Source organism: Rahnella bruchi, from assembly GCF_003614975.1.
In the GTDB taxonomy this organism is placed as follows: Bacteria; Pseudomonadota; Gammaproteobacteria; order Enterobacterales; family Enterobacteriaceae; genus Rahnella; species Rahnella bruchi.
On the sequence record NZ_QZWI01000023.1, the window covers coordinates 1 to 45,298 of the forward strand.

Here is a 45,298-nt window from a genome sequence, read left to right on the forward strand (position 1 = left end):
GTGGTGGCCTCAGCCCGCAACAGTTTGAAAACCAGAACCTCGCTTAGGGCCGTGTCCACATTATGTGGGTAGGATCAAAAATTCGGCACCCGGATGGACGAACATCCTACCTGCGTATTGAAAATACCCTGGAAGGGTTCAACCCACTGCTTGCGCTCACCGCTTCACCCCATGAAGATATTATCGCTGCATTTGAACCTACAGCTGATTATCACCGTAACATCGCATGGTGGTTACATAAGCAGGGAGTTCAGTGCCATCTTGTTTCCTCTGTCAGATGTGCGCGAGCTCGTGAGATGCTGTTTTAAGACCTGGGATAAAAATGATCGCAAAGATGCCAGTGTCATTATGTATTTGCTCGAACAAGGATTATCTTCACCATTTTATGATCCTCTGGCGAATGGCATTATCGATATACAGGAGATATCAAACACATACCAACAGGGTACTCTGGCACGAACACGATGTCTGAACAGCCTGGTTAACCACTATCTGACCCTATATTTTACCGACGCTGAGCAGTTTCTGCATATGGCCGGGCAGAGTGGTTCTGCCAGTTTTTACTTCAATTCCCTACACCGTCTTGTATCACGTCACTTACCCGGGATGTGTTTTTAAAACAGTCATGGGATGTTGTTGGGCAGAAACAGTATAAACAGCAGTTTCTTGAACATCTCTATGATGTTGCTACGAATTCCATTGCATTACCGTTGCCAGATGATTCTCTGGCAGTGGCCACGTTCAGATTACAGCTTCATCGATATATCGAACTTTCGGCCCAACGATTACAACTTGAGAAACAAGCAGAAAAATATTTGCAGGAACGAAGTGACTACCAGCATTTACGTACGATCCCGGGGATTGGACCTGTCATTGCCCTTATGGTTATTGTTGAAAGTGGCAATTTGACACGTTTCGCTCATTATCGGCAGTACCTCAACTATTGTGGTTTTAATCTCTCCGCCATTCAGAGCGGGCAAAAGCACAGTGGTTACAGAGTATCAAAACGTGGAAATGCGCGGTTAAGATATTCCTTCTGGCTTGCCGCCACAGTAGCAGTAAGAACGAGGGAAAACAGTTTCCGGTACAAATATGAACGCTATCTTCGGGATAATGGAGACAAGCCTGATCAGAAAAGAAAAGCCATGACGGCTGTGGCAACAAAAGTCGCCAGAGTGGCGCATGCAATTGTAAAGCAGAATATTGATTACAAAGGATATTATGGAATATGCCATGGGACGTTATTCAACGGGCCGTAAGGCGCATCGCGACCAGACGATAATGCACAACGTCCATGGTTTCCCAAAAATGCTGTGTTAAGTCCTGTCGGGCCATTTCGGACCCTTGTATGTCATGGTAAGCATATTTATAAGCCGAAAGGAAATGTGGGCAGTATCGGATATTAAAATGAACTATCGTCTTTGTATTAGATGGCAGTATCCCTGCGTGTAAAATAGTTGACTCAGACGGTGGTCCGTTATCCATCCGTATTTTCAGCGGATATCCACGGTTTGCCACTATCCTGTCCAGCACCCGCACGACCCGTTGTGCCGGGATATTCAGGGCAATTTCGATAGCCAGAGCTTCACGGTTAAAATCATCGACGACATTGAAAGTCCGAAAACGTCGGCCACATGTCAGCGCGTTGTGCATAGAATCGATGGACCAACTCTGATTGAGAGCTTCCGGCGTTGCAAGCGGAGCCGGATTGCGCACCGGCAGGCGTTGTTTACCCTTACGACGAAAATTAAGTTTTAACAGACAGTAAATTCGGTGTACCCGCTTGTGATTCCAGACGTGCCCCTGCCTGCGAAGCACCTGAAAAAGCTTCTAAAATGCGTAGCGAGGATAGCGTTCAGCTGCCTCAGTCAGCCTTGGGATCACCGGTTCATCACGTCACGTATCCAGTTATTAACGAAACACTGTCCTGCTCAGCGATAACGTCCTGTATGCCTGGCGTATGCTCATCGTAAATTGCGTGGTCAGATAGTCGACGAGCTCACGCTTTATCGCTGGTTTTAAAACTTTTATTCGGTGACGTCTTTCAACGTCCGGCATTCCAGACTCAGGTCTATAAACATCTGCTTCAGACTACGATTTTCGTCCTCCAGATCTTTGATTTTTTGATATCAGCCGCTTCCACCCCGCCATATTTCGCCTTCCAGTTGTAATAGCTGGCTTCAGAAATAGCGGCCTCGCGACACACATCTTTGACGGTCTTGCCCGCTTCGTCTGATTTCACGACGGCGATGTTCTGGTGCTCGGTGATTCGGATCTTACGCTTAACGATCTCCTCAGGTGACGTAATCAGTATGTCGGAAGATCTCTAAAAGTGAATGGGCCGGTTATGCGGGATGCTTGCAATCGCGCTTCTATTGATTTTAGAGCGATAAACTAACCAGATATCGCTTCATTTAGATCTTTATGTTGTTATTTTTGTTTATACGATCTATTGATCTAAAGGATTGTTGTTTTGTAGTTATTTGTGCTGTTTTTTGTGGGTGTTTTGTGTATTTTTAGTTCAATCGATGAGAATCGTCTTATTTTTAAGTGCATTGTCGCGTTTTTAATCAATGCAATATATATATGTTTATTTTTTGTTTCATTTTTACTATATTTTACGTCATTGAACTTACCTTTCTTTACTTAAATATATTTCTTTTATTTTTTACACAATATTGTATTACTTATAATTCTCCTTTACCCCTGGCTAATCAGGGAGGGATACGTATGAGAATAAAAACTTTAAATTTTGATGAAATCTCAGTTCAATTGCCACTGCATAACCTGTTCTCTTTTTGTGTTCGCGAAAGAGTGAATGAAAGTTATTCAAAGCATGATCACCATAAATCACAAAATTTTTGCCAGTTTTTTATTACGCATGCGTTTCAATGATGCTTGCCTGACTGATTTTCACCTCTAAAAAATTAAGGCTCTACTATGATGCCCGAGAAATTTATACTTTCTGCCGCTCTCATGACTACGCTATTAATAGGATGTGACAGTGATCAGTATGCAGAAGCTAGTACTACATCCACGACCTCAGTTAGTATTAATGCCATGCCAATTATTATGAACGTAATAGCTGGTAAGATACCTGAAATAAATAGAGGCAACCGTGAAAATGTACTCAATCAGGTTTGTCGGGTTGCTTATGGGGAAATTAAACCAGCGGCACTTAGAGGTGAAATCAACCAGGCAGGTCTGATTCAAAAAAATAATGAGAAAGCAGACGCTTTCACGCAACTTATGCAAGATGAAGACGTAGTTCCCTATCAAGTTGCATGTGCAGCCTACATGATTGGGTCAATTGAGGCTATCCCTGACGTAAACCAGTATGTGAGTCAGAAAAAGGATGCCAATGGACAGCCTGCAATGGAGGCTAACGAAGAGGCTGTTATCAACCTGATGCCATTCAGGGTTGCTGTCGCAAGAGCCACGACTGAGTTGTATGGGAAAATCGCGGCGGACCTACCAGAGAAAAAGGCGCAATCAATGGAGATGTATAACCAGAAAATCAATCGTTTATTTTCCCAATCCGCTGCAAGTTTTTTAACTACCGTCAGGAAATATAATCAGGAAGAGATGAGTCACCATTATCAGTTGCTACTCTTACAAAAAGGTAAGTTTATTTTTAAGAGTTCAACTGGGTATTTGATAGATGTTAGCCCCGAAGGTGTAAATCTATCCCTATACGGTGCGCCATGGATGGGAGGTGGGTATATTATGGGTGTGAGGCGCAGTATTTATATTGCACTCAAGTAATTAAAAATTTAGTTATTAATAAGCGTTTCTAATCTTATTAATTGTGCTCTTATACTAAGGGTAAATTTACTATGTCTATATCAAAAAAAACAACACCGCTGCATTGGGTAAAGTTACCCCCAACTTTCGCACAGAAAAAAAATAAATTTAGTCTGTTAATTAGTGAGGTTGTCCTACTTTCGCTCTGTGGTTGCGGGAACGCTTTTGCTGAAGCCACATTAAGTGATGGGGCTTATAAAGTGATTTCCATACAGTCATCTACCGGGAATGCTAGTTCTTCTGGACCCGGCTCGATAGCAATAGGTAGTGCCGCAGCAGCAATTGCATCAGGTCAAGCAGCTACTGCTGTGGGATATATGGCTTCAGCCACTGCGTCAGGCGCTACCGCTATTGGGCGTGATACTAGTGCGGCCGCAACTAATGCGTTAGCCCTCGGGAATGGTGCTTCATCGACGCTAGCGAACAGCGTTGCTCTCGGCAGCAACTCGACGGCCTCTGCCGTATCTGCTACCACCGCAAATACTGTGGCAAACTCATTTATCAGTGGCAAAACCCTCTCAGTAATACAGGCTCCCACTAATGGTGTGGTGGCTATTGGTAACCGGCAGATACAGGGAGTCGCTGATGGACAGTTATCCAGTACTTCGACTGATGCCGTGAACGGGTCACAGCTTTACCAGGTAACTACCGGGCTAAACAGCAATACAAATGCGCTGGGTTCCAGTACCGCCAGTGCGCTGGGTGGCGGTGCGGCTTATAACAGCACGACTGGTGCTTGGACTGCCCCGAGCTATTCTATTCAGGGCACAACTTTCAGTGACGTCGGCAGTGCATTGACAAAAGTAGACAGCGGGCTGACGGCACTAAACGGCGGCAATACTGGTCTGGTGCAGCGCACTGCCACCAGTAACGTGGCGACAATGACCGCCACTGGAGGCTCCGCGACAACGCCGGGTACGGCGCAGAAGCTGACCAATTTGGCGGCAGGCAATCTGGCGGCAGACTCCACCGACGCGGTAAACGGCAGTCAGCTGTTTACCACCAATACCAAAGTGGGTACGAATGCCACGAACTTAGCCAATCTAGGCACCAGTACGGCTAACGCACTGGGTGGCGGGGCAGCCTACAACAGCACGACCGGTTCGTGGACCGCCCCGAGCTACACCGTGCAGGGGAGCAACTACAGCAACATCGGTGATGCCTTTGGCGGCGTAGACGGCAGCCTGACGGCGTTAACCAGCAGCATTTCAGAGGGAACCACCGGCGTGGTGCAGCGTACCGATACGGCGAATAAAACCGTCCTGACAGCGGCCAACGGCACCGCCGCCGCCCCCGGAGAGACGCAGACGCTGAGCAATCTGACGGCGGGCAATCTGGCGGCAGACTCCACCGACGCGGTAAACGGCAGTCAGCTGTTTGCCACCAATACCAATGTGGGCACGAATACCACGAACTTAGCCAACCTAGGCACCAGTACCGCCAGCGCACTGGGCGGCGGGGCAGCCTACAACAGCACGACCGGTGCGTGGACCGCGCCGAGCTACACCGTGCAGGGAAGCAACTACAGCAACATCGGTGATGCCTTTGGCGGCGTTGACGGCAGCCTGACGGCGTTAACCGGCAGCATTTCAGAGGGAACCACCGGCGTGGTGCAGCGTACCGATACGGCGAATAAAACCGTCCTGACCGCGGCCAACGGTACCGCCGTCGCACCCGGGGAGACGCAGACGCTGAGCAACCTGGCGGCCGGTAATCTGGCGGCGGGATCCACCGACGCGGTCAACGGCAGCCAGCTGTTTGCCACCAATGCTAACGTGGCAACCAGTGCCACTAATCTGGCTAACCTGGGTACCAGCACCGCCAGCTCGCTGGGCGGGGGAGCGGCTTACAACAGCAGCACCGGCGCGTGGACCGCGCCGAGCTACACCGTGCAGGGGAGCAACTACAGCAACATTGGTGATGCCTTTGGCGGCGTAGACGGCAGCCTGACGGCGTTAACCGGCAGCATTTCAGAGGGAACCACCGGCGTGGTGCAGCGTACCGATACGGCAAATAAAGCGGTGCTCACCGCCGCCAACGGTACCGCCGTCGCACCGGGGGAGGCGCAGACGCTGAGCAACCTGGCGGCCGGTAATCTGGCGGCAGACTCCACCGACGCGGTGAACGGCAGCCAGCTGTTTGCCACCAATACCAATGTGGGCACGAATACCACGAACTTAGCCAACCTGGGTACCAGTACCGCCGGCGCGCTGGGCGGCGGGGCAGCCTACAACAGCAGCACCGGCGCCTGGACTGCGCCGAGCTACTCTATTCAGGGGAGCAGCTACGGGAACATTGGTGATGCCTTTGGCGGCGTAGACAGAAGTCTAACGAGCCTGAGCAACAGCGTGGCGTCGGGCACCAACGGCGTTGTGCAGAGAACCGGTACGACTAACGTCGCGACCTTAACCGCCGCCGATGGAACAGCCTCAGCGCCGGGTGCGGCACAGACGCTAACCAATCTGGCTCAGGGGCAGTTGACTGCAGACTCCACTGATGCCGTCAACGGCAGCCAATTATATGCAGTGGCTGACCAGGTGTCTAAAAATACTACCGACATTTCTGGTCTGACCACCATTGTCAACAATGCAACCGAGAGTAATCTAGTCAAACAAAACAGTGAGGATAACAGTATCACTATCGGTGCTAGTAAGGCGGGGGCAACTGTGTCGATAGCGGGTACACAGGGTAACCGAACGCTGGGCGGCGTGGCTGATGGTATCGCTGCCAATGATGCGGCTACGGTGGGGCAACTTCAGGGTGTAGCCGGTAATATCAGCAGCCGTGATGATACCGGTTTGGGCGTAGCGAAGGCGACGGGAAAGAACGGATTAGCGGTCGGTGCGGGAGCGGTGGCTTCGGGCGACTTCAGCACAGCTAACGGTGCAGGCGCGCAGGCAATAGGTACAAACAGCAGCGCCAGCGGAAGTGAAGCCAAAGCGACCGCCGCAAATGCCACTGCGGTCGGTCAGGGGGCGACGGCCTCGGGAGCAAGCACGCTGGCGGCGGGGCAGGGCAGTAGTGCCACGGGCTCACAGGCCGTGGCGTTAGGTGTGGGTAGCGTCGCCAGTGGTTCACATTCAGTGGCGTTGGGGTATGGCTCCGTGGCGGAAAGGGACAACAGCGTTTCCGTTGGCAGTGCAGGTCATGAGCGCCAGATAGCCAACGTCGCGGCGGGTACGTCCAGAACCGATGCTGCGAACGTGGGGCAGGTCAATGACGCATTCCAGAGTTTGGATAAGAGCGTCAATAATAAGATTAATGACCTGGATGATAAGCTGACCGGCGGCATTGCGTCGGCAATGGCGATGTCGGGAATCCCCCAAGCATACTTGCCTGATTCAAGCCTGATAGGCGCGTCGGCTTCTACGTATAACGGCCAGTCGGCAATATCGGTCGGCGTCTCTAAAACATCTGAGAGTGGCAAGTGGATAATGAAAATTAGCGGTAGCGGGAATACTCAAAGCGACTTTGGCGCTTCAGTTGGGGTCGGATACCAGTGGTGAGGAAAGGGCAACGGGCATGAGACCGGGGATATTGAGGGTTAGTTAACCGCGCGGGCGGCCCGCTGGGCCGTCCATTATCATATTAACGTAAGGAAGACGAATACATAGAGTACCGGTAAAGAATGCACAAGTACTAGTGAGTGAATAAGTCCAATACATCAGAGTATATCCCACTACTGAGGAGCGTTATGATGGATAAAACTTGCACCCCCACGATTGTGCCACGAGGAAGTTTTGCACCTTATTTTCATGAGATCTCGGTGATTTCATCGTGTTCCTACGTGTCACTGGGATTGTTGCAACTGTGTCACGGGGTTAGATGTATCGGCCGCCCTTACATGATTGACCTCTTCTCCGCTTACTATTTATCTAACGACACCCACACGATGACTCATGAAAAGCGCGTTATTCCTCATCACCATTATGTCGTGCATCTGTCGACAGTGCTCGAGAGTATGCTTGCTGAACTGATGACGCTTGTCGTGCTTGTCAATAACCTGCCGTTAAGCAGTACGGTCACCGTATTAACCAACTGGCCACCGGATTTTATTTATCACACGCTTCGCCTTAATTTGCAAAAACGGATTGCTCTCGCTAAATGCCGGTGGATACTTGCAAAAAGTCCACTGTCTGATCTTTGCTCGAAAATACCGTATGCAGGCCCTCACGCGGCTGCGGTCATGCTTGAGAGGCATGTTGATAATGTGGAGGTACAAAGCCGTTATGTTGGATTAACATATTTTGAAATCAAAATGTTGTCAGGTTTTTTTTCTCATGCACACCCAGAAACAAGGAGCATAGAGATGAAAAGCAAAAATTTTCATCACCATAAGATCTCGGGTCTGAGAAAACTCGCGCAGTTGCCAGGCAGAGAAGGGCGAGCCTTTGCAGGACTCATTCATTCAAGAAAAAAGTCCCTATGCATCCCTTAGTCAGCGAGGCGGCGGCCTTTGACGCGTTAGCGAGTGGGGATATTTTTCCATATTATCAACCCGTCGTGAACAGCGATAAATATATTCTGGGTTATGAATTGCTGATGCGCTGGCAGATAGGGGAAGACATTCTTTCACCGGCGGCGTTTATGGCAAACTTTCATTCTACCCGGCTATGGCAGCAACTCACGGAAATGATGATACATTCGGCGATTAATACTATCCTGCACGTTCCAGGGAGTATTACCTTTGCGGTCAACCTACCGGATTGCCTACTCTACACGGAGTGGGTTGAGCATATTATGAGGCAGGTACGGTATCATTTAGTGGACAAAACTTTGATGTCACGCCTAGTATTTGAGATTAATGAGCGTACGACTCTTACGGAACTTTCACAAGGCGCGCGGGCAATTACCCTGCTCAGAGACAGTGGGTGCCGGGTCTATCTGGATGACTGTTTTGGGGAAACCAGCGTTTTCTTTCCGATGAAAAATATTCCGCTCGACGGGTTTAAGATAGACAAAAGCATTATCGATACTTTTCAGTATAACACCTATCATGAATACTTTATCCGGTCGCTGATTTATTTCTGTAGTCTTAGCCAAACAATTTGCATTGCCGAAGGCGTCGATACGCAGGCAAAGCTTGAGGCACTCAAAGTGTTGGGCATCAACGGTTTTCAAGGGTATTTGATAGGAAGGCCGGGGACACTGGGTTTTGACTGAAGGGCGAGGGCCGATGAAAACAGGAGCCGTAAGGTAGGGGAGAGGAGTTTGTGCTGAAAAATTTGAGTGCCACCGTTTCGGTAGATATATTCTGTCCTCACGATGAGGCCTTTTCGAAGGCCACAGAGCTAATCTCCTCCTGGAAATGCGAATAAAATTATCTATTGAAGTGCCCGATATTTTATCGTGCAAGTCTGAAAGTAATTTACATGCAAAAAGAAAGGGGTGATGAGAAATACAGATCATCAATATCGTTGAAATTATATGTGATGGCCTATTGGTTTGACCTGAAAATCAGTCAGGGTTGGTATTTGCCCTTGATAAGAGTACGCCGTGGCAGGATCTGATAGTGTCGTTAATAATAAAGGGTAACGATACTGCCGCTACCCTTGAGAGCCGGTAACTTATTCGTAGAACCGATATTTTTCTCTTAGTTTGAGATACCTGTCGATACCCGGCTGCCAATGGGTTTCAACCATTTTTACCGTATCATCCACGTTCAGGCCCTGCAGGTCAGCCTGCTGCAGAAGCTCCGGCAATTTGCTGGTGCCGGTCAGTTTAGCAAGCCAGGTGGGACGCAGCAGGAATATCGAATCCTGGTAGTCTAAATAGTTTTCTTCTTGCGTTGGGTTAGCAACCATACTGTAACCCGCCTTATTAAAGCGCTGCCACCAGTCGACAAAATTGTAAATACTCGGCCTGATAGACGTGAGCTCCTGGGCGTTAAACCGCTCGCCGCAGACTTCTTTTCCCGCCTGAGGCCAGCCAAGTTTTTTCTGTTTTATATCAACATGATAACATGTGTTGATATAAAACTGACGATCGGGGAATCCCAGTTGCTCAAATGGATAATCGGATCCTCTGCCGCTATTCAAACTGGTTGCTTCAAATAGCCCTAATGACGGGTAGAGTTGCACAGCCAGGTCGCTGCGAAGATTCGGCGAAGGCCAGACCGGCAGCGAATAGGGCATGTCATGCTTGTAGCCACTCATCTCAATCACCTTTACGTCCTGGGGTGTAAACCGCCAGTTGCTATCGCCATAGGCGGCACTATGAATATCGGCAAACTGCGTAAGCCAGCCTTCGCCCACAATCATGCGGGCGAACTCACCTGAGGTCAGACCGTGCACCATGGGGATCGGATGTATCCCGATGCCAGAGATATTGTTCGCTTCCAGAATCGGTCCGTAAACATATTGGCCCAGCGGATTTGGCCTGTCGAAAACCATAAATTGCTTATGGTGCAACTGCAGACTTTCCAGCATGTGGTGCATCGAGATCGTGTAAGTGTAAAACCGTACACCGACGTCCTGCAGGTCGTAAATGACAATATCGACATCCGCTAACTGTTCCGCCGTTGGGTGAGCCCGCGAGCGCCCATCGGCATCCTTTCCATATAGCGAAATAATCGGTAGCCCGGTTTTCACATCCTTATGATCATCATCGCCGAGGCCAGTATCGGCATTGCCGCGAATGCCATGTTCAACGGAATATAACGTGGTGACCTTGAAGTGATATTTTTCCTGCTCGCTTAACAATTTATCTATGGTGTGTAACCTGTCTTTATTGAGCGAACTTTGGTTAACCATCAACCCTACCCGTTTATTAAACAACAGCGGTCCATATATGTTGTCCCGATCAACGCCTAATTGAATATCACTCCCTGCGTTAGCAGAGTTCACCATCGTGATCAGTAAGAGCAAACCGAGTAAAACGTGTCGCATTCCCTATCTCCTGATGGTTAGAAATTATGCCGTAGCTCCAGAGCCCAGAACCAAAAATTGTTACTGGTACGCTCACCGTTAGCCCAAGTGCGCTCCGGGCGATAATAAACATCGGTGAAAATGGAGGTTTTTTGGGTAAAGGGATAAATAGACTGGAAACCAAAACGGCTACGGTCTTTTTCTTTATAAGTAAACTCTTCATTATTTGAATTGCGGAAACTTTGCGTTCCACGGGTTAACGCCAAACGCGTATAAGGCATAAGGAGGAATCCGTCATCAAATTTATAACGATAAGTAGCCCAAAGGAAATGCTCCTTATTATAGAGTGTATTTACCAGCTGTTCATCGATAAACAGATAGTTCAGCCACAGTGAGTTCTTTGAGTTAAAGGTGATATTAGCACCAGCGAAATGCTCATTAATCTGGCTCCAATCGCGTTTATATACCCCATATTCACCCTGTGCACGCGCATAGTCTAATTTACGGTCAATCAGACGAAATGACAGGCTGACGTTAAAACTGAGACTATCAGAATAGTGATACAGCGCCTGCGGGCGAATCCAAATCTCGTGACGTTCTTCCCCTTTACGAATATCCCCTTTATACTCCGGCGCCGCCAACGCCGGAGTATTGATAGAGGCAAAATGCCAGTTATCGTTACGGTAGCCGACGCGTAGCTTAGTATTGCCGCTTTTGCCATTAATGGTAAAAGGGAAGGTGCGCGTTACCCCTGCCTGCCAACGCGTGCGGTCATACTCCTGGCTATTATCAATATAGGTTTTCAGGAACTGTACATCGTAAAGCCACAGGGAGTCATCCTGATAAATCCAGGCACCGGCGTAAGGCGAAGTCGCCATACTGCCTTGCAAAAACTTCCAGTTGTCGTCGCTGTCAATCTCCTGCTCGGTACCTAAATAGGCTTCAATGTTCCAAGTTTGCTGCTGAGACTTTTCTTTATTATTCTTTTCTAACTGCTGAATATGTTGATTGAGCTTAAGGATTTCCTGGTCGTAATCAATTTCGAACTCATCCGCGTTAGCCGTCCATGCAAAAAAAAAGCTGCTGCACAGAACTAATTTCGCTGTAGTTTTCACTATCCAAAACTCCTTTTTTAATCAGAATGTTAATCCATGGCCACGGGAATAAAGTAATCGGCTATTATCGGGTGTTTTAATCTCTACCGGTAATTTACCCTGGGGAGAAGCAAGCACAGTGCTTTTTCCTGCCGGCCCCATGAACAGTGTTCTTAATCCGCTACGAATATTTGTCTCGAGGCTGTTTCTAATATTATTGGTCACGTCGAATCCCGTGATGCCATAGATTGCAATATTGGCATCTACGTTGGTTAAATAAGCGATGTCATACGGATTACGGGAAGAGATAACCACCAGTGGAATTTTATGTTCTTTTGCGACATCGATAATTCTCTGCGCGTTAGCCGGGTTGGTTTTCAGATTGTAAGTGGTAAGAATAATAAATTGTTGACCCGCAATTTGTTTTTCAATTTCATTCTTTGTGAGTTGGTCCTGCCCAAGATTAACCACCTCATCGCTAACGTTCATGATGACGTGTAATTCTTTGCCAATCTGCGCCAAATGTTTATTGATTAACTGATTACGTGGCTTTTCATCGGAGTAAACCAGTATGTTGTTCTCAGCTTTCAGCGGGAACGGCAATACCTGGTTGTTAACAATCAGTGTGATAGCTTGTGCCGAGATAGCATTTTCGAGCGATTTATGCATTTCAGAGCCGACAATTTTTTCTGCATGCTCGGCATCATGAGGGGCGGCAGAGATTTGCTTATTCAGTTTGGTAAACACGATGCGTTCAGCTGATTCGTGGATCCGTTTCCTGAGCTGCGGATTTTTCTGGGCTTCTTCTTTTAACGAGGCGTAGACCGCACCCAACTGCTCAATACTGGCGTCATCCTTGATTTCAAGTGGCATCAGAACGATGTCATTTCCTGCCAGAATGGCTTGTTTAATTGACCACAGGCGATCAAAATTACCGCTGATGGCGCCCATATCCATGGCATCCGTCAGAATCAAGCCTTTGAAATGGAGTTGATGACGCAAGATATCGGTCAGTATGGGTTTAGATAGCGTCGCAGGGGTACCAATTTTCTCACCGGTGATACTGGTAAGTTCAGTATTATCCAAAGCCGGTACAACAACGTGTGCCGTCATGATGGCGTCGGCGACGGGCATAACGTCGACAAAGGGCTTGAGCTCGGTTTTATGCCATGAGGCTTTATCGGTATTGACAGTGGGTAATGCAAAGTGCGTGTCCGATGCCACGTTGCCATGGCCAGGGAAGTGCTTAAGCGAGGTCAAAACCGGATAATGGTGAATACCTTCGATATAGGCTTTAGCACTATTGCCGACGAGAAGAGGATCGTCAGAATAGGCTCGCACCCCGATGACAGGATTGTTTTGATTATTATTAACATCTACTACCGGGCCAAAGTTAAAATTAAACCCCAGGCTGGAAAGCTCATAACCATGAATTTTACCCGATTGCTCTGCGAGTTTTTGCGAGCCAGTGGCGCCTAATGCCATATTGCCTGGCATTTCAGTCCCTACTTGCAGGCGAGTTACATAACCACCTTCCTGGTCAGTACTAATAAATAACGGTAGGTTACTGCGGGCCGCCTGTAACGCATTGATTAGTTCTACCGTCTGAGGGGTATTAATAAGGTTTTCCCGAAATAAAATCACGGAACCAAGATGGAACTCGTTGATGAGTTTTTTAACAGAATTATTCGCGACAGTAAATGGGCTCTTATCTGCGTTATTATTTTCACGCCATGAACGAATATCAATCATGAACATTTGGCCTAACTGTTCATCAAATGACATATTATTAACAATGTTTTTTGCGCTATCTTCAGGTGAATGCCAAAGTTTTTTTAATTCTATATCTGACAGTGTTGTTCCATGGCTGTAACTACTAAGTACTAACAACAGGGGTAATAAATTTTTCATTCCTATCTCCGCTATTTATTTTGGCCAGATTTTACGTGGCACTGCGGTTAATAAAGTGATGGTTATCACAGTTGTTCTATTCGTGCTTTAAGGGTTTTGGGGAATAAATACCTTTCTTTTCATAATTAATATCATAAAAGGCGCACAGATCAGCGCTGAAATTAAGAATATTAAATCTTAGGTTGGAATAATTATTGTGCTTTTCAACAAAAATTAGCCACTGAAGTACAGTTAGCGATCACACTTTTCGCGGCACAGTTAATCATTAAGCCTATTAATGGCCTGATGAGCATTCAATACCAGCGGCTTAGCGACCTCTTTACGATGTTGCATAAGTGCCAGAAAAATTAAATCGCTGATCGTATTTTGTGCCGTACGTGAAGAGATAGAAGAGCTACGCCATTCGTTCTCTTCAGAGACACTTTCCAGTACATAGTCAGCTATCCTAGCGAGGGGGTTCTCTTTATCACCAGTAATAACAATCACTTTAGCTCCCCTAGATTTGGCCGACGTGGCGGCAATGCGCATGTCTTTTTTAGTGCCACTGAACGAAATGACAATTTGTACATCCTCCGCTGTGAGTGTGAGTGCAGTAGCAATCTGGACATGAAGATCGGCCTCTGAGAGACTGAAAATACCTATTTTCTGTAGTTTGTAGCTCAGATCTTTCGCCGTCAGTCCTGAGCCCCAAATACCGATGATTTGTACCCGGCGAGCCGCGTTAATTGCCTCAACGGCCCTTTGTAAAATGGGGAAATTAATGCGGCGGGTGGTTTCTTCTATGGCGGCAGTTTTTTCATGAGCCAGTTTTTGTGCCATTAGCATCAGCGAGTCCTCCGGAGAGATAGCATTGTGCAGTGCATGATGGGGATTATTCTTGTAAAGATTGTTGCGGCATAGCTCCCGGCTGAGGGCGAGCTTCATCGCAGGAAATCCCTTCATACCAATCTTCTGGCTGAATTTAACTATTGCTGACTGGCTTACGCCGGTCACTTCAGCGAAGGAGGAGGAGGACATATCCAGTACTTTTTCGGGAAAATTAAGAATGTATCTGGCAATCTTCTTCTGGTTTTCAGCTAATTCTGGCAGTAGCCAGGTGATCTCATTTAGGACAGACATACAAATTCTCACAAGTTAAGTGGCGGATTATTCCATTGCTATTGGACATCATTCCAATAACGTAATGTTTTGAAATAAAACACAAATATAATGTTTCCGCGCTTTCAAAACGCTGCTCTATTCTGTGTGAGACACACAGCGAGAATACATTTTATCGTGATGATTATCACATAATTAAAATAAATAATTCCCTAACCTGATTGATATATTTAACGAATGGAAGTCCTGATGAACATTAATTTAAGCAAGATGGTGACTGAAAGCCGTAACCCGGCGACTGCGGCAATTGATACACTGCCGACCCTGGAGGTATTAACTGTTATCAACCATGAAGATAAGCAAGTGCCGGTGGCAGTAGAGGCTACCCTGCCACAGATAGCCAAAATAGTAGATAAAGTCGTCGAGGCTTTCGCTCAGGGTGGCAGACTTATCTATAGCGGTGCGGGAACCTCCGGACGTTTGGGGATCCTCGATGCCAGCGAATGTCCGCCGACCTATGGCACTCCGCGCGAGCAGGTAGTGGGTTTGATCGCGGGAGGACAGATAGCGATTTTGCAAGCGGTAGAAAATGCAGAGGACAGCCGTGAAATGGGGGAACAGGATCTACGCAACCTGAATTTCAGCGCCCGCGATATCCTGGTGGGAATTGCGGCCAGTGGGCGCACACCCTATGTTTTGGGGGCCATGTCCTATGCGAAAAGCGTTGGCGCGACGGTTGCCTCTATCTCATGTAACCCGGGAAGTGAAATGAGCCAGGCGGCAGATATTGCTATCGAAGCCATTGTGGGGCCGGAAGTAGTTACCGGTTCATCGCGCATGAAAGCAGGTACAGCCCAAAAGCTCCTCCTCAATATGATTACCACCGGGGCTATGATCCGCAGTGGCAAGGTGTATGGCAACCTGATGGTGGATGTTGAGGCGACCAATGCCAAACTTTTCCAACGCCAAATCAATATCGTGGTTGAAGCAACACAATGTAGCCCGTCAGAAGCAGAGAGCGCACTTGAAGCGTGCAATCGCCATTGTAAAACGGCAATTTTGATGATTATCAGCGGCCTGTCTGCCGATGAGTCTGCAGAATTATTGAAGAAAAATAAGGGCTTTATCCGTAATGCGCTCCAGGGAGTAAAGAGTTAATCATGGCTAAAATTACTAGCTCACTAATACAGCAAATTTTGCTCTTCACCGGAGGGCGTGAAAACATCATAATTTGCGGTAACTGCATGACGCGGTTAAGACTGACGCTAAAGGACCGAAATCTAGTTGAAAATGACAACCTGAAAAAACTCCCAGGGGTGATGGGGGTAGTCAATGGTGATGACCAACTGCAAATAATTCTCGGCCCTGGTAAGGCCCAAACGGCCAGTGAACTGCTGAACAAAGAGTTACTGATGACGGGCGGAGAACCGGCTGAACAGGACAGCAATGCCGATTTACAATCCGTTGCCAGCCAACAAAAACAGCAGATGAAAGCGAAACAAAACAGCGCAGTGCATAACTTTCTGACTAAGTTTGCCACTATTTTTACCCCGCTAATCCCAGGTTTTATCGCCGCTGGCCTGCTACTGGGCATTGCAACGCTGATTCAGCAGACGATGATAGTGGAGGACGTAGCCCCTTCTGCCTGGCTATTGCATCTTATCGCCTACATGAAAGTGTTCAGCATTGGGCTCTTTACCTTCCTTAGCATCCTGATTGGCTTTAATACTCAGAAAGCCTTCGGAGGAACGGGAGTAAACGGTGCAATTATCGCTTCGCTGTTTATCTTGCGCTACGTCCCTGAGGGGACAGTAGGTTACTACGCCGGGATGGATAATTTCTTCAGCCTTACCATTGATCCACGCGGAAATATTATCGGTGTGTTGTTGGCGTGTATTTTCGGAGCGTGGATTGAGCGTCAGGTACGTCGGGTTATTCCTGATAACCTGGATATGATCCTGACTTCGTCGATTACATTACTCATCACCGGCGCGGTAACTTTCGTCGTGATCATGCCTATAGGGGGGGAACTCTTCAAAGGCATGTCTTGGTTGTTTATCCATCTTAACGGTAATCCTTTTGGCACTGCCGTTTTAGCCGGGGTATTCCTGATTGCCGTCGTCTTCGGTATCCATCAAGGTTTTGTGCCAGTTTACTTCGCGCTGATGGATGCTCAAGGCTTTAACTCACTGTTTCCCATCCTTGCTATGGCCGGTGCAGGGCAAGTCGGGGCCGCACTAGCGCTGTTTGTCCGCTCACCCAAAGGCTCTGTGCTGCGCACTCAAATTAAAGGTGCTATTTTCCCGGGGCTTCTGGGAATAGGTGAACCGCTGATTTATGGCGTTACATTGCCGCGTCTGAAACCTTTTATCACCGCTTGTATCGGCGGCGGCATAGGCGGTTTCTTTATCGGTCTGGCTGCCTGGCTTGGAGTTCCGGTAGGGCTAAATACCGTGTTCGGTCCGTCTGGTCTGGTATCTATTCCGCTGATGACCTCTCATCAGGGCATTTTCATTGGTATGGCGGTATATGTAGTGGCTCTCCTTATCGCTTACCTCGCCGGGTTTATTCTCACCTGGTTCTATGGTAGTAAAAATATTGATTTAAGCTAATGGCTTTCTTCCCCCTTCATTAAAAAGAAGGGGGAGTAGCGACTTTAATTCTGCCCTTGCGTTCTCTGCTCCTCCCTTTACCCTCCCCTCGGTATATGTAGTGGCATAGTGAACTTGGTTACCAAAATAGAGGGGTAACATCACCTCATAGTCAAAACAAGTGACATTATGATCCGACGTAACAGATGTACTCCGCCGGTAATTTTATTAATGCTCAACTGTTTGGATAATGAAAGAAACCTACCTTGTAGGGCTTGCGAAAATAACGTAAGCAATCCGTAATTCATTGTCATATTTTCCGAAAATCAAATATTGGCCGCTGAACCTCCGATATATCCCACAGTCTGTTAGCGAGGTTGTTTCTTCTGATAGCAAAATCTTTTGTTAACAGGAATTTTTGTTAGTTGGAAAACGGCGAGCACGTATCACATGACAATGAAAAAATTACTCTTAGCGTCGCTGCTGTTCAGCAGCGTTCCAGTTTTCGCTGCGGGCGGGTTTGTCGTCAAAGACATTCACGTCGAAGGATTGCAGCGGGTCACTGTCGGTGCGGCGTTGCTGAGCATTCCGGTGCGCGTGGGCGATTCGGTATCGGATGAAGATATCAGCCAGACGATCCGTGCCCTGTTCGCCACCGGCAATTTTGAAGATGTGAACGTACTGGAAGATGGCAACACGCTGATTGTGCAGGTGAAAGAACGCCCGACGATTGCGAGCATCACGTTTTCGGGTAACAAAGCCATCAAAGATGAGATGTTGCAGCAAAACCTGGAAGCCTCTGGTGTCCGCGTGGGAGACGCGCTGGACCGCACCACGATTTCCTCGATTGAGAAGGGAGTGGAGGATTTCTATTACAGCGTCGGCAAATACAGCGCCAGCGTAAAAGCCGTGGTCACGCCGCTGCCGCGTAACCGCGTGGATGTGAAACTGGTCTTTACCGAAGGCATGTCGGCGAAAATTCAGCAAATTAATACCGTGGGTAATAAAGCCTTTGCCACTGACGATTTAATCGCCCATTTTCAGCTGCGCGATGAAGTGCCGTGGTGGAATGTGATTGACGATAAGAAATATGAAAAACAAAAACTGTCCGGCGATTTAGAAACGCTGCGCAGTTTTTATCTCGATCGCGGTTATGCCCGTTTTAATATCGATTCCACGCAGGTCAGTTTAGCGCCAGATAAGAAAGGGATTTATATTACCGTGAATATGAGTGAGGGTGAGCAATATAAAATTTCCGGCGTGGTGGTCAGCGGCAGCATGGCCGGGCATTCGTCAGAAATCGAAGCGCTGGCCGCCATTCCTGCCGGGGAGTTGTACAACGGCGCGAAGATCACCAAAGTTGAAGGTGATATTAAAAATCTGTTGGGGCGCTACGGTTATGCTTATCCGCACGTCACCACACAAAGCGACATCAATGACGCGGATAAAAGCGTGAAACTGCGTATCAGCGTGGATACCGGTAACCGGTATTCGGTGCGCCACATCCGCTTCGAAGGTAACGACACGTCGAAAGATGAAGTGCTGCGCCGCGAAATGCGTCAGATGGAAGGCGCGTGGCTGGGCAACGATCTGGTGCAGAAAGGTAAAGATCGCCTCAACCGCACCGGCTATTTCGAAACGATAGATGTGGATACGCAACCGGTGCCGGGCTCAAACGATCAGGTGGATGTGATCTACAAAGTCAAAGAGCGTAACACCGGCACCTTCAACATCGGCGTGGGATACGGCACCGACAGCGGCATCAGTTATCAACTGGGCGTGACGCAGGATAACTGGCTTGGCAGCGGCAATACGGTCAGTTTCAGCGGTACACGTAACTCGTACCAGACCTATGTCGAAGTCTCGGCAACCAACCCGTATTACACGGTTGATGGCGTCAGTCTTGGCGGCAAAGTGTTCTATAACCACTACGACGCGGAAGATGACGATCTGGCGGCATATAACCTGCAAAGTTACGGTGCAGGCATGAATTTGGGTCTGCCGGTCAGCGAAAACAACACGCTGAATCTGGGGCTGGATTACGTCCACAGCACGCTCACTGACATGGAGCCGCAGGTGGCGGTCTGGCGTTATCTTAATGCCAGCGGCGTCAAGCCGGGGCTGGTGACCACCTCCACCAACAGCGATGCCGAACTGCGCACCAACGATTTCTTCGCCAGCGTCGGCTGGGCGTATAACGACCTGAACCGTGGCTTCTTCCCGTCTTCAGGCACCCGCGCCAGCCTGGCTGCCAAGGTGACCATACCGGGTTCAGACGAAAGTTATTACAAAATCACCTTCGATGCTAACCATTACATTGCGCTGAGTGACACATCAGACTGGGTGCTGATGGGCCGTGCCAAAGCCGGTTATGCGGCAGGCATCGGCAGCAACGACGTGCCGTTCTACGATAACTTCTATGCGGGCGGTTCCAGCTCGGTGCGCGGCTTCTCGTCCAACACTATCGGGCCGAAAGCGGCGTATTACAAATGCAGCAGCGCAGACAGTTCGTATTCCACCTGTCCGGTGAGCAAATCCACCGATGCGGTGGGCGGTAATGCGATGGCGATCGCCAGTGCGGAATTGTATGTGCCGACACCGTTTATCAGCGAGAAATACACCAGCTCGGTGCGGACTTCATTATTTGTTGATTCCGGTACGATGTGGGACACCAGATGGCAAAATACAGCAGCCACTGAAGCTGCTGGTATTCCGGATTACAGTGATCCGATGCATATCCGTGTTTCCAGCGGTATTGCGTTGCAATGGCAATCACCGCTCGGCCCGCTGGTATTCTCTTATGCACAACCGCTGGTAAAATATGAAGGCGACAGTGCGGAACAATTCCAGTTTAATATCGGGAAGACATGGTAATAACCATGGCGTCTTACAAACTAATTACTTTTTACAGACGCAATGAAAATAGAAAGAAAATCAGATCCCTTTATAATGACAGCATGATGTTTATTGAGCGACCTTAGGGTTAAACATCATGCCATTATTATATTGTTGGAGTTCTTCCTTTTAAGGGCTGCCCCTGTGCGGCCCTTTTTTTATTCCGCTTTATACCGGTTCACTCCGCTTTATGATAATTCCCTTGCTCGTCGGCACTTTCAAAAACCATTGAAACGGAATTCACACAGTGACGCAGATTCTTCTCGGTTAGATATTCTCCCTCAAAGACATGCCCCAGATGCGCCTTGCAGTTGGCACAGACGATTTCAGTTCTGCGGCCATCGGCGTCAGGCACACGCTCTACCGCGCCAGGGATTTCGTCATCAAAAGCGGGCCAGCCGCAGTGAGATTCGAATTTATGTTCAGAAGAATACAGCGGCGCAGAACATCTTTTGCAGACATAACGGCCCGGTGAAAAGTGTTCGTTATATTCACCGGTATGAGGGCGCTCGGTCCCTTTATTTTCAATAACAAAACGTTCGAATTCGTTGAGTTCTTTATTCATTCTGATGACTCCTCAGATTACAGACATTGCAGGTGCTGACTTACAGTTTACACGAGAAACCGGCCTGCGTGGCATACGCCACCGTGCTTAGGCACCTGCTGCTAAGCGCCGGTCAGTCAGGTTTCATCGTCTGCGACATTATCGCGCTGACTTTTTCCATCATCGGCCCGGCGTCTTTATTACCCAGCGCTTCCTGCTGTTTTACCCACAGCGCCTGAGCATCCTGATAACGGGTAACCTGCTGCCAGTGCGCCACTTCACTGTGTCGCAGAACACGCACCTTCGCGCCGTCTTTGCGCAGGGCATCCAGCTGCGGGTCAAAGTGGCTGTCCATGACGGAACCGGCGATTTTATTGGCGATATCCGCCGCGCGGGTAATGGCCGCTTTATCTTCCTCTGCCAGCCCGTTCCAGACTTTCAGGTTCATCACCAGCAGATAAACATGCCCCAGCCACAGCTCTTTCGAGACCAGAACATCAGGTGCCATCTTCTGAATTTTCAGGTCATATCCGCTGTCGACGTTGACCATAATGCCGTCCAGCTTACCGGTCTTGAAGGCTTCCACCGTTTGCGGACCCCACGGCATTGTGACCGGTATGGCTCCGGCATTGCGCAGAAAATCCTGATGCCAGAAGCTGGCCGAACGCCAGGTTGTTCCTCTAATATCCTCAAGGTTTTTCAGCGGATGTGTGCTGAAAAAGGCGACCGGATAACCGGTCGCAGAGAAGATATTCACTACGCCGGCTTTTTCTAATTCAGCAGGGAAGGCGGGTATTTCGGTGAAAACACGGCGAAAGAAAGCGATTTGTTTATCGCCGGAAGGCCCGACCGGAAAGCTTTTAAAAATCTGATGCAGCGGCAGTTCTTTGGCGGCGTATTCCGGCACCACAATGCCGATATCTGCCGTTTTTCCCTCGCGCACGGTAAGCAATGCGTCATAACCGGTTGAGAGTTCGCCCCCCCAGTGTTCTTCAATTTTCAGGCGTCCCTGAGACTCTTTTTCGATAGCAGGAAAGAACACATCGTGGATAAAGCGGGTACGCATTGTGCCCAGCGGTTCATGATCGGTGTACCGCAAGGTGGTGGTGGCAGAAGCGGCAGCCGGTAACAGGAGCAGAGTGAGAACCAGCGCCAGAGGTTTTCTGATTATTTCCATGTAATTTCACATTTCGGTAGGCAAAGCCTGAGTGTAGCGGATCACCCGATTTGTGAATGTGCGTGAAAACAGGTTCTTAGCGCGAAACCAAAAAAGGCGCCATGCGATTGCATGACGCCTCGGGTTCTTATCGGTTAGTGGTTAGAAATCAACATTCACACCCAGCTGGAAGCTTCGGCCCGGCATGACGGCCAGCGCTTTGTTGTACTCGTCCTGATTAGTGGTTTCAGTCAATGTACGGCTGCTCAGGTAATCCCAGTATTTGCGGTCGGTGATGTTGTAAACGCCACCGCTGAGTTTGACGTTTTTCGCGACTTTCCAGTAAGCCGTCGCATCCACCATCCCATAACCTGGAACGTTCATGTATTTTTCAGTGGAATCTGCAAGGGGAGTACCACTGTTGTTGTAACTCTGGCGAGAGGTTGCTTCAGCTCTTTTACCTTTAACAAAGGTTGCTGTCAGTGCCGCACCGTAGAGAGTTGATGGGGCATCCCATGCAATACCTGCGACAAATTTCATCGGCGGCACGCTGTCGAGGTCAACATACTTGTCGCCATCATAGCTGGACTTGGATTGCCCCTGGGCATAACCGAATGCGAAGGTCGTGCTCAGGCCATCCACGCTGTTAAACCAGGTGCCGTAGTTGACTTTGGTGCTCACGTCACCGCCGTAGATATACGCTTCATCGCGGTTTTCGGCCTGATAAATGGTATAAATATTGGAAGGCACATTGGTGAACAGCCCTGGGTTTGCTGAACGCGAATAACGCGTATTGGCGATGAAGTTTTTATAAGTATTGTAGAAAACGGATGTCTTGAAGGTTACCCCTTCCGTGGCTTCACCTTTCATGCCCCATTCGAAGTTGTTACTGGTTTCAGTTTTCAGATCGGTATTACCGATAAGGGCGTACTGAGCGCGTCCTGCATAGTTAGATCCGAGATTCCATGAGCCGTATAGCTGGCTGGCGTCTGGGAACTGTGCACCGCGCTGATACTGCACATAGGTCATCAGCTTTGGCGTGATGTCATACGTAAAGGCCAGTGATGGCAGAGCCTGGGTGTCTGAGTTGGCCTTGTTATAGAGTGTTGAAACCTGATCACCGGTTACCACGCCGTTCGCCAAGCTCGACAAATCTTGTGGTTTGGTATTTTGATAAGCAACGCGAACAGCAGGTATCACAGAGAGGTTGTGGCCATCGAGGTCAAACTTCATGGTGTCTTGCAGGAAGCCGCCCAGGATATAGGTTCGGCTGTTGGCTTCCGGCTGCATGATGGTAGTGAACGCCCCTTGTTCTGGGTTTTGACGGAATGGACGTTCAGTGTTGGATACACGACCGTTGATCCCCGCGCTCAGTTCATGACGCCCCAGGGTTTTTAGCCAACTGGTTTCCGCGCCATAGGTATTCACGTCATAGTTGGAATAGACGTTCATCATCTGCTTACTGTCGTTCGGCATATAGGTATTGTCGTGCGCCTGCGTGTACTGGTAATAGACCTTGGACACGATGGCATCGACGTAATCGTTGAACGGAGTCCATTCGTCTTTCAGGCTTGCACCCCAGCGGCGCGTATTACTTTGCTGCTGTGAAGTCCCCAGGATAGCGCTGCCCGAGCCATTCCAGGTGTCATAGTGGGTGTGGTTCACTTTTTCGTAGTAATCGAGCGTGCCGGTAACTTTATGTTCGTCATTCGGCTGCCAGATAACAGATGTCATCACGGCATCTGAGTGCCAGTTAGCAGGGTAGGCATCATGCGTGCCGCTGTTGTTGCTGGTTTCCTGTCCGTCGCGGCGGCTAATAGCAATCAATCCACGCAGCGTTTCATCGCCCGCAGCGGCCGTGATACCGTTATGCCATGAGCGGTCTGAGGAATCATAGTCTGACTGGTAACCGAAATAGGTTTCCTTGCCCGGACGCAGATAATCGTCGGCTGATTTTGGCAGGAAGGACACTGCACCACCGATAGAGGTGTTGGCACGTTCGGCTGAGGTGGCACCGGATTCGATATCCACCTGGCCGTAAATATAAGGGTCGATGTAGTCGCGGCCAATACCAAAGGTATTGAGGCCTGCGCGGCTGACATAGCTGCGACCGGTGGCGCTCGGTTGCGGAATGCCGTCAACGTCGATACCGACACGGTTGCTTTCCAGACCCCGGATGTTATAGCCGGTGTAACCGCTGCGGTCGAAACCGCTTTTCCCGTTACCTGACCCCCCGCTGGCGCCGGTTGCGCTGATCAGTGGCTCATAACGCATGATGGTGCCGAAATCATTACCGCCTTTTTTCTGCATTTCGGCTGCGGTGATGCTAGTTTTCGAGCCCGGTTTTTTATCCGGCATCGTTTCGGTGACGGTCATCACCTCTTCGTTACTTTGCGCCAAATCTTGCGCCGTACGTACCACTGGCTTCTTCTTGATGGTTTCAGAGGCTGGCGTTTTATTCGCGGCAAGATCGCTGGTGTCTTTGATAGCTTCCGCTGCATTGACGTTAAAGGTGGTGGTGAGAATCGTTCCCATGAAAATGACGTTTTTCACCAAACCCTGCTGTGTAAAGGATTTGAACATTTTTTTAGCCCTGCACTATTTTTTAAAGTTCTGCTCGCATTTACTGCCTTTCGACAAATCAGACGCGCTGGTCATCTGCTTTCAATTCTTCCGTAAAAAAGCCCTTGTCCTTATAAAATATGGGTTTATTCAACATCCTTACCCATTTAGGCTTTGTGAGAATGATAATGATACTGATAACTATTATCAATAAATTGATAAACAAAAATGCGCTTCTTAACGAAATCTTTGCAATGCGTTGGTGAAAATGAACTAAAGGAAGGTGAAAAGGGCAGAGGACAAGGTTTTTCCCCTACGTTTTTCAGGGTTGCGGAAAATATAGCTAAGATATATCTTTCGACAAGCCTTACTTCAAAAGAGAAAACATGATGACCCAACATCGCACTGAAACCCCGGCCCCAAACTTGCCGGTTCGTGTCAAAAACGAACTGGCTTTTCGTCATCTCACGGTCAAAAGCAGCGAAAACATAGCCGGCTGTTTTCAGCGCATCGTTTTAAACGGCGATGAACTGAAAGGTTTTACCTCGCGTGGCTTTGATGACCACATCAAACTGTTTTTCCCGGCGAATCCGGGTGATGTGATCACCCCGCCCACCGCGACCGAGGATGGCATTGTGTGGGGCGAAGGGCCGCGTCCGCTGAACCGCGAATATACGCCGCTGCATTTTGATGTGCAGACCCATGAACTGACGCTGGATTTCTATCTTCACGACGGCGGTGTTGCCAGTGAATGGGCAGCTGGCGCGAAACCGGGCGACAAACTCATCATCGGCGGGCCGCGCGGTTCTTTGATTATTCCGACGACTTACAAATGGCAGCTGTATGTGTGTGATGAAACCGGTCTTCCGGCGGTAAAACGTCGTCTGTGCGAGCTGAAACAGACCGCTTCTGACGCGAAAGTGACGGTGCTGGTAAAAGTGAAGGATGTCAGCTGTGCCCGCTATCTGTCCGAAGAAAATGATTTCGACATCGAGTGGATTGTCAGCGAAGAACAAAACGGGTATCAGAAGGATGACGCGGCGGTGAAAAAGCTGAAAAGCCTGTACCTGCCGGAAAGCGATTACTACATCTGGGCGACGGGCGAAGGGAAATTCGTTAAAGGCCTGAATGATTACTTCGTCGAAAATCGCGGGTTGGATGCGAATTTAGTTCGTTGTGTCGCGTACTGGCACAATAAATAATTCAAATTGCCCGCTATGTTTAACCGCAGGAGTTGACATACTCCCCGCCCTAAATGGAGTGACCTCGATTCCGTAAACAGTTCCTGTTCTCACGGTGAGGCCTGTTCGAAGGCCTCAGGGGCACTCCACGGGCTAATTATCACTGTCCAGGTTTATGGGGGCAGTTCAAAAGGGCGAAGTTTTACGCGCAACTTGATAAAGCGTTATTGCCTTTTATTTGCTGCGGTATTTAATTAATACTTTGTTGCAACTACCACCGGAATCATTACGCCGGGCACGGTAAACGCCATTATTTATTATTTCCGCCATCATTATAATTCTTATGACAAATTCTGAGTTTTTATTCAAAGGAATGGTTATGAAATTAATAAGCCTCAAAGAACACTGGCGCGCGCTGTGTCTGATACCTCTTTTGTTTGCGGGATATTCTTCTTTAAGTTCAGCGGCTGAAAATACACCAGCCCCGTCAATGGATATTGTTAAACCGGTAAAAGTGTGTGCCGATCTCAATAAGGTGTCGCTGACTGACATCGGCGGCGAGGGCAGCCGAATCACCTCAGCGAAAGAGATTACCATCAACGACGCAACGGCCTGCGAAGTGGAGGGTAATGTGCACCCGACCATCGGCTTTAAAGTTCTTTTGCCGGTATCTTCCTGGCAACAGCGTTATATGCAAATCGGTTGTGGGGGGTTGTGCGGCAATATCTCGCTGCAAATTGGCGCGGCAGCCGGTTGCACACCATTACAAACCAATGGTTTCGTGATGGCCGCCACCGACATGGGCCATTCGATGCAGGAAGTGGATTTCGGTAAAGATCCACAAATGCGCAAAGATTTCGCCTACCGCAGCCAGCATCTGATCGCTGAAGTGTCGAAGAAACTGATCGCGGAATACTACGGGCGTGCGCCTGCGTATTCCTATTTCAACGGCTGTTCGGACGGAGGTCGCGAAGCCCTGATGGAAGCGCAACGTTTCCCGCATGATTTCAACGGTGTGATTGCCGGGGCGGCAGCGATGAACTTCCAGTCGCAAAATGCCGTTTATCACGCGTGGCAGGCGCTGGCGAATACTGGACCAGATGGAAATGCGGTGATAGTTGCTTCCCGTTTGCCAGTGATCCATAACGCCGTGTTGAAACAGTGCGACGCACTGGATGGCCAGACCGACGGCCTGATTGCCGACCCGCAAAGCTGTCATGTGAATATTGCCTCGATGGCCTGCAAAACGGATGCTGCTCAGGAAAACTGCCTGTCAGCCGCTGAAATTGCCACTTTAACCAAATTGTACGCTGGACCGGTTGATCCGAAGACCGGTGCAAAACTGACCGTCGGTGGTCCGCAACCGGGTTCTGAGCTGGCATGGGAAGGCGTATTTGTGCCGGAAAAAGCCAGCGATCCGATTTTCAGCTCGTTTATCGCGCTGCCATCGCTGAAATTCCTAAATTATGAAAAAAATCCGTCAGAACATTTTACGTTGAAAAACGTGAAATTCACCGAAGCCGGATTTGATGAACTGCGTAAAATGCACCCCCTTTATGATGCCACCAACCCGGATCTCTCTGCATTCAAGGCTGCGGGCGGCAAGCTGATTATCTGGCATGGCTGGGCAGATCCGCATATCTCCCCGCTTAATTCCGTGGCGTATCATCAGGCAGTAGGCCATGTGATGGGCGCGACGAGCCGCGATCAGTTTGAGCGTCTGTATCTGTTGCCGGGCGTGCATCACTGCTCCGGCGGTGAAGGTCCGAGTCTGGTGGATTTCCTCACGCCGATGATGAACTGGGTGGAGAAAGACATCGCGCCGGACAGCATTACCACTTATCAGGCGGCGAAAGAGCAGAAGATCCAGTTCGGCCAGCCGATACCAGAGCGCGGCAAACAGCCAGCGACCGATATCCGTCTGGAGAAAATCCCGATGGGTGCAGTGTCACGTCCTGTCTTCCCGTATCCGGATTACGCGGTGTACGGCGGAAAGGGCGATGTGAATGCGGCAGCCAGCTATATTCGCAAACCGCTGGCGACGCAGCCGGCGGCGTATCACTGGTTGGGCGAGGATTTCTATCAGCCGTTAACGTTTATGAATTAACCACCAGATCGGTGTTCAGGCCGGTTTCATCAGGCAGGCTACGGCCTGCCTGATGTGTTATGGCATTGTGAAAGAGGGCTTAACCCGTTATCTTTAAGGGATATCTGTACGCACTTTTTACGTAATTCTGACTATGGTTCTGATGAAAAATAATCCTTTGGGTAATGACCGTCCTCCAGCCACATCCGGCCATAAACCGAACTGCGTTGCGGCGAAAAAACATCGCCGCGAAAGAATGTTCGAAACAGGTGATATCCGCCTGCTGATGCTGCATTTTTTGCAGCAACGTTCTGCGCATGGTTATGAGCTGATCAAAGCCATCGAAGACTTGTCCAAGGGTGAATACACACCGAGCGCCAGTATTATTTATCCGAACCTGACGTTTCTTGAGGAGCAGGGTCTTATTACGGCGAATCAGGAAGAGGGTGGTAAGAAGCAATACTCGATTACGCATGAAGGAACGCAATCGCTGGCCGGACAGGGCGATCTGCTCGGTTCAGTGACCGAAAAACTGTTTTCACTGGCGATTTTATCCAATAACCGCAGCATTCCGGAAATGCAGCGGGCGATTAACAATATGCGCATGGCGCTCAATCTGCGTTTGGCGAAAGGGCCGATCGAACAGGAAACGCTGTATAAAATCACCGATGCATTAGACAAAGCGACGAAAGAAATCGAGCGTAGCTAAACGGATTATCAAAAACTATAAAGCCTCCGACCGGAGGCTTTATACGTTCAGGAAATATCACGGGAAATCAGTTTTCTTCAGGCCACGGCGTCAGAATTTCATAACCCGTTTTCGTCACCGCAATCATATGTTCCCACTGCGCGGACAACGAATGATCTTTCGTCACCACCGTCCAGCCGTCAGGCAGCACTTTGTTCTGCTTTTTACCGGCGTTCAGCATCGGTTCGATGGTGAATAACATGCCTTCCTGCAAGACCAGGCCGCGGCCTTTTTCGCCGTAATGCAGCACCTGCGGATCTTCGTGATACCCCATGCCGATGCCGTGACCGCAATATTCTTCCACAATGGAAAACCCTTCGCGTTTCGCAACAGCAGCAATGGCATAACCCACATCGCCGAGCGTTGCGCCGGGGCGAACCACTTCGATACCGGCCATCATTGCTTCAAAGGTGGTATCCACCAGACGGCGCGCCATAATGCTCGGTTCACCGGCGTAATACATGCGGCTGGTGTCGCCGTACCAGCTGTCTTTGATCAGCGCCACGTCGATGTTCACGATATCGCCTTTCTTCAAGGCTTTATCGGAAGGAATACCGTGGCAAATGACATGGTTGACGGAGGTGCAGGTGGTTTTCTGATAGCCGTGGTAACCGATATTGGCCGGGATCGCCTGCAGTTCATTGACGATAAAATCGTGGCAGATGCGGTCCAGTTCGTTGGTTGTGACGCCGGGCACCACGTAAGGCGTGATCATGTGTAACACGCGCGCAGCGAGTTTACCGGCGATACGGGCTTTATCGATGCCTTCCGGCGTTTTGACCATGCGGTTATTGTTGACGAAATACCGGCTGTCTAAACCATTATTCATTGCTTGCCTTCCTCTGTGTGCCGCCGACGTTTAACAGCGTGCGGATACTTCCGGTGTTTTCTTCCGATTCCATGCTGCATCGCACCAGCAGTTGCGAAATCTCACTGTGCGTCATGTCCGGGTGCGTCTCCATCAGCATGCCAATCTTCATCCAGTGTTCGGCCTGGGCGTTGATGGAACGCGTATACGCCAGACTGGCGATACGCAGATTCTCATGCATCAGTTCAGAAATTTTGATGATACCCATCGGGCGTCCTCAGTAGTATACGAATCATATATGTTTTATATACTACGTGTAATGAACGCTAAACTCAACCTGCGCATTTCATGACACCTGTCGGGCAATGGCGTATATTGTGGCGAGTTTTCAATCTCTTATCCCAAATTATAAATTCAAAAGGTTCACATGAAATCTACACGTAAGTTACTTATTGGCCTGGTGTGCATTTTTTCAATGGCAGGATGCTCGCGTACCGAACCGGTATTAACGCCACACACCACCATTACGACGCACAATTCTGAAGACCAGATTAAAATCGCCATCATGAGCGCCGGATTGAATCGTGGCTGGATCATGACCGCTGCCGGTCCGGGCGTGATTAATGGCCGTCTGAACAACCGTGATCACGTGGCGAATATCCGCGTTAATTACACACAAAACAGCTACACCATTAATTATGTGAGCAGTACTAATCTGATGGCGGATAAAGGTGAAATCCACCGCGGTTATAATCACTGGGTGAATAACCTCGATAACGATATTCAGATCCGTCTGGCGTCCAGCGCCGCGAAATAACATTGTCTGAATCGTATAAAAAATAAAACGCCCCCGCTGAACAGATGGGGGCGTTTTTGCTACATGGCCGGGTTTAGTGGCGCTTACTGGCTCGAGGTGTCTTTTTTCATCGCGTCTTTTGACATGTTGTCTTTAGACATTGAGTCTTTAGACATGCTGTCTTTCTTCATATGATCTTTAGACATGCAGTCTTTGCCCATGCTGTTTTTCGCCATTGAATCTTTGCCCATGCTGTCTTTTTTCATGCAGTCTTTCGACATATGGCCCATGGTATCTTTCTTCGCCATTGCGTCAGCAGCATAAGTGGTGCTCACCGCGCCCATCATCAGACAAGCAGACATCATCATTACGGTTAACTTTTTCATGGTAATTCCTTCTTTTAGGTTTTGAGGTACAAAGGTTGTTGTGGACAGTGTTGATCCCTATGGATCATGTTCAGCTTCCGCCGAACCAGTTGTAGCCCTGATCTTCCCAGTAGCCACCGGTGAACTTGTTGGTTATTTCAATGACTTCGATATGTTTTGGATTCTTATAGCCGAGTTTGGTCGGCATTCTGAGCTTCATCGGGAAGCCGTATTTACGCGGTAAAATCTGTCCGTCATAAGTCAGCGCCAGCAGGGTTTGCGGGTGCAGCGCCGTCGCCATATCAATGCTGGTGTAGTACTGGTCGGCACATTTAAAACTGACATATTCCGCTGTGAGATCGGCCCCAATCAGGCGCAGAAAATCACCGAACGGCACGCCGCCCCATTTGCCAATCGCGCTCCAGCCTTCGACACAAATGTGTCGGGTCACCTGGCTGACCTGCGCCATTTTGTACAGCGTCGGCAAAGACCATTCGCGTTTATCCAGCGCCAGACCGGCGATTTTCAGGCGATAAGCGTTGCCGTCGACTTCCGGTGCGTCGTCTTCGGCATAAAACGCATTAAACGGAAACGGGCGGGTGATCATCGATTCCGCATATACCGGCGCGAGACGTGTCGAACCGAACAGCCAGCCCTGCACGCGGTCGTTAAAGCCGGAGATTTTGCTCAGTGCAGTTTCTACGCTGGCGTTATCGCTGATGTCGCAACCGGTCAGCATCGCGACGCCGCCGAGTGTCAGCCCGCGTTGCAGGAACAGGCGGCGTGAAGGCGCATCCAGTTCGCGGATAATCTGTTTTTTCGCTTCCTGTAAAATCGCTTCGCTGTCGGAAGGACTGAATATCTGGCTGATACTTTTTTTGAGGATATTTTTCATCAGGTCTTCCTTAACGTCCGCGGATCATGGCAATCAGGGTTTTCGGCACCAGCGCCACCATCACGATATGCAGCACCACAAATCCCACCAGTGACGCCATCGCCAGAAAATGTACGTAACGCGCCGTATCAAAGCCGCCCATCAGTTCGCGCAGCAGCGGAAATTGCACGGATTTCCATACCACCAGCCCGGAAAGCACCAGCACGATGCCGTCGAACATCACGAACACATACGCCGCACGCTGCACCATGTTGTAGTGACGTAAATCGTCGTGTTTCAGCTTTCCGCGCAGGGCGGCCAGCAAATCATTGAAGATGCCGCGCGGCGTCAGCGGCCAGAATTTCTTTTTCATCCGGCCGGTAAAAATGTTCATCAGCAGATAAAACAGACCGTTGATTCCAAACAGCCACATACCGGCGAAGTGCCACTGAATACCGCCGCCGAGCCAGTCACCCAGCGTGACCGCACGAGGAAAATCAAAATCAAACAGTGGGGAGGCGTTATAAATCTGCCAGCCGCTGGTCACCATAATCAGCACGGCCAGCGCGTTCAACCAGTGCGTCAGACGCAGCCATAATGGATGTACGATGGCGGGTTTTTGTTTTGCCTGATCGGGTAAATCCGTGTGTATTGTCATGTTGTCATCCGGCTGTCCGTCCTGTGATGAAACGAGTATTGAACGGATTTGTTCCCCGAGACCTCACGCAAAGTTAAATAAAATGTGATAACTCGCAGGCGGTTGCTTGTGTAGACTCAAACCATTGGGAAGTGCCACGTTTTGGGATAACACATGGATAAGACGAAGAAGATCCTGATTGTTGAAGATGACGGAGATATCGCCGAACTGTTAAGCCTGCATCTGCGCGATGAAGGTTATCAAATCACTCACGCCGCAGATGGCAATCTGGGCGTGGCGCATCTGGAAAAGGGCGGCTGGGACGCGCTGATCCTCGACCTGATGCTGCCGGGCGTAGACGGCCTGGAAATCTGCCGCCGCGCCCGCAACATGACGCGTTATACGCCGATCATTATTATCAGCGCGCGTTCCAGCGAAGTGCATCGTGTACTGGGGCTAGAACTGGGCGCGGACGATTATCTGGCCAAACCTTTCTCGATGCTGGAACTGGTAGCGCGGGTCAAAGCGCTGTTCCGGCGGCAGGAAGCGATGAGCCGCAACATGAAAATGGACGCCGGAACGCTGAGTTTCTCCGGGCTGGTGATCGACCCGATTGCGCGCGAAGTAATGCTCAGTCAGCAGCCCGTAGAACTGACGCCGCGCGAGTTTGATCTGCTGTATTTCTTTGCCAAAAATCCCGGCAAAGTGTTCTCGCGTCTCAGCCTGCTCAATCAGGTCTGGGGCTACGAACACGAAGGGTATGAGCATACGGTGAACACCCATATCAACCGGCTGCGCATCAAGATAGAAGCTAATCCGGCTGAGCCGGAACGTATTCTGACCGTGTGGGGAAAAGGCTATAAGTTCGTGTCTTCTGCTGAAGATGCGCAAGGGTAAATCATGAAAAATCTCACGCTGGCACAAAGACTGACCCTGGTATTTACGGTGTTACTGATCGCCTGCTGCGCGCTTTCCGGCTATATGCAGGTGCGTTCCAGCAATCAGTACAGCCAGTCGGTTATTCAGCGGCTGTCGGTCAATCTGGCGACACAGATTGCGGCGAATAATCCGCTGCTCAGCGAGGGCAACTGGGATCCGAAAGTGGTTCATACCCTGTTTGACCAGCTGATGGCGGTGAATCCAAGCGTTGAGGTTTATCTGCTGGATAAAGACGGCAATATTGTGGGCAATGCAGCGCCGGCAGGCAGACTGCAAGAAAAACGCATCGATCTGGCGCCGGTGAACGCGCTGCTGCATGGCGCAAAAATGCCGGTGTATGGCGACAATCCACGGGATCCGCAGACTCCGCAGGTCTTTAGCGCTGCGCCGTTGGAGGTTAATGGCCAGACAGAGGGCTATGTGTATATCGTTTTGCTCGGCGACGCTTACACCGCGCTGACCAGCGACGCGCAATATCAGTCGGCGATATCGCTGGCGCTGCGTTCGATGGGGCTGGTGGCATTATTTGGTTTGCTGGCCGGTGCGCTGGCATTCCGCTGGGTAACACGCCCAGTGCGCAAATTGACCGCGCAGATTGCCCGGCTGGATACCGGCGGAATGGAGGCAATTCAGGCGCTGGCGAAAGCGGATGTGCCGGAAGGCGCTGCCCGTGATGAAGTCACGCAGCTGCAACAGGCGTTTATCGCGCTGGCAAAGCGTATCGATCAGCAATGGCAAAGCCTGATGGTGCAGGATCAGCAACGGCGTGAATTTATCGCCAATATCTCCCACGATCTGCGCACGCCGCTGACTTCGCTGCACGGCTATCTGGAAACGTTGTCGGTGAAATCAGACAATCTGAGCAACGAAGACCGCCAGCGTTATCTCAATATCGCCCTGACGCAGAGTAAAAAAGTTGGTCGTCTGGCGCAGGAATTATTCGAACTGGCGCGCCTCGAATACGGCGTGGTGAAACCACAGAAAGAACCGTTCTCGCTGAGTGAATTAGTGCAGGATGTTTTCCAGAAATTCGAGCTGGCAACCGAAACCCGTGGTCAAACATTACTGGCCGATATCACACCGGGTATTCCGCTGGTGAATGCCGATCTCGGCATGATTGAGCGGGTGCTGACCAATCTGCTGGATAACGCTATCCGCTTCACGCCCGAAGACGGCACGATTGAAATCAAACTGTGGACCCAGGCAGGGCAGGTGATGGTGCAACTCAAAGACAGCGGACCGGGCATTGCGCCAGAGCTGAAAGACAATCTGTTTGTGCGTCCGTCAATTCTCAGCACCAACAAACACCGCGCAGGCGGGCTGGGGCTGATGATCGTGCGCCGTATTCTGCAACTTCACGGCAGTGATATCCGCCTGATTGAACAGTCAAAACAGGGTGCCTGTTTTCAATTTTCAGTGCCGGTCTAAATTCCAATTTATTAATTTGCGTTACGGTGTGATGGCCGTAACGTAAATAGCGTAAAATGACGTCGGAAAGTTATTATTCTGTATTAATAAGTGTTAAATAATAATTATAGTTTTGATATAAACCAAAAAGGTTTAGCGCCTGTATTTAAACGGTACTTTTTGAATGACGGCAGTAAATATATATTTAATCCGGCGATGAAATAATTTTCTCATTATGTGGAATATTAATTTACCTGGATAAAGAATATGTCTAAGAAAGAAACCTCCCCTCAAAATAATAACGTGCATGACCTCCGGTCTGCGATTGAATTTTTAGAAAGCCTCCCAGACGAAATGGTCAGTACCGATGTGGAAGTCGATCCGCATGCAGAGCTTTCCGGCGTATACCGTTACGTCGGTGCCGGGGGCACCTGTGAACGTCCGACCCGCAAAGGCCCGGCGATGATGTTCAATACCATTAAAGGGTTCCCCGGCGTACGTGTCGTGACCGGCCTGATGGCGACCCGCGAACGTACCGGTTATCTGCTGAACTGCGAACCTGAAAAACTCGGTTTCCTACTGAGGGATTCCGTGAAAAATGCCATTCCACCGGTGGTTATTGACCGCGGCACGGCGGTCTGCCAGGAAGTGATGTATCTGGCTGATGATCCGAATTTTGACCTGCGCACCTTGCTGCCTGCGCCGACCAACACCGAAGAAGATGCCGGTCCGTATTTCACTATGGGCATGTGTTATGCCTCTGATCCTGAAACCAAAGAATCCGACATCACCATTCACCGCCTGTGCATTCAGAGCCGCGACGAATTGTCGATGTGGCTGACACCGGGCCGACATATCGATGCGTTCCGCGAAAAAGCCGAGCGTGCTGGCAAACCACTGCCGATTTCAATCAGCATTGGCGTGGATCCGGCGATTGAAATTGCAGCCTGCTTCGAGCCGCCAACCACGCCGCTGGGCTTCAACGAATTGAGCATCGCCGGTGCGTTGCGCGGTAAAGCCGTCGAGCTGACCCACTGTGTGTCCATCGATGAAAAAGCCATTGCCCACGCAGAAATCGTCATTGAAGGCGAGTTGCTGCCAAACGTCCGTGTGCGCGAAGATCAGAACACCAATACCGGCAAAGCGATGCCGGAATTCCCGGGCTACACCGGTGAAGCCAAAGCCGAACTGCCGGTGATTAAAGTGAAAGCCGTCACGCACCGCAGAAATCCGATCCTGCAAACCACGCTCGGCCCGAGCGGCGAGCACGTCAGCATGGCGGGTATTCCGACTGAAGCCAGTATCCTGGATATGATCGACCGCGCCATGCCGGGCCGCGTGCTGAATGTGCATGCGCACACCTCCGGCGGCGGTAAGTTACTGGCGGTATTGCAGTTTAAAAAATCCTCTCCGGTGGATGAAGGCCGTCAGAGACAAGCGGCGTTGCTGGCGTTTGCGGCATTCTCTGAGCTGAAACATGTGATTCTGGTGGATGAAGACGTGGATATTTTCGATACCGACGACATCCTGTGGGCGATGCAAACCCGCTATCAGGGCGACGTGGATACCGTCACCATTCCGGGCGTCCGCTGCCATCCGCTCGATCCTTCGCAAAATCCGGCCTACAGCCCGAGCATTTTGCAGGAAGGCATGTCATGTAAAACCATCTTCGACTGTACGGTGCCGTTCCACCTCAAAGCGCATTTCGAACGTTCCAAATTTAAAGAAGTCGATGTGAAGAAATTCTTACCTGACTTTAAATACTAACAGCAATAAGCCAGCGCACCTGCGGTGCGACGTTTCAAAAGCGGAGAGGTGAAATGAAGAGAAGGCGGATAATTGTCGGAATAAGCGGTGCTTCCGGGTTTCAGTATGGAATGAAGGCGCTGGAAATATTGCGCGATATCGATATCGACGTGCACCTGATTATCAGTAAAGGTGCCGAAATGACGCGCAGTCTCGAAACCGATATCGAACGGCAGGAGGTGATCCGGCTGGCCGATGAAGTGCATTCCATTAATAACCTCGGGGCATCGGTTTCCAGTGGTTCTTTTAAAACCATCGGGATGATTATTGCGCCGTGTTCGATGAATACGTTGGGTTCTGTTGCTCATGGACTGACCAATAACTTACTGACCCGCGCCGCAGATGTCGTTTTAAAAGAGCGGCGCAGGTTAGTATTAATGGTCAGGGAAACACCGCTGAATCTTTCGCATCTGAAAAATATGCAGTCGGTGACGGAAATGGGCGGAATTATATTCCCGCCGGTTCCCGCGCTGTACCATAAACCCGACAGCGTGGATGATATTATTCACCACAGCGTGGCGCGCGCGCTGGATTTATTTGACCTGGATGTCGCCAATATTAAACGCTGGGGCGAAGATTTATAGCAGAATATTTAAAAAAATATCTCAAAATAACGGAGTAGAAATGTTAATTGGACCTATCGTTAACAGCGGCGCCATAATTCTCGGCGGCCTGTTAGGGGGCTTTCTTGGCGTAAAAATGCCAGAGCGGTTGCGAACCTCGCTGCCCCAGACTTTCGGTTTGTGTTCCATGGCGCTTGGCGTCGTGCTGCTGGTTAAAATGCACAGTATGCCGGTGGTGATTTTGTCGGTGATCCTCGGTGCCGCCATCGGCGAAATGTTTTATCTCGAACGTTACATTGCCCGTCTGGGAAATATGGCACGCGGTATCGCCGCAAAATTTGCGCCGGATACCGGCATGGATCAGAACGTCTTCACTGAAAAGTTCGTGGCCATCATTGTGCTGTTCTGCGCCAGCGGCACCGGGATTATCGGGGCGATGACCGAAGGCATGACGCACGACCCGAACATTCTGTTCGTCAAAGCCATCATGGATCTATTCACCGCCGCGATTTTTGCCACCGTGCTGGGATACGCCGTCGCTCTGATTTTTATTCCGCAGTGGGTTGTTCAGTTCCTTATCGCCTCGGCGGCGGTCTTTATTCTGCCGCTGACCAATCCGCAAATGATGGGGGATTTTACTGCCGCAGGTGGCTTTATTATGCTGGCCGCCGGTTTCCGTATCAGCGGCATAAAATCCATCGCGGTTGGCAATTTATTACCGGCGTTAATTCTGGTGATGCCCATCTCGCATTACTGGAGCCTGTTCATCCACTGACGGATGTCCGCAAAAAGCCACGTCAGTGCGAAGTGGCTTTTTGTATACTGGGTGTGACACAGCCAGACTGACAGGAAGGGAAAGATGGATCTCAAAAGAATGCGCTACTTCTGTACCATCGCCGAGCAGGGTTCTATCAGCAAGGCGGCGAAGGTGCTGAATATCGCGCAACCCCCGCTCGGCCAACGTCTGCACGAGCTTGAAGAAGAAATCGGTTCGCCGCTGTTTATCCGCACCAGCAAACAAATGGTGCTCACCGAGGCCGGACGTTTTCTGTATCGCAAAACCAGTGAAATTCTCAATCAGGTGAACAGCGTCACTAAACAGGCGATTGATATCGCGTCGCAAAAAAAACGCACGGTGCGTATCGGCGTTTCCTACCTGTATCTGCGCTATTTTAACACCGTTTTTCTCGAGCTGTACCGCAAAAACCCGGACTGGGATCCGAACCTGTTAGTGTCCGAATCCACCTATCTGGAAGAACTGGTGATGAACAAAACGCTGGATATGGCGATGATCCAGACGCCCGCCGACGTGCGCTCTTTCTACGTGCGGGAATTCGAGCCAATCAAACTGGTGGCTGTGGTGACCAGTGAACTGGCCGACACCCTGCCGGATCGCACACTGACTTTTGCTGATCTCTCCGGTTTTCCGCTGGTGATGCTGCACCGCATGGGCGGCGAGGGCACCTATGAAATGCTGCTCAACCGGCTGTATGAAGAAGTGAAAGACGTGAATGTGATCATGAAAGTGTCCGAACCGCGGCTGGTGATCGAGATGTTCCGCGACGGGATGGTCGGCGCGGCGCTGATGCCGGTATCTGAAGTCGGCGAAAGCCGGCATTTCCGCACCTTTGAAATCGAACAGAAAGGCAAACTGTTCCGTCCGGCGATCATTACGCTGCATACCGAAAAGGATTCGTTTCTACCCGCAGACCAGACGCTGTAAAGGCATGAAAGAGTGAACTATACTCCTTCACTCTTCATGCTGACTGGACGACCAGAGACTCAGCCATCTTATACAGGGACGACCCTGAAGATATTAAGGAAACACCATGGCCTGGGTTTACCTGTTTTTAGCCGGCATTTTTGAAGTGGTCTGGTCTACCGCCATGAAAGAATCCCACGGATTCACCCGCCTGCTCCCCAGTATCATCACCGCCGTTTTTATGCTGCTCAGCGTAGTTTTACTGGCGATTTCCATGAAAACCCTGCCGCTCGGCACCTCTTACACTGTCTGGGTCGGTATCGGCGCCATCGGTGCTTTTATTCTCGGCGTAGTGATGTTTGGCGAAAGCCTCAACTCGCTGCGTGTCATCGCCGTGCTGCTGATTTTCTCCGGCGTGATTTTGCTGAAAGTGGCAACGAAAGAGTAAAAGCCGGACGCTGAACACGACAAAACCGCTCTAAAAGGAGCGGCTTTTGTTTATTGCTTATTGAAAAAGAGTGTCGAGAGCAGCTGCTGAGAAACCGGCACCAGCCCGACTTTCAGACCAAAGGGTTTGAACAGTTTGTTGATAACATCGGAGGTATAATTTCCTTTATCATTTTCCACTTCCGACAGTGTTTTCCGCGACACGGAAACCATTTTAGCGAAAGCATCTTGTTTTAGCCCCAGCACATTGATCCGCAGTGCTTTTAACGCTTCCCCCTGGCTTATTTCCCCGGATATCAGCGCGCGCATGACCTGGAGTCTGGCTTCATTCCTTTCATTGGCGCTGACGGGTTTCGTCAGATGAGAGACTCTGCGGCGGGTGCGTGTTTTGACAGCACGGTCCCTCTCTGCCTGGTTTGTGATTTCTGCAGTGGCGCTTTGGGTTTTCTGCGCGGCATTTTTTTTCGCCCGTATTTTAGCGATGGTGCTTTTCACTGAATCGGCCGCAATCAGAGGTTCTTTCATAAAAGCCCCCAGCGGCGCAATTTTTCGGGAATAAAACTGAAACTTATTGCGGGCATGTTCAGGATCTGTTGCGGGATACCCCGGGCGGCAAGCCGGTCTTTCAGACCTGTCAGTTGCTCAGCAGTTTCATTGAGCGCCCGGAGTAAGTTTTGTGCCGGAATGAGATCATCCAGAGTTTGCGCAATAGCGGGAAAATCATATTCACCGCCAACTTCCAGCGGCGTTTTCCATTTCGTCGTTCTGGCAATCCCTTCAGGATCGGCCTTCATGGGCGCGAAATCGGAGATCGGGGCGAGCCGGATGCTGCCTTCATCTTTGAGAAAAGAGGTATTTCGACCATGGTTATCGCTGTTGCCAAAAATAATATTGAGCAGATCCCGTCGGACCCATTCGGTAACAAACGCCGGGATATCAAAAGAAAAACCCTGCTCTGTCACCATATGGCTGCGGGAAATTTGATTAATCAATGTCCTGAGGGTCTCTTCATGATAGAGCGTGACGCCGGGTGCCTTGCGCAGCAGAGAATAGACCGATTCCATTCCAAACCGCCTGACGACACCTCCTTCTTCAAAGGCAATATCAAAACGTGGCAACCACAGTGACGGATAAGTCAGTCCTTCTTCAAGCCGCATATTGTGCGTCGGGATTGTCTCAAATCCCATCGCTTCCAGTTCATGATAGAAATGGAATTCAGCCCGCAAAATATTGCAGTCCACTTCAGTCCTTGCCCCGCGTGGATATTTGACCAGATAAGGAATATCCCGGTTGGCGGGATCACTCTGGTAGGTATCGATCCAGATTTGCTGTTCCCGGTTACAACGGAGCAGCAATTTTGGTGCTTCCCCGCCCGCACCTGTCGCCCCTCCGGCAGCGGCACCGCGTTGCTGGGCATAATCCAGAAAGTCTCCCGCCCGGTTTATCACGTCGTCGACGGTGAAAAAGAGTTGTTCAGCAAGGGGGTTATGTTCCGGCAAGGATTCTTTAATGCGCAGGTTGCCGACAGGGGATAGGGTCCCATGCTTGAGCAATACAAAATTTTGCTCATCTGGGGTCAGCCCTTCGAGATCAAGATAGTTGGCCCAATAGCGACGGCTGGAGCCGCTGGGAATGATGTCATCGAGAAACTTCAGCCATCCGCGCTGCCCGTCATCATCGAAAAAGAGGGCGACCGGATGGTTAAGTGATACGGCGCGGTTATCGTCACGGTCGAGGTTATCAATCGCATAATCGAAAAGATAATCAAGTTCAGTCAGGCGATAGTTGTTTTGTTCGCTGTCGGGAAAAGTGATGTTAGCAATATCCACCCACTCATTATTGAGAAAAGCCTGTAACGTTAACTGTTCCATAAGACCCCCTTTACTTATGAGTGGTATATTACTCGTTAATGAAGAATAGTCCATTTAACGTTACCTAAAACACCCATTAGAAGGTTTTTTTGAATTTACTGCGTTTTATATCACTCGTTAATTTTCGTTACTCAACGACAAAGCCGCTCTGTAAAAGGAGCGGCTTTTGTCTTGGAGCACAAACTTCAGCAAATCATTTGTACAATACGGCGGTACCGTGAATGCGGTTCTGACCACCGGCTTCGATGATTTTATAAGAGCTTGCACCGGCAGCAGCGGCCTTGGCGGCGAAAGTGGATTCCAGGCCATCTAGGGTATTGTCAGAGGCCGATACGGTGCCGATTTCAGCCGCGAAGCTACCGAAAGAAACCGTGGCGAGTGCAGCAGCAATAACGAAAGTTTTGATAGATTTCATGATGTCATTCCTTCTTAATGTTTGTTTGGTGAAGGCCGTGTGCCTTCGATGAGAAGAAGAATAGCGACGGGAGCTCTGAAGGGATAGCGAAGTGATTTGCTTATTTTGTTCGAAAAAATTGAATTAAACACCGGGGGATTAAAAAGCCCCGTTTCCGGGGCATGCGATCAGAACTTTTCCCCTTCCAGGGTCGAATCACACAGCGCAAAGATCTCGCCCCAGCCTTCGCCTGAGGCCAGCAGTTGCTGAATGTGCAGCGCGACATCGCTGCGGCGCACGCGGCCGTGGGCTTCGGTTTGGATCAGATGCGCTTTGCCTGTCGCATCGCCATTCATCAGGCCGCCGGGACGCAGGATGCACCAGTCCAGCGTGCTGGTTTGCAGCCAGCTTTCGGCAAGCGATTTCTCACGCACCGCCTGCCCGAACGCCTGTTTTGCGCGTGTGGATAATGTCGGCCAGCTGTCGCCGCAGCCAATTGAGGTGACCAGTAACATCTGGCGGATACCGGTGTGTTCCGCAGTATCTGTGATCAGCCGGTTGGCGGTGTAATCAGAAAGCTTTCCTCCCAGCGTGGAGACGATCTGCGCTTTATCGCCCGCCATCTCGCAGGCCTGCAACACGTCGGCAGGGTTAAGTGCATCGCCTTCAATCACGGTGACGCCCAGTGCGCGCACGCTTTGTGCCTGTTCAGGATTGCGGATCAGCGCCACGACCGGGCATTCCTGCGCCGTGAGTGCCACCAGTTCAGCGCCGACGCCGCTGCCTGCGCCAAAAATCAGCAATGTGTTCAAGGTTGGTTCTCTCTCTCAGCCAGAAGGGCGGGAAGGGCACGAAATGCATTCAGCTGATCGGTCAGTAATCCACGATGGCTGTCGCGCCCGACGAAAACCTTGAGCATGGCATAACCAGAAGCGTTTAAAAACCAGACACTTGCTGTGCTCATCCCCATAAATGGCCGTTCAACCAGGGCAATATGCCGGCAGTGTGTGGCGCGGATATGCCCGCTCATTCCCTGTTTGCCACGCAGGTTAAAATAGCCGTGACGGTGCGTGCCGGTGGGTAATTCGCCATGGAACTCGAGGATCAGATCGTCATTATTGACCAACGTCGTCACATCGCCCCATCCGGTGATGTTGTCCCATACGGCGTCGAAATGTGTCCCGGCAAACAGATAGCTCCCCGGCAGGTTCTGGATCACTTCCAGCGGGGTGATTTGGAATTCGCGGGCGATATCTTCGACGGTTCCGTCGGGCTGAGTGGCGAGAAAGTCGATCAGGGACTGAAGTTTATCCGTTGGCATGGTGGGTATTCCGTAAAGTCAGTTGTGGGATGAGGGTTTGCAGCGCCTGCAACATGTTGCTGGCCCAGAATCGTCCGGCAGGCGTGAGGTTAAAACTCGGGCCATCGCTGTGCATCAGGCCGCACTGTTGCCATTGTTGTAACAGCGGTTCGAGCGGGAAAGGATCGGTGATAATGCGGCTCAGATCATAGCGCCCGGCTTCGATACCGCCCTGTAAATCCAGGCGCCAGCGGTGTTCGCTGGCAGTCGCGGCCGTCATCATCATGATCGGTTTCAGTCCGGCGTCCAGTTGCTGGTAATACGCTTCCAGACTGCGTGCTGTCATATAGGATTGCCCGCCCAGATTGCCGCCCGCGCTGCTGCCAAAGGCCAGACAGTCCGCGCCTTTTTTGATCAGCAGATTGTAGAGGTTACGCTCGCGCGTGTTGCGCGCCCAGTGACTGTTGCTTATCTGATGCCAGCCGTCGCGCGCCAGAAAGGCTTCGCCTTCGAGGTAAAAGTCACGACGCATCGCGACATCCGGCAGCGACACACGTTTATTTTCCACGGCTTTGCCCAGCGGCGTGGAAGGCAGCAGGTTCAGGGCGTAAAGGTCCACGCCGTCCAGCGGTAAATCGCGGACGATCTGCAAATCCTCCCGCCAGCTTTCCGGTGTCTGTTCCGGTAATCCGAACATCAGATCGCAGACCACCGCAGCGCGGTCACGCTCCCCGAGTTTACGCAGGAACTGTATCGCTTCTTCCCGTGTGGCGCGCCGTCCCATCCGCTGGCGGACGCGGGTATCAAAGGTCTGAATGCCGACAGAAAAACGGTTAGCGCCCGACTCCAGACAGGCGTCGATGCGTTCGTCATCGAAATTAAGGATCCGCCCTTCGACAGTGATTTCGCAATCCGGTGCCAGCGGCAAACGGCGACGCAGCGTACTGATGATCCGGTGTAATTGCTTTGCGCTGAGCGCCGTCGGTGTGCCACCGCCAAAATAGACGGCGTGGATAGGCGCGGACTGATGCAGCGGCGAAGGGGCTTCCTGTTCAATCTCCCGGATCAGGTAATCGCAGTACTGTTCTGTGGCTTCCGCTTCCAGTTTGTTCTGGTAGAACCCGCAAAATTTACAGTGCGTCGCACAAAAGGGGATATGCAGATAAACCAGACGCTTATTGGCTGGAAGCTGGCGCTGACAAAGCGCCTGCCACTGAGCGGGGATCTCCTGCGGCGGAACCGGCTGCTGTGGCCGCCAGGGCATCACTGCCCAGCGGTCAGGGAACGGCAGTCCGTCTGCGGCAGCGTAAAAACGCGTGAGGTCTAAGCTCATTGAGTTTGTCTTCTCCTGAAGAAACAATCATTCATTCGCTGGTATTAAACGATAATGATTATCATTCGATCAAATCCAAAACGCATTTGTGATGATCTGTATCAAGTTTGGAAAAGTGATCGATGGTGAGAGGAATACGGAGAAAACCGATCCGGCCTGTCCTGTAATTTTCTAAAGCGAATGCTTATGATAGAACTTCTTGAGGTTTCCCCGGCACAACGACAGGGCAGTCATGGCAGCAGAATACTTTCTCTTCCGGCAGATAAAACAGCGTCTGAAAGACGGCAGTGCGCATTATTTTTACATCGAACCTGATCTGAGTGAAACAGAGCAACTTAAAGCGCTATGCCGCCATTACAACGGACATATCCGGCAACGTGCGGTGCTGTGCCTCGGACTGAAGCGCGAGGTGTCGGCTCTTGTGGAACTCGTTGAGCGGGTTAATGACTGGGTGGAAGAAGTTGCCCGTTCGGCGTGCAGCAGTCTGCGGCGCTGGATGCGTCCGGAGTTTGCTGGTGTTTTTGTCGGGGGGCTGCCGGATATCTTCGGGTTGCTGAAATGTACCCGCGCTGATCATCGCGGAATCGTCAGTGAAATCGTGGATTATCTCGGGCGGGAGGAAAATAACCTCGCTTTACTAACCGGTCTTAAGACCAGTAATCCTCATGTCGCCCGTCTTTGCCTGCATTTGTTGCTCGACAATCCCCGGTTTTCAACTGAAAGGATCTTCAAGCTGGCGATGCATCAGCATGATCCTGTCGTCAGGTATCACGCCGCTCAGTTTATGCTGAATAAGCCTGAGCGTGTAAATGCTGAGGTATTTGCGTTGCTACTCGCCGACCGGTTTGCGCCAGTAAAACAACGGGTTTTGCAGTACGCGGAGAATCACTCGTTGCCTGTTGCCGAGAAAGTATTAAAAGGTTTGTTACTGGATAGTAATAGCCTGGTACGCCAGCGTGCCTGCCGTTTATATAGCCAACATTATGGTGATCCGCAATCCATTTATCTGGCTGCTTTTCATCATGCAGATTCGCGACCAGCTACGCGTAAAGCGGCATTGCTCGGGTTGGGTGAACTGCGCTATCCGCAGGTGCTGGCACTGGCGGAAGCTGTCACTGAGGCATACCCTTTTGGACTGTATTTCGCAGCACTGAATATCCTCGTAAAGCATCACGGCGAGGATGCGCGTGACCGTTTAATCCAAAAACTCAGCCATCCTGAACTGGCGATTGCCAGACTGGCGCGGCGTATTCTCCTGCGGGATAAACTGCTAGTGACTTTGGCTGACCTTCAGTCCTCTTATGAGAAAGCGCCATCTAATGAACATGCACTTTTAGCATTTGCCCCGTAAACCCTCGCCCAGTCGGACGGGGATATAAGGGGTGCTAATCAGGGGGTTTCTGCGATTCAACATACGCTTTCAGTGTTTCAATTGTTGCTCCACCAGCGCTACAGGCAAAGTAGGAACGTGACCAGAGCACTCCGGCATTACTTTGCTTGCAAAGATGGGTATTTAAAAT

The 45,298-nt window shown here is 50.2% G+C and carries 37 protein-coding genes and 5 pseudogenes; 22 read left to right on the plus strand and 20 right to left on the minus strand.

Annotated features, from left to right (window positions below; genetic code table 11):
* Positions 1-74: 74 nt before the first annotated feature.
* A pseudogene (locus tag D5398_RS23675) lies at positions 75-1,259 on the plus strand (IS110 family RNA-guided transposase); the annotation flags it as partial.
* A 211-nt stretch (positions 1,260-1,470) separates the two neighbouring features.
* Here D5398_RS23675 and D5398_RS23680 read toward each other — a convergent pair.
* Positions 1,471-2,290 (minus strand): annotated as a pseudogene (locus D5398_RS23680) (transposase); the annotation flags it as partial.
* A gap of 650 nt (positions 2,291-2,940) precedes the next feature.
* On the opposite strand from D5398_RS23680, the gene D5398_RS23685 reads away from it, so the two are divergent.
* From D5398_RS23685 to D5398_RS23700, 6 genes and pseudogenes are all read left to right on the plus strand, one after another.
* A complete protein-coding gene (locus tag D5398_RS23685; RefSeq protein ID WP_120509812.1) occupies positions 2,941-3,765 on the plus strand; it encodes a hypothetical protein in 825 nt (274 codons plus the stop codon).
* A gap of 71 nt (positions 3,766-3,836) precedes the next feature.
* Positions 3,837-5,231, plus strand: a pseudogene (locus D5398_RS25910) (hypothetical protein); the annotation flags it as partial.
* A 267-nt stretch (positions 5,232-5,498) separates the two neighbouring features.
* Positions 5,499-5,612, plus strand: a pseudogene (locus D5398_RS25915) (hypothetical protein); the annotation flags it as partial.
* Positions 5,613-5,933: 321 nt separating this feature from the next.
* Positions 5,934-7,310 (plus strand): annotated as a pseudogene (locus tag D5398_RS25920) (YadA family autotransporter adhesin); the annotation flags it as partial.
* 188 nt (positions 7,311-7,498) lie between these two features.
* A complete protein-coding gene (locus D5398_RS23695; protein WP_162940836.1) occupies positions 7,499-8,242 on the plus strand; it encodes a hypothetical protein in 744 nt (247 codons plus the stop codon).
* Positions 8,230-8,967 (plus strand): EAL domain-containing protein, encoded by a 738-nt coding sequence (locus tag D5398_RS23700; protein WP_120509815.1) that lies wholly within the window; start codon positions 8,230-8,232, stop codon positions 8,965-8,967. The genes D5398_RS23695 and D5398_RS23700 overlap by 13 nt, the downstream gene beginning before the upstream one ends.
* A 404-nt stretch (positions 8,968-9,371) precedes the next feature.
* Here D5398_RS23700 and D5398_RS23705 read toward each other — a convergent pair whose 3' ends face one another.
* The 4 genes from D5398_RS23705 to D5398_RS23720 form a co-directional block, all read right to left on the minus strand.
* Positions 9,372-10,652: an exo-beta-N-acetylmuramidase NamZ family protein gene (locus D5398_RS23705; protein ID WP_244216834.1), complete on the minus strand. Its 1,281-nt coding sequence runs from the start codon at positions 10,650-10,652 to the stop codon at positions 9,372-9,374.
* A 56-nt stretch (positions 10,653-10,708) separates the two neighbouring features.
* The gene (locus tag D5398_RS23710; protein ID WP_120509817.1) at positions 10,709-11,785 is read right to left on the minus strand and encodes a hypothetical protein; all 1,077 of its coding nucleotides are present in this window, start codon (positions 11,783-11,785) and stop codon (positions 10,709-10,711) included.
* A gap of 21 nt (positions 11,786-11,806) precedes the next feature.
* Positions 11,807-13,675, minus strand: coding sequence for a glycoside hydrolase family 3 protein (locus D5398_RS23715; protein WP_120509818.1), 1,869 nt, complete (start codon positions 13,673-13,675; stop codon positions 11,807-11,809).
* A 258-nt stretch (positions 13,676-13,933) separates the two neighbouring features.
* Complete coding sequence (locus D5398_RS23720) at positions 13,934-14,794, minus strand: SIS domain-containing protein (protein ID WP_120509819.1); 861 nt, start codon at positions 14,792-14,794, stop codon at positions 13,934-13,936.
* A 228-nt stretch (positions 14,795-15,022) separates the two neighbouring features.
* Here D5398_RS23720 and murQ point away from each other — a divergent pair, with 228 nt between their 5' ends.
* From murQ to bamA, 3 genes are all read left to right on the plus strand, one after another.
* Entirely contained in the window at positions 15,023-15,931 is a 909-nt protein-coding gene (gene murQ, locus D5398_RS23725) for an N-acetylmuramic acid 6-phosphate etherase (protein ID WP_120509820.1), read from the plus strand.
* 2 nt (positions 15,932-15,933) lie between these two features.
* The gene (murP, locus tag D5398_RS23730) at positions 15,934-17,385 is read left to right on the plus strand and encodes a PTS N-acetylmuramic acid transporter subunit IIBC (protein WP_120509821.1); all 1,452 of its coding nucleotides are present in this window, start codon (positions 15,934-15,936) and stop codon (positions 17,383-17,385) included.
* Between the two features lie 429 nt (positions 17,386-17,814).
* Positions 17,815-20,238, plus strand: coding sequence for an outer membrane protein assembly factor BamA (gene bamA / locus D5398_RS23735; protein ID WP_120509822.1), 2,424 nt, complete (start codon positions 17,815-17,817; stop codon positions 20,236-20,238).
* Positions 20,239-20,437: 199 nt separating this feature from the next.
* On the opposite strand, the gene D5398_RS23740 is transcribed toward bamA, so the two are convergent.
* The 3 genes from D5398_RS23740 to D5398_RS23750 all read right to left on the minus strand — a co-directional run bounded on the left by D5398_RS23740 (position 20,438) and on the right by D5398_RS23750 (position 24,542).
* Positions 20,438-20,824, minus strand: coding sequence for a methionine-R-sulfoxide reductase (locus tag D5398_RS23740; protein ID WP_120134389.1), 387 nt, complete (start codon positions 20,822-20,824; stop codon positions 20,438-20,440).
* Positions 20,825-20,936: 112 nt separating this feature from the next.
* Complete coding sequence (gene dctP / locus D5398_RS23745) at positions 20,937-21,980, minus strand: TRAP transporter substrate-binding protein DctP (RefSeq protein WP_120509823.1); 1,044 nt, start codon at positions 21,978-21,980, stop codon at positions 20,937-20,939.
* 141 nt (positions 21,981-22,121) lie between these two features.
* Positions 22,122-24,542 (minus strand): TonB-dependent receptor domain-containing protein, encoded by a 2,421-nt coding sequence (locus tag D5398_RS23750; protein ID WP_120509824.1) that lies wholly within the window; start codon positions 24,540-24,542, stop codon positions 22,122-22,124.
* 368 nt (positions 24,543-24,910) lie between these two features.
* Between D5398_RS23750 and D5398_RS23755 the strand changes: the two genes are divergently transcribed.
* The 3 genes from D5398_RS23755 to D5398_RS23765 all read left to right on the plus strand — a co-directional run bounded on the left by D5398_RS23755 (position 24,911) and on the right by D5398_RS23765 (position 28,497).
* A complete protein-coding gene (locus tag D5398_RS23755) occupies positions 24,911-25,723 on the plus strand; it encodes a siderophore-interacting protein (RefSeq protein WP_120509825.1) in 813 nt (270 codons plus the stop codon).
* A 358-nt stretch (positions 25,724-26,081) separates the two neighbouring features.
* Positions 26,082-27,809, plus strand: coding sequence for a tannase/feruloyl esterase family alpha/beta hydrolase (locus D5398_RS23760; protein ID WP_120509826.1), 1,728 nt, complete (start codon positions 26,082-26,084; stop codon positions 27,807-27,809).
* Positions 27,810-27,951: 142 nt separating this feature from the next.
* Entirely contained in the window at positions 27,952-28,497 is a 546-nt protein-coding gene (locus D5398_RS23765; protein ID WP_244216833.1) for a PadR family transcriptional regulator, read from the plus strand.
* Positions 28,498-28,564: 67 nt separating this feature from the next.
* On the opposite strand, the gene map is transcribed toward D5398_RS23765, so the two are convergent.
* Both map and D5398_RS23775 read right to left on the minus strand, forming a co-directional pair.
* Entirely contained in the window at positions 28,565-29,320 is a 756-nt protein-coding gene (gene map, locus D5398_RS23770; protein ID WP_415838548.1) for a type I methionyl aminopeptidase, read from the minus strand.
* Positions 29,321-29,357: 37 nt separating this feature from the next.
* Positions 29,358-29,612, minus strand: a complete 255-nt coding sequence (locus D5398_RS23775; RefSeq protein ID WP_120509828.1) for a ParD-like family protein — start codon at positions 29,610-29,612, stop codon at positions 29,358-29,360.
* Positions 29,613-29,771: 159 nt separating this feature from the next.
* On the opposite strand from D5398_RS23775, the gene D5398_RS23780 reads away from it, so the two are divergent.
* Positions 29,772-30,161: a hypothetical protein gene (locus tag D5398_RS23780; protein WP_120509829.1), complete on the plus strand. Its 390-nt coding sequence runs from the start codon at positions 29,772-29,774 to the stop codon at positions 30,159-30,161.
* Between the two features lie 83 nt (positions 30,162-30,244).
* Here the strand turns inward: D5398_RS23780 and D5398_RS23785 are convergent, their stop codons facing one another.
* The 3 genes from D5398_RS23785 to D5398_RS23795 all read right to left on the minus strand — a co-directional run bounded on the left by D5398_RS23785 (position 30,245) and on the right by D5398_RS23795 (position 32,037).
* Positions 30,245-30,526 (minus strand): pentapeptide MXKDX repeat protein, encoded by a 282-nt coding sequence (locus D5398_RS23785; protein ID WP_120509830.1) that lies wholly within the window; start codon positions 30,524-30,526, stop codon positions 30,245-30,247.
* A gap of 70 nt (positions 30,527-30,596) precedes the next feature.
* Entirely contained in the window at positions 30,597-31,400 is an 804-nt protein-coding gene (locus D5398_RS23790) for a molybdopterin-dependent oxidoreductase (protein ID WP_120509831.1), read from the minus strand.
* 10 nt (positions 31,401-31,410) lie between these two features.
* The gene (locus tag D5398_RS23795; protein ID WP_120509832.1) at positions 31,411-32,037 is read right to left on the minus strand and encodes a cytochrome b/b6 domain-containing protein; all 627 of its coding nucleotides are present in this window, start codon (positions 32,035-32,037) and stop codon (positions 31,411-31,413) included.
* 153 nt (positions 32,038-32,190) lie between these two features.
* On the opposite strand from D5398_RS23795, the gene D5398_RS23800 reads away from it, so the two are divergent.
* The 7 genes from D5398_RS23800 (at position 32,191) to D5398_RS23830 (ending at position 38,881) form a co-directional block, all read left to right on the plus strand.
* Complete coding sequence (locus tag D5398_RS23800) at positions 32,191-32,913, plus strand: response regulator transcription factor (protein WP_120509833.1); 723 nt, start codon at positions 32,191-32,193, stop codon at positions 32,911-32,913.
* 3 nt (positions 32,914-32,916) lie between these two features.
* Positions 32,917-34,383 carry a sensor histidine kinase gene (locus D5398_RS23805; RefSeq protein ID WP_120509834.1) on the plus strand — a complete coding sequence of 489 codons (1,467 nt, stop codon included), beginning with the start codon at positions 32,917-32,919 and terminating at the stop codon, positions 34,381-34,383.
* Between the two features lie 246 nt (positions 34,384-34,629).
* Positions 34,630-36,129 (plus strand): UbiD family decarboxylase, encoded by a 1,500-nt coding sequence (locus D5398_RS23810; RefSeq protein WP_120509835.1) that lies wholly within the window; start codon positions 34,630-34,632, stop codon positions 36,127-36,129.
* A 53-nt stretch (positions 36,130-36,182) separates the two neighbouring features.
* On the plus strand, positions 36,183-36,752 hold the full coding sequence (locus D5398_RS23815; protein ID WP_120509836.1) for a UbiX family flavin prenyltransferase: 570 nt from the start codon (positions 36,183-36,185) through the stop codon (positions 36,750-36,752).
* A 40-nt stretch (positions 36,753-36,792) separates the two neighbouring features.
* Complete coding sequence (locus D5398_RS23820) at positions 36,793-37,506, plus strand: DUF554 domain-containing protein (RefSeq protein ID WP_120509837.1); 714 nt, start codon at positions 36,793-36,795, stop codon at positions 37,504-37,506.
* Between the two features lie 84 nt (positions 37,507-37,590).
* Positions 37,591-38,454: a LysR family transcriptional regulator gene (locus D5398_RS23825; protein ID WP_120509838.1), complete on the plus strand. Its 864-nt coding sequence runs from the start codon at positions 37,591-37,593 to the stop codon at positions 38,452-38,454.
* Between the two features lie 106 nt (positions 38,455-38,560).
* On the plus strand, positions 38,561-38,881 hold the full coding sequence (locus tag D5398_RS23830) for a DMT family transporter (protein ID WP_120509839.1): 321 nt from the start codon (positions 38,561-38,563) through the stop codon (positions 38,879-38,881).
* Positions 38,882-38,931: 50 nt separating this feature from the next.
* Here D5398_RS23830 and D5398_RS23835 read toward each other — a convergent pair whose 3' ends face one another.
* The 6 genes from D5398_RS23835 to hutW form a co-directional block, all read right to left on the minus strand.
* Positions 38,932-39,405 carry a helix-turn-helix transcriptional regulator gene (locus D5398_RS23835; RefSeq protein WP_120509840.1) on the minus strand — a complete coding sequence of 158 codons (474 nt, stop codon included), beginning with the start codon at positions 39,403-39,405 and terminating at the stop codon, positions 38,932-38,934.
* Positions 39,402-40,751: a type II toxin-antitoxin system HipA family toxin gene (locus D5398_RS23840; protein WP_120509841.1), complete on the minus strand. Its 1,350-nt coding sequence runs from the start codon at positions 40,749-40,751 to the stop codon at positions 39,402-39,404. Before D5398_RS23840 ends, D5398_RS23835 begins: the two co-directional genes overlap by 4 nt.
* Positions 40,752-40,944: 193 nt before the next feature.
* Positions 40,945-41,166, minus strand: a complete 222-nt coding sequence (locus D5398_RS23845) for a YdgH/BhsA/McbA-like domain containing protein (protein WP_095925515.1) — start codon at positions 41,164-41,166, stop codon at positions 40,945-40,947.
* Positions 41,167-41,333: 167 nt separating this feature from the next.
* The gene (locus D5398_RS23850) at positions 41,334-41,957 is read right to left on the minus strand and encodes an SDR family oxidoreductase (RefSeq protein ID WP_120509842.1); all 624 of its coding nucleotides are present in this window, start codon (positions 41,955-41,957) and stop codon (positions 41,334-41,336) included.
* Complete coding sequence (hutX, locus tag D5398_RS23855; protein WP_120509843.1) at positions 41,954-42,466, minus strand: heme utilization cystosolic carrier protein HutX; 513 nt, start codon at positions 42,464-42,466, stop codon at positions 41,954-41,956. The genes D5398_RS23850 and hutX overlap by 4 nt, the downstream gene beginning before the upstream one ends.
* The gene (gene hutW / locus D5398_RS23860) at positions 42,453-43,778 is read right to left on the minus strand and encodes a heme anaerobic degradation radical SAM methyltransferase ChuW/HutW (RefSeq protein WP_120509844.1); all 1,326 of its coding nucleotides are present in this window, start codon (positions 43,776-43,778) and stop codon (positions 42,453-42,455) included. Before hutW ends, hutX begins: the two co-directional genes overlap by 14 nt.
* Positions 43,779-44,010: 232 nt before the next feature.
* Between hutW and D5398_RS23865 the strand changes: the two genes are divergently transcribed.
* Positions 44,011-45,129, plus strand: coding sequence for a HEAT repeat domain-containing protein (locus tag D5398_RS23865; RefSeq protein ID WP_120509845.1), 1,119 nt, complete (start codon positions 44,011-44,013; stop codon positions 45,127-45,129).
* Positions 45,130-45,163: 34 nt separating this feature from the next.
* On the opposite strand, the gene D5398_RS23870 is transcribed toward D5398_RS23865, so the two are convergent.
* Positions 45,164-45,298 (minus strand): transposase (locus D5398_RS23870; protein WP_208646073.1); only part of this gene is annotated, 135 nt, incomplete at its 5' end.

Bases quoted from the DNA above. Each gene is read 5' to 3' on its own strand.
- D5398_RS23845 (WP_095925515.1), bottom strand. From the start codon at position 41,166: ATGAAATCTATCAAAACTTTCGTTATTGCTGCTGCACTCGCCACGGTT.
- murP (WP_120509821.1), top strand. From the start codon at position 15,934: ATGGCTAAAATTACTAGCTCACTAATACAGCAAATTTTGCTCTTCACC.
- D5398_RS23715 (WP_120509818.1), bottom strand. From the start codon at position 13,675: ATGAAAAATTTATTACCCCTGTTGTTAGTACTTAGTAGTTACAGCCAT.
- D5398_RS23805 (WP_120509834.1), top strand. From the start codon at position 32,917: ATGAAAAATCTCACGCTGGCACAAAGACTGACCCTGGTATTTACGGTG.
- D5398_RS23815 (WP_120509836.1), top strand. From the start codon at position 36,183: ATGAAGAGAAGGCGGATAATTGTCGGAATAAGCGGTGCTTCCGGGTTT.
- D5398_RS23780 (WP_120509829.1), top strand. From the start codon at position 29,772: ATGAAATCTACACGTAAGTTACTTATTGGCCTGGTGTGCATTTTTTCA.
- D5398_RS23800 (WP_120509833.1), top strand. From the start codon at position 32,191: ATGGATAAGACGAAGAAGATCCTGATTGTTGAAGATGACGGAGATATC.
- D5398_RS23790 (WP_120509831.1), bottom strand. From the start codon at position 31,400: ATGAAAAATATCCTCAAAAAAAGTATCAGCCAGATATTCAGTCCTTCC.
- dctP (WP_120509823.1), bottom strand. From the start codon at position 21,980: ATGGAAATAATCAGAAAACCTCTGGCGCTGGTTCTCACTCTGCTCCTG.
- D5398_RS23685 (WP_120509812.1), top strand. From the start codon at position 2,941: ATGATGCCCGAGAAATTTATACTTTCTGCCGCTCTCATGACTACGCTA.
- D5398_RS23785 (WP_120509830.1), bottom strand. From the start codon at position 30,526: ATGAAAAAGTTAACCGTAATGATGATGTCTGCTTGTCTGATGATGGGC.
- map (WP_415838548.1), bottom strand. From the start codon at position 29,320: ATGGTCAAAACGCCGGAAGGCATCGATAAAGCCCGTATCGCCGGTAAA.
- D5398_RS23835 (WP_120509840.1), bottom strand. From the start codon at position 39,405: ATGAAAGAACCTCTGATTGCGGCCGATTCAGTGAAAAGCACCATCGCT.
- D5398_RS23775 (WP_120509828.1), bottom strand. From the start codon at position 29,612: ATGGGTATCATCAAAATTTCTGAACTGATGCATGAGAATCTGCGTATC.
- D5398_RS23840 (WP_120509841.1), bottom strand. From the start codon at position 40,751: ATGGAACAGTTAACGTTACAGGCTTTTCTCAATAATGAGTGGGTGGAT.
- D5398_RS23830 (WP_120509839.1), top strand. From the start codon at position 38,561: ATGGCCTGGGTTTACCTGTTTTTAGCCGGCATTTTTGAAGTGGTCTGG.
- D5398_RS23820 (WP_120509837.1), top strand. From the start codon at position 36,793: ATGTTAATTGGACCTATCGTTAACAGCGGCGCCATAATTCTCGGCGGC.
- murQ (WP_120509820.1), top strand. From the start codon at position 15,023: ATGAACATTAATTTAAGCAAGATGGTGACTGAAAGCCGTAACCCGGCG.
- hutW (WP_120509844.1), bottom strand. From the start codon at position 43,778: ATGAGCTTAGACCTCACGCGTTTTTACGCTGCCGCAGACGGACTGCCG.
- D5398_RS23810 (WP_120509835.1), top strand. From the start codon at position 34,630: ATGTCTAAGAAAGAAACCTCCCCTCAAAATAATAACGTGCATGACCTC.
- D5398_RS23695 (WP_162940836.1), top strand. From the start codon at position 7,499: ATGATGGATAAAACTTGCACCCCCACGATTGTGCCACGAGGAAGTTTT.
- bamA (WP_120509822.1), top strand. From the start codon at position 17,815: ATGACAATGAAAAAATTACTCTTAGCGTCGCTGCTGTTCAGCAGCGTT.
- hutX (WP_120509843.1), bottom strand. From the start codon at position 42,466: ATGCCAACGGATAAACTTCAGTCCCTGATCGACTTTCTCGCCACTCAG.
- D5398_RS23865 (WP_120509845.1), top strand. From the start codon at position 44,011: ATGGCAGCAGAATACTTTCTCTTCCGGCAGATAAAACAGCGTCTGAAA.
- D5398_RS23825 (WP_120509838.1), top strand. From the start codon at position 37,591: ATGGATCTCAAAAGAATGCGCTACTTCTGTACCATCGCCGAGCAGGGT.
- D5398_RS23760 (WP_120509826.1), top strand. From the start codon at position 26,082: ATGAAATTAATAAGCCTCAAAGAACACTGGCGCGCGCTGTGTCTGATA.
- D5398_RS23720 (WP_120509819.1), bottom strand. From the start codon at position 14,794: ATGTCTGTCCTAAATGAGATCACCTGGCTACTGCCAGAATTAGCTGAA.
- D5398_RS23755 (WP_120509825.1), top strand. From the start codon at position 24,911: ATGACCCAACATCGCACTGAAACCCCGGCCCCAAACTTGCCGGTTCGT.
- D5398_RS23740 (WP_120134389.1), bottom strand. From the start codon at position 20,824: ATGAATAAAGAACTCAACGAATTCGAACGTTTTGTTATTGAAAATAAA.
- D5398_RS23750 (WP_120509824.1), bottom strand. From the start codon at position 24,542: ATGTTCAAATCCTTTACACAGCAGGGTTTGGTGAAAAACGTCATTTTC.
- D5398_RS23700 (WP_120509815.1), top strand. From the start codon at position 8,230: ATGCATCCCTTAGTCAGCGAGGCGGCGGCCTTTGACGCGTTAGCGAGT.
- D5398_RS23795 (WP_120509832.1), bottom strand. From the start codon at position 32,037: ATGACAATACACACGGATTTACCCGATCAGGCAAAACAAAAACCCGCC.
- D5398_RS23765 (WP_244216833.1), top strand. From the start codon at position 27,952: ATGAAAAATAATCCTTTGGGTAATGACCGTCCTCCAGCCACATCCGGC.
- D5398_RS23705 (WP_244216834.1), bottom strand. From the start codon at position 10,652: ATGGTGAACTCTGCTAACGCAGGGAGTGATATTCAATTAGGCGTTGAT.